This window comes from Dysgonomonas sp. 37-18 (genome assembly GCF_001899125.1).
In the GTDB taxonomy this organism is placed as follows: domain Bacteria; phylum Bacteroidota; class Bacteroidia; order Bacteroidales; family Dysgonomonadaceae; genus Dysgonomonas.
The window spans coordinates 173015-230685 of record NZ_MKVC01000041.1 but is presented as its reverse complement, the minus strand read 5'-3'; the positions used below and the strand labels follow the sequence as shown (position 1 = coordinate 230685).

The window sequence follows — 57671 nt, the reverse complement described above, 5'->3', positions numbered from 1 at the left end:
AACTAGGCAAAAACTGCCTGTGTGTCCACCTTACTTATGTTCCTTATATTGCAGCAGCAAAAGAGGTGAAAACAAAACCGACACAGCACTCCGTAAAACAATTACAATCGGAAGGGGTACAGCCTGACATGCTTGTTCTGCGTACCGAACATCCGTTGAATAAAGATATATTGCGTAAGGTTGCTCTATTTTGTAATGTAGAAGTAGACGCTGTGGTACAGTCTGTCGATGTATCTACTATTTATGAAGTTCCACTGAAGATGCAGGAACAGAATATGGACGAAATAGTTCTTCGTAAATTAGGAATGCCAATAGGAGAAAAACCTGAAATGCAACCTTGGCGTGACTTCTTAAGCAAGAAAAAACATGCCAAAAGTACAATTAAAATTGGACTGGTAGGTAAGTATGTTGAGCTACCCGATGCATACAAATCTATCAACGAATCGTTGCTGCAAGCAGCAACATATAACGAGCATAAGCTCGACCTCCACTTTATACTATCTGACAAACTGACCGAAGAGAATATAGAGAAAACACTGTCATCAATGGATGGCATACTTATTGCTCCGGGATTTGGACAAAGAGGAATGGAAGGTAAAATCCATGCATTAAAATATGCCCGCGAACATGACGTTCCTACATTTGGAGTTTGTCTGGGTATGCAATGTATGGTTGTTGAATTCGCTCGTAATGTATTAGGGCTTGAAGAAGCCAATTCTACCGAGATGAATAATCATACTCCATTTAAGGTGATAGACCTGATGGAAGAGCAAAAGAATATCACCAATATGGGAGGCACAATGCGTCTTGGAGCATATAAATGCGAATTGGAAAAAGGTTCTCTTGTATACAAAGCTTATGGCAAAAAGATGATAGAAGAACGTCATCGCCATCGCTTTGAATTCAATAACGATTTCAGAGAAGACTTTGAAAAAAATGGAATGAAGTGCACAGGAATCAATCCGGAAATGGATCTTGTGGAAGTGGTAGAAGTTCCCGGGAAAAAATGGTACTTAGGCGTACAATTCCATCCGGAATATAATAGCACAGTTGTTTCACCCAATCCATTGTTTTTAAGCTTTATAAAAGCCGTTGTAGATAATAAAGAAAAAAAATAAGAAAGGAATAAAACATATAATTATAAATGGACAAGAATACGATTACCGGGTTTATCCTGATCGCAGCCGTAATTATTGGATTCACATTATTGAGTAGGCCTTCGTCGGAAGACATCGAACGCCAGAAGCAACAGCGCATAAAAGATTCTATCGAATATGCTCAAACTCTGCAACGTGAGCAAGAAAATAAAATAGACACCTCTGTAGTTGAAAAAAAGACCGAGAAGATCGACGATTTCTTCAGTGCTTCCGCTCAGCAAAGCGACTCTACTGTAGCAGTTACAGACTCGCTTCCATCAGCAGAACAAAAAACGGAACAATTCATAACCCTTGAAAACAGCAAACTAAAAGCTACATTTTCTACCAAAGGAGGACGAATGGTTCGTGTTCAGCTCAAAGACTACATGAGCTACAACAGAGACAACAAGAAGAATACCGACTCTCTTTACCTGTTCAACAATGATGCCGACTTTACCTTATTGCTAACAAACAAGCAACAGAAGGTTTTGAGTACAGGCAAATTGATATTTACTCCTATACAGAAAGAAGGTGACAACTCGCTGATCATGCGCTATGCATACTCAGACAGCCAGTATATCGATTTTGTGTACAAACTGGCTGATGACGACTACATGATGAAATACGACATCAATATGGTAGGCATGCAGCCGATGCTAGCCCGTACCTATAGCGATGTATTCGAGATGAAGTGGTCACAGAGAATGCGCAGACAAGAGAAAAGCGTGAAGAACGAACAGCGTTATTCTCACCTCACTTACAAATATGTGGGTGGCGATGTAAAGGAAATGAGCAGTGATAAAAATGAAGAAATAGAAGTTAAAGAGCCTGCAAAATGGATCGCCTTCAAAAATCAGTTCTTTGCTCCAATCCTAATTGCTGATGACAAAATAGAGACGGCTCTCCTTAACTCGAAAGTTTTGCAAACGGACGAAAATAGCGAGTATCTGAAAAGCTTTGAAGCAACACTATATGTACCTGCAAAACCCGGAGCAGCACCAGAGAGCATCACAGCAGGATTCTCTTACTACCTAGGACCAATGTCTTACTCTTTGTTGAAGAACTATGACAGTAATGTTAAAGACGCAAACAAAGAACTGGATTTAGACAAACTGGTTCCACTGGGTTGGACTTTATTCCGTTGGGTTAATCAATACTTTATAGTTCCTATATTTAATTTATTGAGCAATACCGGACTATCTATGGGTATTGTAATCTTACTACTAACAATCATTGTTAAATTAGTAATTTCCCCTCTGACATACAAGTCATTTATGTCTTCTGCCAAAATGCGTGTTCTACGCCCTCAGGTAGAAGAAATAAACGAGAAGTATCCGAAGCAGGAACAAGCGATGGAAAAACAACAGGCTACAATGGCTCTCTATAGCAAGGCGGGGGTCAATCCGATGAGTGGCTGCGTACCGATGTTGCTTCAGATGCCGATATTGATCGCCTTGTTCTCGTTCTTCCCTAATGCGATAGAATTGCGTCAGCAAAGCTTCTTGTGGGCTACCGATTTATCAACTTATGATGCCATCTTTGAATGGAAAAATCATATCCCATTGATTGGAACTCATATCAGTCTATTCTGTATTCTGATGACCATTACGAATATCATCTATACAAAGTTCAATATGGAGATGACCAATACCGGACAACAACAAATGCCGGGTATGAAATGGATGATGTATCTGATGCCGCTTATATTCTTGTTTATGTTGAATGACTATCCGTCAGGACTTACATACTATTACTTCCTTTCACTATTGATTACAATATTGCTTACTATTGCTTTCCGTTACATTATCAACGAAGAAAAAGTTTTAGCTAAGTTGGAAGCAAATAAAGCTAAGCCGAAAAAGAAATCTGGCTTTATGGCACGTCTGGCAGAGGCTCAACGTATACAACAGCAACAGCTGAACGATAGAAACAAATCGAACAGCACAAAGAAGAAAAGATAATATAAACATCACTAAATAAAAAGAGACTGATTCCTATACAGAATCAGTCTCTTTTTATTTGTATCTGAAATCTTTAGATTATCTTTCTCTTGTTGCGCTTGAAGAGCTACTTTCTTCTGTTTTTTTCTCTGCACTTCTTCCACTACTCTTATCGTTTGCGTTGGTTGGTCTTCCGCTACTAGATGTAGATGGACGAGAGCTTTCGTTTGGTCTTGCTGCCGGACGCTCATTGGATGGACGTTCGTTCGATGGACGCTCAGGCCTTGTTGGCTCATTAGGCGTAGTAGGTCTACCCGAACTGGAATTTCCGGGACGAGTTGCTTCTCCCGGACGACTAAGACGACCGGAGCTTGAGTTTCCGGGACGATCTGTTTCAGGACGGCTAGGGCGACTAGGTCTGCTTGGACGACTAGGACGATCGATATAGATAGGTCTGCCATAGTCCGGTAATATCATCGGAGGAGCCGGAGCTATATATTCCACATCCTCGTATAAGAATTCATATCCTACAAGATAGTCATCAATAAATTCCAAAGCATAAACCTCATTTCTTGGAGTTCTGTATTCCAAAACCTCCTGATATCCATTCTGTGTATTATTCACAGCTAATATTCGGCTAGGGTCACCAACAGCTTGCACCACCTGCTCTTTTGTCATACCCGTTCTCAATTTACTTAAATCAAGAGTCTTAAACATCCCACAAGAGATGAATACAACAGATATAATCAAAAACGAAATCAGTTTTTTCATCTTTAATAGTTTTGTTTCGTTATTATCATTAATACTTATAATAGATTAAACAATATTTTGAGTCTGAGAGTTCTTTAAATACATCAAAAAGAATAGGATGTAAAAAGGTCGCCTTCTAAACAAAGCGACCTTCTATATCTTAATTTCTCAGAAATTATTTTTCTATCTCAAGAAGCTCTACTTCAAATATAAGATTAGAGAATGGTTTGATTTTGCCTGCATCTCTTCCTCCGTAAGCAAGATCGTAAGGGATATACAGAATCCATTTCGAACCCACCGGCATCAATTCCAAAGCCTCTGTCCATCCTTTTATCACCTGACCAACGCCAAAAACAGTCGGTTCTCCACGTTCCACACTACTATCGAACACAGTTCCATCCATCAATGTACCGTGATAATGAACTTTCACACGATCCGTAGCTGTTGGCTTTTCTCCTGTACCATTTGTGATAACCTTATATTGCAAGCCGCTAGGTAAAGTCACAACCCCATCCTTCGCCTTATTTTCTTCCATAAACTTATCGCCCTCAGCTATCTGATCGGCATACTGAGCTTTCTGTGCCTCTTCTTGTTTTGCCTGCATCTTAGCTTGAGCATCCTGCATTTTTTCGTTGAATGCTTCTGCCGGATTTTCTATATCAAAAGTACCGCCACTCATAGCAGTATACATCGCTGACACAAAAGCATCATTGTTAAACTTTTCTGTATACCCTTCACCATACATCTGCTGCAAAAGTCCCGGCATCATTTGTTTCAGGATTTGCCCCCCTACCGAAAGCCCTGTGTTGTATGCATTTTTTGCCTCAGGAGCATCCAATCCGGCTTTTAGCCCTGCAATAAACTCAGTTCTGTTAATCTTATTAGCGTTCAAAATAGAATCACGCTTCATTGCAGACTCCACTCCTGTAGTATCGGCAACCACACTAAGTTGGCGGAGATACATAGACAACCCTTGCTCGTAAAGACTGGCGCCAAACATATAAGACAATGAGTCCATCTCTGTTTTAAGAACAGGTTTGGCCGCTGCAACACCTGCTTTTAGAGGTTGCTTTTGTGCCGAAGTTTTTTTCTGTGCCGACAAAGCCATTGGACTTAGCATGACACAAGAAGCAAAAGAGAAAAGTAAAAATTTCTTCATATTATTTCAAATTTTATAGATATGCGATTTTATAGTTTCTGAAAATGTGTTTTTTACATCAAGCTACAAAAATAGCATTTTTATTCTTTAATTTGACAACCGCTTTAGTTTTGTTAAATATTTATGCACAAGCGTATCCGCACCAATAAAAAGAGAGCTATACTACAAAATTACATCGAATTTAGACCTTCTATTTATATCACTATCTAGCCTTTATAAGACAGTTAAAACAAAGTTATTACACAATTATTGTAAAAACTTGAAAACTAATTACTACCTTTGCGCGTCCTTTTGACAGGCTCTCTTATGTCGAATAATTTTGGGGTGGGAGTAAGTCAAAAAAAATGAAGGGCTTTTTACCACAAAAGATATTTGAAAATTTTTAATGAAAACATTTGAAGAGTTAGGGGTTGCCGCGAATATTCGCAAAGCAATCGAAGAAATGGGTTATGAGAACCCAATGCCTGTGCAAGAAGAAGTGATTCCATATTTGCTTGGCGAAACGAATGATGTAATTGCGCTCGCGCAAACAGGAACAGGAAAGACCGCAGCTTTTGGTCTTCCTATATTACAAAAAATAGATACAAACCAGAACGTTCCTCAGGCACTTATCCTTTGTCCTACACGTGAACTATGTCTGCAAATAGCAGGAGACTTATCCGATTATTCAAAATATATAGATAACCTAAGAGTTCTTCCTGTATATGGAGGATCAAGCATCGAGAGTCAGATAAAATCACTAAAGAGAGGCGTACAGATTATTGTTGCTACTCCGGGACGACTGATTGACCTTATCAACCGTAGAACAGTAGAGTTATCGAATGTAAAATATGTAGTACTCGATGAGTCGGACGAAATGCTTAACATGGGATTCATGGAAAGTATCGACGAGATATTATCTAAAGTGCCGGATGAGAGATTGATGCTGTTATTCTCGGCTACTATGCCTAAAGAAATAGCTAAGATCACAAAAAAATACATGCAGAACCCGAAAGAAATTACTATCGGAAGAAAGAACGAAGGTTCGAACAGCGTGAAGCATGTATACTATCTTGTTCATGCTAAAGATAAATATCTGGCATTAAAACGCATAGCAGACTATTACCCGAATATATACGGAATTATATTTTGTCGTACCCGTCGCGAGACACAAGAAATTGCCGACAAGCTGATACAAGATGGTTACAATGCAGACTCTCTGCACGGTGATCTGTCTCAAGCTCAGCGTGACTATGTGATGCAAAAATTCCGCATAAAAAACATACAGTTGCTTGTAGCTACAGACGTGGCAGCAAGAGGACTGGATGTAGATAGCTTGACACACGTTATCAATTATGGTTTGCCGGATGATATAGAGTCATATACTCATAGAAGTGGACGTACCGGTCGTGCCGGAAAAACAGGTACTTCTATCGCAATTATCCACGTAAAAGAAAAAGGAAAAGTAAGAGAGATTGAGAAAATAATCAACAAAAAGTTTGAGCAGGGAGCTATACCTTCGGGCGAAGCTATTTGCGAAAAACAGTTGTTCAGTCTGGTAGACAGAATAGAGAAAGTAAAAGTAAATGAAGATGAAATCTCAAACATACTTCCTTCTGTTTACAGAAAACTCGATTGGCTAGAAAAAGAAGATATTATCAAACGTGTAGTAGCGCTTGAGTTCAATCGTCTTATCGATTACTACCGCGATGCACAAGAAATAGAATCACCATCCGAACGTTCGTCTCGCGATGATAAGTCATTCCCTAAACGTAAAGACAGAGATCGTTCCGATCGCTCAGACCGCTCGGATCGTTCATCCGGCGGACGCTCTGCCGAAAGAGGGTACTCTCGTTTGTTTATTAATGTAGGACGTACCGACAATGTAAATCCAGCAACGCTGATGGGACTTGTTAACGACTATGTTCCGGAAAAGGTAAATATCGGACGTATTGACATAATGCAAAACTTCTCTTTCTTCGAAGTGCCTGAAAAAGATGCGCAAAAAGTTATAAAATCCATGAGCAAACAAGAACAGAACGGACGACGTATTTCTGTAGAGGTAGCTCAGGGCGGAGGAGGCGGAAACGCTAAAGACCGTGGCGGAGATAGAGGCCGTAAAAACTTCAGCACTCGCTCAGATATCGGAACACGAAAAAGCTCTGATTATAATTCACCAAAACACTCTGATAAGAATAAAGGACGGAGTGGACGAAAACCAAAATATTCTTAAATATCCATTTATACGAAAAGCACCGAATTTTAAAATTCGGTGCTTTTTTTATTAAAAAACATTCTATATTTACACCTACCGGTAACAATAGATAATAAAAAAGGGAATCTCAGAAAAAAATCTAAATACTTTGTCCCGAAATTAAACACCCGATTGTCTTATAAGTACATAACAGAATTATTAACTTAGAATAAAAAATAATGAAAGAATTTTTATTACTAATTCGGGAAAATGCAGATTATGGAGATCTGTCCGTAGAAGATATGCAAGCAGACATTCAGGAACACATCAAATGGGTAGAAACGCTAGTCGAGAACGGGAACTTTAAAGATGGAAATCCCCTCGATTCTGCTGGTGTTACCTTGAAAGATGGTATTGCTACAGACGGTCCTTATGTTGAAACCAAAGAGTGTGTGAGCGGCTATTATTTCCTCCTTGCCAACTCTTTAGACGAAGCAAAAGAACTGGCAAAAGGCTGTCCCGATTTGAAACGTGGAGCAACCCTAGAAATCCGTAGAATCATCAACACTGATGAAGAACAACACTGACGAAAATATAAAAACACTTACGAGCCATCTTTTCAGAGAACATTATGGAAAGATGGTTTCCTATTTATCTCAAAAGTATGGCTATCATAAGATTGAGGATATACTAGACGCAGTTCAAGAATCTTTCGAAACAGCTCTAAATACATGGAGGTTTGGAGAAGTTCCCGAGAATCCCTTTGCGTGGCTTTATAGGGTTGCAAACAACAAGTTACTGAACAAAATCCGGCAATCAAACATTGCACAAACGCACCTCAACTACCTTGCATCCACAGAAAAAGACAATGACGAATACTCCGAAAAGGAAGTAGAGGACAGCTTACTTAAATTATTGATTTTCTTTTCAAAAGCGTCTTTCTCTGAAAGGAATAAGCTAATTATTTCACTTTATTTCCTTTGTGGATTCAACTATTCGGAAATTGCCAATGCGCTGATCATTAAAACAGAAACCGTCAAGAAAGTTGTTTTAAGGAGCAAAGAAACGATCAAAGAATTTTCAGAAATTTACGATGATTTTCAGATTCAGACCATTGAGGAATTAAGCCATCTACTTAAGATTATATACCTGCTCTACAATGAAGGATATAAAAGTTCGCAAAGAGCCGGAACCATAAATTTAGACTTGTGCTTTGAAGCCATCAGGCTAGGAAAATTATTACACCAGTATCATCCCGAAAACCCTGAAATCAATTCTCTGCTGGCAGGTATGTTTTTCAACTCCTCAAGATTTCCTGCACGAACCGAGAACGATACGTGGATATCGTTGGAGAATCAGAACAGAACCCTTTGGAATAATGATTTAATAAAAGAAGGTTTCTATTACTTGGAAATAGCAAAGAAGCACCAGCAAACTTTAGATAAATATTATTTAGAAGCTTTGATTTCATCCATGCATTGCACTTCCGAATCGTATGAAAAAACAGACTGGAAAACGATTGCTTATCTATATAAACAACTCGAAAAAATGGAACCATATTCGATTTCAGTAAAGCTAAACAGAATTATTGCTGAAAGTAACTTTAAGAGTCTGCACGATCTGCTACCTGAGCTAGTTACTATGGAAAACATGATGAACGAAGAAACAGAGTTTATCTATCTCAGCACCAAGGCTCACTTTTATGCAAAAATGGAAGAATGGAATTTGGCCATTCATAATTATGAGTTGTCGCTGAATTGCACCAAAAATAAAACCGATATAAACTTCATCAGCGGAAAAATAAATCTTATAAAGAAAAAGTTGGAGAATTAATAATGATTCATTTCTCGAGAAAGTCCCAAGATCAAATTTTAATCAAAAAAATCGAAACATTTTAACTTTACATATCCTCATAATAAATAGTAACAAATACGGACTACATGCTTGTTTACATTCTATTTACAAAGAACATTAATCAATCTCTTTTGTTTATATTATTATAACTAGGTCTAATCCTGTCTTATTTTTAAGAGAATATCTTATTCTAAATAGCTTTTGTTTTATATATTTGCTTGTTTATTACAATAGTAATAAAGATTTTTCTTCATTCCAATAGAATTTTTATGGACGAACAAAACAACAATATATCAGTATTACAGACAATAAACTCTCCCTCTGACCTTAAAAATCTAAGCATCGAGGAGCTTGAGTCTCTATGTACTGAACTTAGAAGTTTTCTTATTGATCAACTAAGCAAAAATCCCGGACATTTTGGCTCCAGTCTCGGTACAGTAGAGCTTACTGTGGCTCTGCATTACATATACAACACACCTTACGACCGCATTGTATGGGATGTGGGTCACCAAGCATATAGCCACAAAATACTGACAGGCAGAAGAGACCTGTTTCATACAAATCGTAAATTTGGTGGTCTTTCAGGGTTTCCAAATCCAAAAGAAAGCGAATACGATGCCTTTATTGCAGGACATGCTTCAAATTCAATTTCGGCAGCACTAGGTATGGCTGTCGCTTCCTCTCTCAAACATGAGAAGAGGCATGTGGTAGCCGTAATAGGTGATGGATCAATGACCGGAGGATTAGCTTATGAAGCTCTCAACAATGCAAGCTCTCAACCAAATGATATCCTTATCATACTCAATGATAATGATATGGCTATAGATGATAATGTTGGGGGTATGCGCGATTATTTGGTAAAAATGACTACCTCGCCCACCTATAACAGGGTAAGGAATGATGTTTATCAAAAGTTCAAGAAAGGAAACCTTATCACCGAACAAGGTAAAAATCTTATCCTTCGTTTCAACAATAGCTTGAAATCACTGTTGACCAAACAACAAAACATGTTTGAAGGCTTTAATATACGATATTTTGGCCCTATCGATGGACACGATTTACCAAACCTGATTCGGATACTACAAAATATAAAGGATATGAAAGGACCTAAGATTCTACATATCCACACTATTAAAGGAAAAGGATTTAAGCCGGCAGAAGTTTCGGCTACAGTATGGCATGCTCCGGGTAAGTTTGACAAAGAAACCGGAGAACGTATTGTGACAAAATCAAAAGATCAGCCACAACTCTTTCAGGACGTTTTTGGACATACGCTTGTAGAACTGGCTAAGAAAGATAAACGCGTTGTAGGTATTACACCTGCTATGCCTACCGGATCGTCTATGACCTATATGATGAAAGAATTCCCGGACAGGGCATTCGATGTAGGTATTGCCGAAGCACATGCTGTCACCTATTCGGCCGGATTGGCAAAAGAAGGACTATTACCGTTCTGTAATATCTACTCATCATTTATGCAACGAGCTTACGATCAGGTCATACATGATGTAGCACTTCAAAAACTGCATGTAATTATGTGTCTCGACCGAGCAGGATTGGTAGGAGAAGACGGACCAACACATCATGGGGCATTCGATCTTGCTTATATGCGCTGTGTCCCGAACCTGACTATCGCCGCTCCTTTCGACGAGCATTATTTGCGCCACTTGATGTATACTGCTGCTTACGGTAACGAAGGACCATTTGTGATCCGATACCCAAGAGGACAGGGTATATTGAAAGATTGGGAATGCGAAATGCAAAAGCTGGAAATAGGAAAAGGACGCAAGTTGAAAGATGGTAAAGATCTTGCCGTTTTATCAATAGGCGCAATAGGAAATACTGCACGTGAAGCTATCCACATCGTTGAAGACGAAGGCTATTCTATCGCACATTACGACATGATATTCCTTAAACCTTTGGATACTGCAATCTTAAAAGAGTTGGCAGAGAATTTTACCCATGTACTGACGATCGAAAACGGTGTTATCAACGGAGGATTCGGTAGTGCTGTTTTAGAATACTTTGCTGACAATAACTATCTGAACATAAATGTAGTGCGTGCAGGCATACAAGATAAATTTGTAACACACGGTTCGGTTGCTGACCTGAAAAAACTATGTGAGCTTGACATACAAGGATTGGTAAAACGAATGCAGTCTATCTTGCATAAACAAATAAGCCCTAATAATATAGAAGAAAAAATATATAAGTAAGAGTCGATGAGAATTGTAATTGCAGGTGCAGGTGCTGTAGGAACACATTTAGCAAAACTATTATCAGCAGAAAACCAAGACGTTGTACTCATGGACGCTGATAAAGAGAAGCTCAACTTCCTTGGCTCTAATCTTGAAATAATGACGATGACCGGGTCTTGTACTTCCCTAAAAGATTTGATGGAGGTGGATATAAAAGAAGCGGATTTCTTTATTGGTGTCACCCCTGACGAATCTACAAACATAACAGCCTGCTTATTGGCTGCGAATATGGGAGCAAAAAAAACCTTTGCTCGCATCGATAATTACGAATACCTCTTACCCAAGAATAAAGAGTTTTTTGAAAAGCTAGGGATCAACTCTATGGTTTATCCCGAAATGCTTGCTGCAAAAGAAATAGTATCAGCCTTAAAACGTCCGTGGGTACGCCAATGGATAGAACTTTGCGATGGCAATATATTACTCGCCGGAATCAAAATAAGAGAAAACTCGGAGTTGGTAAATAAATACCTCTTCGACTTAAGCAGCAAAGACAAAAAATTCCACATCGTTGCCATTAAACGAAAGAATGTAACTATCATTCCTACAGGAAAGGATATGGTTTTAGCGGGCGACATCGTATTCTTTACTGCAACAAAAGAAAACGTGAACGAACTACCCGTAATAGCAGGCAAAGCCAGTTTTGAGGTAAAGAACATTATGATAATGGGTGGAAGCCGTATAGCTATCCGTACCTGCCAGTATTTGCCGGACAATACAAACATCAAACTATTAGAATCCGATAAAGAGAAAAGTTACCAACTTTTAGAAAAGCTACCAAAGAATGTAACCGTGTTTCATAATGACGGACGCAATGCAGAGTTTCTTTTGCAAGAGGGAATCAAGGATATAGACGCATTTGTGGCTGTAACCGGGAACTCGGAAGCTAACATTCTCGCATGTATGGCAGCCAAACGCTTTGGAGTACGCAAGACTGTAGCCGAAGTAGAAAACATGGACTATATGTCGATGGCTGAGAATCTGGATATCGGTTCTATTATAAATAAGAAACTAATAACAGTAAGCAACATATACAGATTTCTGCTCAGTGCAGACGTATCTAACGTAAAGTCATTAACAATCGCCAATGCAGACGTAGCGGAGATTATAGCTCGACCGAACTCTTATGTAACCAAGAAGGAGGTAAAAAAGCTAACGCTACCCAAGAATGTTACTTTGGGCGGATTGATACGCAATGGAGAACCGATGATGATTGATGGTGATACTTTGATAGAGCCTTACGATCATGTAGTCGTTTTCTGTTTGGATGACACCCTACGTGATGCCGAGAAAATGTTCCATTAACAGGATAAAAAGTACATGAGCAATTTTAATTACCGGTTTGTACTAAAAACAATTGGATTTTTGCTTGTCATCGAATCGCTATTCATGATGAGTGCTACCATTGTTTCATTTTACTTACACGAAGCGGCCGGCGACGCAATGCTCATAAGCTCTACAATAACATTCTTTGCAGGAGCTTTAATCCGATTGGTAGGAACCGAAGATTTCCCAAAACCGATCGGAAAACGAGAGAGCTTCTTTATGGTGGCTATTTCGTGGATCGTACTATCTGCATTCGGTATGCTTCCTTATTATCTGAGCAACTCGATACCCAACGTCAGTAATGCCTATTTCGAAACCATTTCGGGACTAACAGCAACCGGTGCAACCATCCTAAACGACATAGAGAGTATGCCCAAGGGACTTCTCTTCTGGCGCAGTATAACCCAATGGATGGGAGGATTAGGAATCGTATTGTTCGTGGCCACGATCCTACCCATGGGAGGTAATGCATCTGTAATGTACGATGCTGAAGTCACAGGGATAGGCTACGATCGTTTTCGCCCCCGCATATCACAAATAGCTAAACGGCTATGGCTGGTTTATATATTCCTTACAGGAATTCTTGTCATACTCCTTTGGATAGGGCCAATGAGCTTGTTCGACGCTGTTTGCCATGCTTTTACAACAATATCCACTGCCGGATTTTCAACAAAACAAGATAGCATCGCCCATTGGAATTCAGCCTATATAGAATATGTCATTACCCTCTTTATGTTCATCGGAGGAATAAACTTTACGCTGATCTACTTCTTTATGAAAGGCTGTGCCAAAAAGTTGTATCAGAATGAAGAATTTAAATGGTATGTATCTATTATCATTCTCTTTGTTGTCATTATTGCCATCGGGCTTTACAGTTCGGGCAAGATAGAAGGAGTAGAAAAAGCCTTCCGAACATCGTTGTTTCAGGTCGTATCGATGCTTACCACCACCTGCTTTTCTACTGACAATATAATAAGTTGGGGTTCTTTCTATCAGTTCTTAGTTGTCATCTTTATGGTCTTCGGAGCATGTGCCGGATCTACTGCGGGAGGTATCAAGATCGTGAGAATCATTATCTTGTTTAAGAATTCAATCAATGAGTTTAAACGTCAGGTACACCCCAATGCCATACTCCCTATCCGATTGAATAACCATGTGATTTCGATAGACGTAGTAACCAAGGTCTTAGCTTTTATCTTCTTATACCTTGCCATCCTTATTTTCAGCTGTTTACTTTTGTCCTTATCGGGAATGCAATTCGAGAATGCTCTCGGAGCAGCAGTTTCATGCCTCGGAAACGTGGGTGGCGGACTGGCAGAGATAGGCAATACAGGTAGTTTCTCGGAAGTACCAACCGAGTCGAAATGGTATCTCAGCTTCCTGATGCTGACAGGACGTTTAGAGCTATTTACTGTACTTTCTTTATTTATGCCTGCTTTCTGGAGAAGATAACAATCATATATTCTTCCACTTACACAATACACTATCGAGCAGATCGACGATCAGGAATAAGATAAAACCGATCAGAGAAAGAACAATTATACCAAAATACATTTGGACGTAATCTACACGCATTTGCGAATCGGTAATGTAAAATCCCAATCCTTTATCCGTTCCGAATGTTTCAATAAAGAATAAGGCCGATGTTGCGATACCCAATGCCACACGAAGCGAAGAAAAGACTTCGGGCAAAATAGCAGGCAAGGTAATATGTCTCATTTTTTGTAAGCCCGTTGCCCCAAATGAAATAAGAACATAGTAATTTTCTTTCGATATATTTTTTACAGCATCACGTATCGTTATGATCAACTGAAAAACAACGATCAATATAACAATAACAATCTTTGATGTTTCACCCAAATCGAATAATACCATGATGATAGGCAAAAGAGCTAATTTAGGAATAGGATAAGAAAAATAAATCATAGGCCCTAACAGACTATTCACCCTCTTACTATATCCCATCCATACACCTAATACTAAAGCTATCCCCAAAGATATACCTATGCTATATGCTATCCGTCGCAAGCTGGCGAATGTGTGGTCTAATATCCCGTTTTCGAAAGCTTTGGAGTATCCACCATAAACCTCTGTAGGGAAAGGCAGTGCCTTCAGGCTAAGACCGGCAGCAAGAATATACCATATAACATTAAACAGGATAAAGCCGCCTATTATGTAGCCGAAATAATTGAAAATATGTTTTCTACGCTTTGTCATCAATACCCTATTTTATTGATAATAGATGCCACAAACCTCAACTTTTCCTCTTGGTACTCAGATACGTTGAACAAGGGGTTTTCTACCTGATGAATAATTCTTCCCGGAGATTTGCTCATTACAATAATATGCTCGCCAATAGATACAGCCTCATGTATATTGTGTGTGATAAACAAAGTGGTTACTTTGTATTTCTCCCACAGGCGCAGAAAAAGCCGTTGCGATGCTTCGGAAGTAAATGTATCTAATGATGAAAACGGTTCGTCCATCAACAGAATATCGGGCTGAGAAATAAAGGCACGAGCCAGAGCCACACGTTGTTTCTGCCCCCCACTCAATTGCGAAGGATAACGGTTTTGAATATCATCAATCTCTAACGAGTTGATAATCTCTGAAACTTCTGCCTCTCTCAACACCTTAGTGCTATTGAGCTTATAAGAGAGGAAGATGTTTTCTTTCACAGTCTTCCATTCCAGCAAACCATAGTGTTGAGGTACATATCCTATGGATACTTCTCTGGGTGTAAACGCTTTCCCATTAAAAGCAATCTGCCCGCTATAATTTCTTATGATCCCGCAAAGCACCTTCAATAAAGTAGACTTGCCGCATCCCGAAGGGCCTATGAGCGAATATATTTCTCCCTTTTTTATAGTCAGGGAGAAATCATTCAAAGCTACAGTATTTCCGTATTTTACCTCCAGGTTTTCTATCGACAGCATCTCTATTATTTAGTCAGTTGATCATTTATAAGATTCTCAACTTTGAAATCAGCTTTAAGCAGATTTTTGCCTCCAAGCCAGCTTATCACTTGTTGTATATCTTTGTCTGCAACAGTTACAGGCTGAGCATCGGTATAAGCAGGTAGAGTGACTTTCTCAGCAACAGGCTCAGGAAACTGAAGCTCTTTTACCAATATATCTTTTATATCTGCTACAGTATGTGAGTTGAGATAAGCAACGCCATCATTGTATGCGGCATACATTTTCTTAATAGCCTCACTCTTCGTATCTATCACCTTCTGTGAAAAAACAATACCTGTAACAGTATATTTCAAGCTATCCATAGATACAAGCAGCTTGCAACCGTCACTTGCAGCAATCAGAGCAAACGGATTAGGTAATCCCGTAGCATCTATTTTATTATTCCGCAACATCTCGAAGCGAGTCGGAATTTTATTTATCTCCACTTTCTCTACATCATTAGGAGTAAGGCCTACACTAGCCAAAGCCATATCTACACAGAAATCGATCACTGTATTTTGAGAAACGGCTATCTTCTTGCCTTTCAGATCCGACAAGTTATTTATCTCCGACTGCGCACCGGCTACAATATAAAAAGGTGCTTGACATTTAGAAGTAAGCTTCATATCAAACCCACCCGAAGCCAGCAATGCCGCACTGGTATAGTCGGTTACTCCTCCGTCTACAGCTCCGCTCTGAAAAGCCATATCTCGTTCATTGGCAGACATAAATTTTTGAATTTTTACGTCTACACCATGTTTTGCAAAGTAACCTTCACGCTGAGCTACTGCAAGAGGAAGATAATCCATCGAAGACATCACTCCTACCGTAAGCGTTTGCACCTCTGCACTTTCTTGTTTTTTACCGGAACAAGCACTTAGCAATAAACTGATAGATAGAATTGAAAATATAATATGTTTCATAATTTGTATAAATAAAATAATATGTGATTACAAAAATAAGGGAAATAAATCAATAAAATTAGCAGAACGACCACAAAGAAGCAGCACATCCTCTCTCATATATCCAACTCCAAATTATTAAAAGGTGACAACCAGCGGTCACAGGAGCGAAGCGTATGTAAAGGTGACAGTTTTCAGCACTTTTTATATTGTCACTTCTCATCATAACCAAACAACGACTAAAAGCCATCATATATAAGACAATTACGTCATTAATAAATAATACGACAATTATCATAAAACTGAAAATTACCCCCTGACATTAAATATCTCATGCCCCTGACCTTTTACTCACAACTTCTTTTTACCTTTGCATCCTGAATATTTTTAATCGATAAGTAATGTCACAACCTTCAATTCCTAAAGGAACAAGAGATTTTTCGCCGGAAGAAATGGCGAAGCGTAACTATATTTTCGACACTATCCGTGAAGTTTTCAAACTCTATGGCTTTCGTCAGATAGAAACTCCGGCAATGGAAAACCTATCAACACTGATGGGAAAATACGGAGAAGAGGGAGATAAGCTTCTATTCAAGATACTCAATTCGGGCGATTACCTGAAAGATTTGTCCAATGAAGAATTGTTGGAGAAAAACTCTACCCGCCTTGCGACTAAAATAAGCGAGAAAGGACTTCGTTACGACCTCACTGTGCCATTTGCACGCTATGTTGTAATGCACCGAAACGAAATAACATTCCCTTTCAAACGTTATCAGATACAACCCGTTTGGCGCGCCGACCGACCACAAAAAGGACGTTACCGCGAATTCTTCCAGTGCGATGCAGACATCGTTGGCTCCGACTCCCTTATCAACGAAGTAGAGTTGATTCAAATAGCAGATGAAGTATTCAGCCGCTTCGGCATTCGGGTGAGCATAAAACTCAACAACCGCAAGATACTGTCAGGTATTGCTGAGATTATTGGAGAGGCCGAAAAAATTACAGACATTACTGTTGCTATCGACAAACTAGATAAAATAGGTCTGGAAAAGGTAAACGAAGAACTTGCTTCGAAGGGTATTCCACAAAAAGCGATCGAACAACTTCAACCTATTATCCTTTTGCAAGGAACAAACGAAGAGAAATTAAATACCTTGAAAACGGTTCTCAAAGATTCTGAAACCGGAATACAGGGCGTTAACGAACTTGAATATATACTCAACAAACTAAAAATTGTAGGAATCCGTTGCGAGCTTGAGCTCGATCTTACTCTTGCCAGAGGATTGAATTACTACACGGGTGCTATCATCGAAGTAAAAGCTCTTGATGTGCAAATAGGCAGCATCACCGGAGGTGGACGCTATGATAACCTGACAGGTATTTTCGGATTGTCAGGCGTTTCGGGCGTAGGTATTTCCTTCGGAGCAGATCGCATATTCGATGTATTGAATCAACTCGATTTATACCCAAAAGATTCGATACAGAACACACAGGTTTTGTTTGTCAACTTCGGCGAAAAAGAAGAAGACCACATATTGCCTCTGATCTTAAAAATGCGTCAGGAAGGAATCTCTACAGAGATATTCCCCGAATCGGCAAAGATGAAAAAGCAAATGTCGTATGCCGACTCTAATAAAATTCCTTATGTCGCTATAGTTGGTGAAAATGAGATAAATGAAAACAAAATTACACTGAAAGAGATGACTTCCGGCGAACAGAAATCATTAACCCTCGAAGAATGCATATCCATCCTTAGCTAATTTATTAACAGACATATTAATAAGTCCTGCCTTAGTTATTAACAAGGCAGGACTTATTTGTATATAAACACCTAATAATCAACAAACATATTCTTATCTCCCATTGTTAATATTGTGTTTACAACCTGTTCATTTCATGTTGAAAACTTTTTCATACATTTTAAGTGGGGAAAGGTGGGGAAAAGTGTATAAATTTTATACCTTTACGTCGAATATTGTATATTGTTAAAATTCAAAGTATTAATGTTACAGTTTTTGGGAAATATCGAAGCAAAAATAGACGCAAAAGCACGTCTTTTTGTACCTGCTTCTTTTCGTAAGATATTGCAATCTTGCGACCAAAACACATTGATACTCAGAAAAGATCTATTTCAGAACTGCCTCGTTCTCTACCCGCTGGTAGTATGGGAGGAGGAAGTTGCGAAATTACGCTCACGCCTCAATAGGTGGGACATGGAGCAGCAAGCTTTGTTTCGTCAATTTGTTGTTGACGCCGAACGCCTCGAGATGGACACCAACGGACGTATCCTTATACCAAAAAGATACTGTCAGATGGTGGGGATTATTACAGACGTAAGATTCTTAGGAGTAGACAATACAATCGAAATTTGGACAAACGATGCTCTGGATAAAACGCTGATACCTGCCGAGGAATTCAGTGCTCGCATTCAGGCATTAATGAATAACAGCTCACAAAACGACTAATCATGGCCGATGCATATCACATACCGGTTTTGCTTCACGAGAGTATTGACGGGATGAATCTTCACCCTGATAGTATTTGCGTCGATGTTACATTTGGCGGTGGCGGACACTCGAGAGAAATACTGTCACGTCTCGGAGACAAAGGGCATCTCTATGCGTTCGATCAGGATGAAGATGCGATAAACAACATTGAAGCTAGCAGTAAGTTCACTTTCATCCGCAGCAATTTCCGATATCTTAAAAATTTCATCAAGTATCATAATGTAGACGGTGTAGATGCTATACTGGCTGATTTGGGCGTTTCGTCACATCACTTCGATGCTGAAGACAGAGGATTCTCTTTCCGTTTCGAGGATAGCGACTTGGATATGCGTATGAATCGTAAGGGAGGAAAAACGGCTGCGCAGATACTAAATACATACACAGAGGAAAAACTGGCAGATGTTTTCTACCTGTATGGTGAACTGAAACAATCGCGGCGAATTGCTTCCGTGATTGTGAAAACAAGAAAAGAAAAACCTTACAAGAAGACAAGTGATTTGCTTGCAACACTCAATTCATTTGTAGGAAGGGGAGAAAAAGAGAAAAAGATACTGGCTCAGGCATTTCAGGCTCTTCGCATAGAAGTAAATGAAGAGATGGAAGTATTGAAGGAGATGTTGGAGCAGGCTCTTGACATACTAAAACCGGGGGGACGGTTGTCAGTCATTACATACCATTCGCTCGAAGACCGTATTGTCAAAAACTTCTTTAAGACAGGAAATTTTGAAGGCAAAGTAGAAAAAGACTTCTTCGGAAACTTCGAAACTCCGTTCAAGCTGATAAACAATAAAGTAATTACTCCATCGAAAAACGAGGAAGAACGCAACCCCCGATCAAGGAGTGCTAAACTAAGAGTTGCAGAAAAAGTTTGATATGACAGTAAAAGATATAAAAAAGAAGATCATGTATATTCTTGGGGGGACTGTTCTCACCGAGGATTTCTTTTGGAAAAACGCACGTTTTATCATCACGGTCTTCGTTATTATTGTGCTGTACATCAGCAATAGGTATAGCTGTATAGAGAAAATGGCGAAAATAGAATCTCTTCAGCGCGAACTAAAAGATGCGAAGTATGAGTCTCTCACCATATCGGCCGAGCTGATGGGTGTAAGCCGCGAATCGAAAGTAGAAGATATGGTTCAGAAAAACGGTGTTGATCTGAAACAAACAAAAGACCCAATATATAAACTGGGAAAGAAATAAATAGCAAGAAAGAATAGAAGATGGCGAAAAAATCTGAAGGAACATCAAAGAATATAGCGATCAGCCGATATGGGTGGATTGCACTTATTATGTCCCTGATATTTATTGCAATTCTAATATGTATATTCAATATAAAGTATGTAGAAGGCCCCATGTGGCGCGAACTAGGCATACAAGAAACCGTAAAGAAAGATAGAGAAATACGCCCCAACAGAGGTAATATTTATGCCGACGACGGACGCCTGCTGGCAACAAGCGAACCCCTCTACGGAGTATATGTCGACTTTATGGCCGATGGCATAAAGAAAGATACATTAATGAAATACGTTACGCCTCTGTCACAAGCTCTAGCGAAGAAGTTTCCCGACAGAAGTGCAGCCCAGTACAAAAGAGTAATATTAGACGGATGGGACTTGAGCCGTAAAGAGCTCGCCCAAATAGAAAGGAATAGGGAGAGCGGTTCAAACCAAAAAGTAAAGGTTCGCAGCCGCTATGTGCGCATTATTCGTCCTGATATAAACTATATAGACCTAAAAGAGGTTCTCACCTACCCATTCTTTAGTCAAAGAAGCAATAGAAGCGGCTTGTTTACAGAAGAAAAAACAATGCGTTTAAAACCTTTTGGTCGCCTCGCAGGAAGAACCGTAGGATCTATATACAAAGACTTCGACGCAGGAGGAGCCAGTGGTCTGGAACTAAAATACGACTCTATACTAAAAGGAATTCCGGGTCTGAAAACACGCCAACGTGTACAGGGTCGCTGGATAGACGTTGTATTGAACGAGCCAACTGATGGATGGGATATAAAAACCACTTTGAATGTAGATGTCCAAGACTTAGCAGAGAAAGCTCTCTACAACAAGCTGGTAGAAACCAATGCCGAATCCGGATGTGCTATTGTAATGGAAGTGGCTACAGGGGAGATAAAAGCCATAACCAATCTCGACCGCATGTCGCCCGGTGTTTATGCCGAAGGTAATCCAAATGCTTTTTCGTACATGTCCGAGCCGGGGTCTACCTTCAAGACAGTGTCACTGATGATTGCCCTCGAAGACGGAGTAGTGACCCCCGATGAAGAAATCTTTGTCGGCAACGGTTTGTTCGAATATAAGGGACGCATCGTAAAAGACCATGACTGGCGCAAAGGACAAGACAAAGGCTATGTAACAGTGGCGAGAGGAATGTACTCTTCGCTGAATGTTGCTATCGCAAAAATGATATTAAAAGGTTATGAAAATAATCCTCAAAAATATGTACAGCGCATACATGATCTGGGGCTTACAAAAAAAATAGAATGGGATGTTCCACTGCAAGGAAAAGAAGGAACTTCTGTCATTCGCTTCCCCGATGACAAATCAAACCCATGGTCTAAAACCACATTACCGTGGATGTCATTCGGCTATGAGACACAGGTACCACCTATTTACATGCTAATGTTCTATAATGGTATCGCAAATAAAGGGAAGATGATCAAGCCGTTTCTCACCAAAGCCTTCATGAGAGACGGAAAAATAGAAGAAGAATTTGAAACCGAGATTATAAATCCTTCATTATGTTCCGAAAAAACCCTCAAAGAGGTGCAAGATATTCTAAGAGGTGTTGTAACCGATGGTACAGGAAAAACGATTGAATCTGAAATGTTTCCTATCTCAGGAAAAACAGGAACAGCGATGATTGCAGCCAGAGGGGGATACGAAGGGTATTATGTATCATTCTGTGGATACTTCCCATCCGACAATCCCAAATATACTTGCTTTGTAGGCATACGCAGACCACAGGGAATTCCATCGGGGGGACTTATGCCGGGAGCGGTATTCAAAACCATTGCCGAGGGAATATATACGCGAAATACTGTAGCAACCCCTATCCTTGCTCAGAAAGATACAGTAAACTCACTTATACCTATCGTTAAAAGCGGTTCGTTCAAAAATACAGAGATTGTTTTGAAAAAATTAAAACAAGATTACAACTATTCGGGAGATAAAGTAGAGTGGATAAATACAGACTCTTCGATCAATGGTATTCTTCTTCAAAGCAATTCTTCTATCAAGCAAGGATTAGTCCCTAACGTCATAGGAATGGGCGCACGTGATGCCATATATTTATTAGAGCTTGAAGGACTGAAAGTAAACCTTATAGGTGCAGGAAAAGTGAAACAGCAATCTATAGCTCCGGGAACAAGAACAACGAAAGGAGCAACCATAACCATAGAATTAAATTAACGAAAAAAATACAGATATGAAGTTGCAGGATTTACTTAAAAACATAGATGTAATAGAAATAAAGGGAGAACAGGATATAAATGTAACCGGAGTTTTTACAGACTCCCGCAAGGCAACTCCCGGATCGGTTTTCATTGCTCTTAAAGGCGTTCAGGTGGATGGTCATCTATATATAAAAAACGCTCTGGAACTAGGGGCTAAAGTTATTCTTCACGAAAGCAAAATAGATACTTCTAACGAAGGCATCACATATATAAAAGTAAAAGACAGCGCCGATGCTGCCGGAAAGATAGCCACACATTGGTATGGCGACCCATCAAACAATCTGAAGCTGGTAGGTGTGACAGGCACAAACGGAAAAACAACAACAGCCACACTACTTTATGAGATGTTCCGCAAGCTGGGATATAAAGTAGGCTTGTTGTCAACCGTAGCCAATTATATAGATGGCAAAGTATATCATGCCACACATACTACCCCCGACCCTATTTCGTTGAACGAAATGCTCAAAAATATGGTAGATGCAGGGTGCGAATATGCCTTTATGGAAGTAAGCTCGCACGCCATTCATCAGAAACGTATAAGTGGTCTAAAATTTGAAGGGGGAATATTTACCAACCTTACACAAGATCATTTGGACTACCATAAAACAATGGGCGAATACTTAAAAGCGAAGAAAGCTTTCTTCGACCAACTACCGGAAACAGCATTCGCTCTTACCAATATCGATGATAAAAACGGATTGGTAATGTTACAAAACACAAAGGCTAAAACAAGTACTTATTCTGTTCATTCTTTAGCCGATTTCAAAGCACGAATCATCGAAAAACACTTCGATGGTACTGCAATAGAAATCAATGGCAAAGAGTTGCAAGTACAGTTTGTGGGAGTATTTAATGTATACAACCTGCTTGCTGTTTACGGGGCAACCATATTGTTAGGACAAAGCTCGGAAGAAGCTCTGCTTGTACTTAGTACTCTGAAACCGGTATCAGGACGCTTCGAGACAATCCGTTCATCTCAAGGCTTTACTGCAATTGTAGACTATGCGCATACGCCCGATGCTCTCACCAATGTATTGGAAGCAATACACGAGGTATTGGAAGGAAACGGCCGTGTAATAACAGTTGTAGGTTGCGGAGGAAACAGGGATAAGACAAAACGTCCGATCATGGCACGCGAAGCTGTGCGTTTGAGCGATCAGGTTATACTTACTTCCGACAACCCTCGCTACGAAGAGCCGCAAGCTATAATCAATGATATGGCAGATGGGCTAAACAGCGAACAATTGAAAAAAGCACTTCTGATTGTAGAACGTGAACAGGCCATAAAAACAGCATGTGCATTAGCTAAAGCGGGAGATGTAATCCTCATTGCAGGAAAAGGGCACGAAGATTATCAAGATGTAAAAGGAGTAAAACATCATTTTGATGATAAAGAAATAGTTAAGAACATTTTTGGAGAATAACTAGAAAAATAAGAAAGACAAGATGCTATATTATTTATTCGATTACTTAGACAAATTAGATTTCCCGGGAGCAGGGATGTTTCGCTATGTCTCATTCAGGGCAGCCATGGCTGTAATATTCTCCTTGCTGATTTCTACGATTATAGGAAGACGGATCATCGACAAATTGCAAAAACTGCAAATCGGTGAAACAGTCCGTAATCTTGGTCTTGAAGGACAACTAAGTAAAAAAGGAACCCCTACCATGGGCGGTGTTATCATTATTATAGCAATACTAACACCTGTACTACTTTTTGCCCGAATAGACAATGTATATATCATTCTCATGTTGATTACAACAATATGGCTTGGTGCACTGGGCTTTCTGGACGACTATATAAAAGTTTTCAAAAAAGATAAAGAAGGGTTACAAGGTAAATTTAAAATAGTGGCACAGGTCGGACTGGGATTGATAGTGGGTCTGACAATATACCTGAGTCCCGATATAATCATCCGCGAGAATATAGAATACCGTAATCAGGACAATGTAATAGAGCGTGTAAGTTATGTAGCTGAAGGAGTAAAATCCACTCAGACAACAATCCCATTTATGAAAAATAACAACCTCGACTACGAGGATCTTGTTGGCTTTATGGGAGAATATGCCGAACCGGCAGCATGGATACTGTTTGTGTTCATCGTTATTTTTATTGTAACTGCCGTCTCCAATGGTGCCAACCTTACCGACGGACTGGATGGGTTAGCAGCCGGAAGCTCTGCCATTATCGGGGTAACACTCGGCATACTCGCGTATGTATCCGGACACATGGAGTTTGCCTCTTACCTTAATATTATGTTTATACCTGGCAGTCAGGAACTCGTAATATTTGCCGCTGCATTTATCGGGGCTACAATTGGATTCCTTTGGTATAACGCCTTCCCGGCACAGGTTTTCATGGGAGATACGGGTAGTCTGACATTAGGGGGAATTATCGGTGTTTTTGCAGTTGTAATTCACAAAGAATTGCTACTCCCTATTCTCTGTGGAATATTCTTTGTAGAGAGTATTTCGGTAATGATGCAAGTGGCATTCTTTAAATTCACAAAGAAAAAATACGGAGAAGGCAGACGTATTTTCAAAATGACTCCTTTGCACCATCATTTCCAAAAAGCAGGAAATTCGGGAATACAAGCCTTGTTTCAAAAACCAATAGGGCCTATACCCGAGTCGAAGATTGTAGTCCGTTTTTGGATTATTGGAATTATTCTGGCAGTACTTACATTGGCAACATTAAAAATGCGATAAAAATAAATGATGAACAAGATTATCATATTAGGAGGAGGAGAGAGCGGCGTAGGCTCGGCTATACTGGCACAGGCAAAAGGATTTGATGTTTTTTTGTCTGACAGCGGACCGTTAAAAGACCAGTACAAAGCCGAACTCGATCAGTATGGCATACCTTACGAGGAAAAAGGACATACCGAAGACCTCATACTGGCTGCAACCGAGATCATCAAAAGCCCGGGCATTCCTAATTATGCACCTCTTGTTCACAAAGCAGCAGAGAAAGGTATTCCTATCCTATCGGAGATGGAATTTGCCAAACGCTACACATCTGCAAAAATGATCTGTATCACAGGCAGTAATGGGAAGACAACCACTACCAGCCTCATCTACCATATACTGAAATCGGCAGGACTAAATGTAGGTCTTGGAGGAAACATCGGAAGAAGTTTTGCCCGTCAGGTAGCAGAAGATAATTTCGACTATTATGTATTGGAACTAAGTAGTTTCCAGCTGGAAAACATGTACACGTTTAAGGCAGATATCGCCATTCTTTTAAATATCACTCCCGATCATCTCGACAGATACGATCATGATATGCAAAAGTATGTTGATGCCAAAATGCGTATTGTACAAAACCAGACGGAAGAAGATGCTTTTATATTTTGGGAAGAAGACCCGATTGTAAGCAAAGAAATACAAAAGCTGATATCGAAAGGCAAGCAATATACATTTGCCGACCACAAAGTGGGTAATGCTATTGCATACCCCGAAAACAATGAAATAAAAATAGATACTCCTAAATCGGTTTTCATTATGAAAGAAGATTTACTAGCACTCGAAGGAACACATAACCTGTATAACTCGCTTGCATCAGGTATCACGGCAAAGTTGCTGGATATAACAGATGAAAACTTGCGCCACTCACTTAGTGATTTTCAGGGAGTAGAACATCGCCTTGAAAAAGTGGCCAAAGTGAGAGGTATACAGTTTATAAACGACTCCAAGGCAACTAATGTTAATTCGTGCTGGTATGCTTTACAAAGCATGAAAACGAAGGTTGTACTTATTTTAGGAGGAACAGATAAGGGGAATGACTATACAGAGATCGAGCAATTGGTTAAAGATAAAGTTCGCGCTTTGGTTTTCCTCGGAGTTGACAACAGTAAGCTGCATAAATTCTTTGATGGTAAAATAGACAATATTGTAGATACCTCATCAATGAAGGATGCAGTAGAAAAATCTTACGCATTGGCTCAAGAGGGAGATACGGTTTTACTATCGCCTTGCTGCGCCAGTTTCGACCTCTTCCAGAATTATGAGGATAGAGGTGACCAGTTTAAAGAATACGTCAGAAAACTGTAATCAAAAATGGAATTCAATTTTTTAGGGCGGGCATTCAAAGGAGATAAAGTTATATGGTGTATATTTATCGCACTGTGTATTATCTCTTTGCTTGAAGTATTTAGTGCTACAAGTACAATTGCCTACCGTCAACATAGCCACTGGGCACCGATTCTGCGACATGCGGCATTCCTGCTTATTGGTTTTGCCCTCGTCATGTTTTTGCAGAGGGTTCCCAGCAAATATTTCTCAGTATTACTATTGGGAATACCGCTATCTGCTGTTCTCCTTGTTGTCACCATGTTTATGGGGCAAGATGTGAATGGGGCACAACGCTGGCTAGGTATCGGTGCATTTACGATACAACCTTCCGAGTTTGCTAAAATTTCGGCAATCGGGTTTGTCTCCTTCTTTTTAAGTAAGATGAAGCCTGATAATGAAGGCTGGATATTCAAGACCCTTATTATTGGTATTGGAGCCTTATGCTTACTTATTGCACCCGAAAACTTATCTACGGCATGTCTCCTTTTTGGCGTCTGCTTTATGCTTATGTTTATCGGACAGGTCAGCCTCAGGAAGTTAGGATTGATTGCTTTTGTTGGGCTTGCTGCTGTAGCTATTTTGCTAGGCAGCCTTACGCTCCTACCCGATTCTTTTGCAAAAGAGTATTTACCGGGACGTCTGGCTACATGGAAAAACCGTATAGAAAGGCACTCGGAAGAAGATAAAGAGATGAGGAACGCCGACGGAACTATTGCCTATAAAATAACTGACGACAACTACCAGGTATCGCATGCCAAGATAGCTATAGCTAACGGTGGTATAATCGGCTTGCCGGGAAGCGGTGTTGAACGAGACTTTCTTCCACAAGCCTATTCCGACTTTATCTTTGCCATCATCCTTGAAGAAACAGGACTGCTTGGGGGGCTATTCGTCTTGCTCTTATATGTCGCTCTGATGTTCAGGTGTGGCGTTCTGGCTTCAAAATGCGAAAAGAAGTTCCCGAGATATCTTATACTCGGGTCTGCACTTATACTCACAATACAGGCTTTGGCTAATATGGCCGTAGCCGTCAATTTGATTCCTGTTACAGGACAACCTCTGCCTCTGGTAAGCCGGGGTGGAACGTCTACCATTATCACATGTGCCTATTTTGGCATTATTCTGGCATGCTCATCCCGACTCAATGATTCAGATCATGAAGATGTGGACGAAAGCATTGCCAATATAGATTTTGAACCCTATGTAAAAGATACAGAAGAACTATGAAAAATCTGAGAGTTATTATTAGCGGAGGTGGAACAGGAGGTCATATATTTCCGGCAATAGCTATTGCCAACACCATCAAAAAACGTTACGCTGACTCCGAAATACTTTTTGTGGGAGCCGAAGGACGCATGGAAATGGAAAAAGTTCCAAACGCAGGATACAAAATAGAAGGGTTAAATGTAGTCGGGATTAGCAGAAAAAATCCGATCAAGATATTTTCTACAATCTGGAAATTTCAGAAAAGCCTCAATCGGGCTAGCAAAATCATAAAAGAATTTAAGCCCGATATCGTGATTGGCGTGGGAGGATATGCCAGTGGCCCAACGTTGTATAAGGCAAGTAAACTAGGTATCCCTACCCTCATTCAAGAGCAAAATTCGTATGCCGGAATTACAAACAAGTTCTTAGGCAAGAAGGCTTCCAGTATCTGTGTTGCCTACGAAAATATGGAAAGATTCTTTCCGAAAGATAAAATAGTGATGACCGGCAACCCTTGTCGTGAAGAATTATTATCATCGAATATAACGAAAGAAGATGCCTATACAGAGTTTAACCTCGACCCGAATAAAAAAACAATTCTGGTTGTAGGTGGCAGCCTTGGTTCGAGAACAATAAATAAAAGTATATTTAGCGGAATAGAAGCTTTGTCAGAATCTGATATACAAATCATTTGGCAATGTGGAAAACTATACTTTTTCGAACTGAATATGGATCTGGCATCGAAAGGGAATCCACAGAATATTCATATCCATGAATTCATTTCCCGAATGGATTTAGCATATAAAGCAGCCGATTTGGTCATCTCAAGAGCAGGTGCAAGCTCTATCTCCGAACTATGCTTGTTGGGCAAACCGGTTATTCTTGTTCCTTCTCCAAATGTATCGGAAGATCATCAAACCAAAAATGCAATGGCTCTGGTAAACAAAGATGCCGCTATCCTCATAAAGGATATTGAAGCGAACGATTTGTTGGTTAAAACAGCTTTGGAGACAATAAAGGATAAGGACAAGTTAAAAACTCTGTCAGAAAATATTTTAAAATTGGCGCAACATGATTCGGCAAACCGAATTGTAGATGAAGCAATAGGACTAATAAAGCGAAAATAAAACATGAATAATATAAAAGCAGTATATTTCATCGGAATCGGTGGTATCGGGATGAGCAATCTGGCTCGCTACTTTATGTCGAAAGGCAAAAAGGTAGCAGGCTATGATCGTACCGAAACACCATTGACAAAAGAACTGGTAAAAGAAGGCGCAGAAATTCACTATTCAGATAGTGTAAGCCTGATACCGGAATACTGCAAAGAAAAGGATACTACATTAGTGGTTTATACGCCGGCTGTTCCATCCGAGAACGAAGAAGTTATATATTTCCACGAGCAGAATTTTACGATACAGAAGCGTGCTCAGGTTTTAGGAACTATCACCAAATCGAGCAAAGCACTCTGTTGTGCAGGAACACACGGAAAGACAACAACATCAAGTATGCTGGCTCACATCCTTAAACAATCGCACCTCGATTGTAATGCTTTCTTAGGCGGTATACTAAAAAATTATAGCAGCAATCTGATGCTTTCAGACAAGAGTGAGTTTACCGTTATCGAAGCTGATGAGTATGACCGCTCTTTCCACTGGCTGCATCCGTATATGGCTCTTATTACCTCTGTAGACCCAGACCATTTGGATATCTACGGAACGGAAGAAGAGTATCTCAAAAGCTTTGAGAAATTCACCACCCTCATTCAACAAGGAGGAGCGTTGGTGATGAAACACAATATAAAACTCTCACCCAAAGTTGGAGAAGGAGTTAAGGTATATACCTACTCTGAAGATAAAGGCGATTTCCATGCAAAGAACATAAAAATAGGCAACGGTGAAATTCGCTTCGACTTTGTTACTCCAAAGGAAGTAATAGACAACATACAACTTGGCGTTCCTGTAAGAATCAATATAGAGAATAGTATCGGAGCAATGGCTCTGGCATGGCTCAATGGTGCTACACCTGACGAACTGAGACATGCAATGCTCACATTTCAGGGGGCAAAACGTCGTTTCGATTTTATTCTTAAAACAGATAAGATCGTGATGATAGACGACTATGCGCACCACCCTCAGGAACTAGCTGCAAGCATTACTTCTGTGAAGGAGTTATATCCTGACCGCAAGGTTACAGGAGTTTTTCAGCCTCACCTCTATAGCCGGACAAAAGATTTTGCCGATGAGTTTGCAAAGAGTCTTTCTTTGCTTGACGAACTCATTTTACTGGATATATATCCTGCAAGGGAAAAACCGATAGAAGGTGTGACTTCAAAAATAATTTTCGACAAGGTTACCTGTCCTAAAACATTGTGTAACAAGCAAGAATTATTACCTTTATTGGAAAATAAAAATGATATTGAGGTTCTATTAACAGTCGGAGCTGGAGATATCGATCAATTGTTGGAAGCAATAAAAGAAGTTTTAAAAGAGAAATGATAAAAAAAATATTAGTCATCGGAGGAATATGCCTTCTTGCAGGCTATCTTATTTTCTCGGCTTTTTATTTCGAAAAAAAGCCGCAGGATGACTTTTGTACAAGTTTTGAAGTAGAAATAAAAAATAGTGCCGAGGGCAATAAGTTTATCGAAACAAAAGATATTGTAAGTTACATCAAAGATAAAGGACTTGACCCTACAGGCAAACAATTAAAAAACATTAATACAAACAAGATAGAAGAGGCCATAATGGCCAATCAGCTGATAAAAGAAGCCAACGTATTTATAACAAACAATAGAGCCGTAAAAGCCGTAATTGAAGAGCGGAAGCCGATTCTGCGTGTTATAAGCAGCCTTGGAGGAAACTATTATATAGATAATACGGGCAATAAAATGCCTCTTTCTAATCGCTCTACAGCATACCTCCCTATAGCAACAGGAGCAATAAAAGAAGAGTTTGCAAAGACCGACTTATATAAATTTGCATTATTTTTGCATAATGATGAGTTTTGGAATGCACAAATTGAACAAATAGTCGTACTACCTAACCAGGATATTAAATTAATACCCCGTGTCGGTGATCATCAGGTCATACTAGGCAGTGTGGACGGATGTAAAGAGAAGCTTGCCAAATTGCTCACCTTTTATCAAAACGGGCTTAACGAGACCGGGTGGAATAAATATTCAGTCATAAATCTGAAGTTTAACAAACAAGTTGTTTGTACAAAACGTTGAATAAAGAACAAGATCTGGACAATTCTTTCGAATTGGACTGTAAAGGAGAAGAAGATATATGGAACAATCAGGATTTATTGTAGGTATTGACCTTGGCACATCAAAAATTGTTGGTGTACTGGGACGTAAGAATGAACAAGGCGTTATTTCCATCTTGGCATCGGAATGTATACCTGCCGATTCATGTGTAAAATATGGGACAATATATAATATAGATGATGCCGCCGGCAAAATCAAAGGACTTATTCACCTGTTAGAAAACAAGACAGGGAAGAAAATAGGAAAAGCTTATGTTTCTGTTGCCGGAAAATCACTTCGGGCAATAGAACACAAAGAGACTAAATTGCTCGATGGCAGCACTCCTATTACATTTGCCATACTCGACGGAATGGAACAGCAAGCTAAGCTGAACAAGCCCGATTTCTTTGCCAACTATAGCGTACTCGCTCCTGAATACTACCTTGACGGACAATACGAAGAAGACCCGATTGATAAGGTTGCTTCTGTAATTGAAGGTCATTACCGTTTGGTTATCGGACGCCCTAATATAAAAAGCAATCTTGCAAAAAGTACAGAAAAGGCTCAGATCGATATTGCCGGATTTATTGTAGGCCCTGTAGCCGCAGGTGCTCTCGTTCTGGAAGAACAAGATAGACAAGCTGGATGTGCTCTGGTCGATTTTGGCGCAGGCACTACTACATTATCCATATACAAGGGCGGATTGCTTCGCTATATGGCAGTTATTCCGTTCGGAGGACGTACGATTACGAAAGATGTTCAGGGATTAGGCTTTGTCTTCGAATCTGCCGAAACATACAAAATACGTTATGCAAAATTAGGTAAAGAAAAAGCAAGACCAACCAGTGATACTTCAGCCGATATAGACCTCAGAGAATTGAACAAAGTGATACAACTACGTCAGGATGAAATTATCTTGAACGTGATTCATCAGATAAAAGAGTCAGGATTTGGAGATAAACTGGATGCCGGAATTATTATTATAGGTGGAGCATCGCAAATGACAGGGCTGGAAGAATACTTTGTAGACAAAGCACAACTTCCGGTAAAGCGGGCAACACCAAAACGTGTATATATTAATAATGCAGCCGAATTACTGCAAAATCCCGTATATACACAGGCTCTTAGCTTACTGCTTTTCGCAAATGAGAATTGCGAAAGAAAGGAAGCTTTCAGACCGGAACCTGTACCGGTTCAACAAACAATTCCTACCCCACCTGCTCCCGAAATTGAGGAAGAAGAGGATGAGGAAGAAGCTCCTAAGCCTAAAAAGGGAAAGAAAGATAAAAACAAAGGGCAAACATCGCTCTTTAGGTTCTTCGAAAAAGTACAAAACTTTGGAGGAACAGTATTCAACGATGAAGAATAATCGAAGTAAATCCCTTAAGTTATAACAAAACAAATACGCTAAGATATGGATGAAAAAATACTGGATTTTCAATTCCCAAGAAAAACTCAGACAATCATAAAGGTTATAGGTGTAGGTGGTGGTGGTGGTAACGCCGTAAATCACATGTTTAATGAAGGTATACATGATGTATCGTTTGCATTGTGCAATACCGATAATCAAGCATTGTGCGAATCTCCGGTAGAAACACGTGTCCAACTGGGAAGAAAAACCACGGAAGGACTTGGAGCAGGAAACCGCCCCGAAGTTGCAAAAGCTGCGGCAGAAGAGAGCCGTGAGGATCTGGAAAAACTATTGGGAGACGGAACCAAAATGGTATTTATCACTGCCGGAATGGGAGGTGGTACCGGAACAGGAGCAGCACCTGTGGTAGCCCGTATTGCTAAAGATATGGGAATACTTACAGTTGGTATCGTTACCATACCATTTGTATTCGAAGGCCGTAAAAAAATTATACAAGCACTGAAAGGTGTAGAAAATATAGCACGCAACGTTGATGCACTGCTTGTGATCAACAATGAGAGACTGATTGATATCTATGCCGACCTGACTATCCCCAATGCTTTTGCAAAAGCTGATGATACGCTGACAATCGCAGCTAAAGGTATTGCGGAGATAATCACAGTACACGGACATATAAATCTGGACTTTGCCGATGTGAAAACCATCTTGAAAGATGGCGGTGTAGCCATCATGAGTAGCGGACGAGGCGAAGGAGAAAATCGTGTGGAAGATGCAATTGTAAATGCGCTTCACTCTCCATTATTGAATAACAATGATGTATTTGATGCCAAGAAGATTCTATTTAATATCTATTCGAGCGAAGAAGAACCGCTCATAGTAGAAGAGATGGAAGCTGTTGCCAACTTTATGAAGCGCTTTGGCCCAGAGATAGAAGTTATTTGGGGTACTGCTATAGATAAAAATCTAGGCAAGCAGGTAAAAATAACTTTGCTGGCGACAGGATTCGGTATGTCGAGCATCCCGGGAATGGAAAGTGATCTTATCGAAATTGATGAGGAAGAAGAGGAAGAAAGAATCAGGCAGGAAGAAGAAGAAAAACGCCGCATCAACGAAATGATTGAAAAACATTACGGAAAAGATGGCGTGCAAACTGTAGCTGTCCGTTCCTCGTTTTTCGGACAAAAGCCGATTATCCTATCTACAGATGAATTGGATAATGATAAGATTATTGACGCTTTGGAAAATACTCCGGTATTCAAACGTGATGAGAAATTCAACCCAAGCGAATACAAACCGGAAATGAAGAAACAAGGTGGCCTTTTTAATGACTAAATCATAATAAAAAATACAACAATGAACTTATTTGATAAAGTAAGCGAAGATATCAAAGACGCAATGCGCGCAAAGGACAAAATAAGACTAGAGGCGTTGCGAGGAATGAAAAAAGAATTTCTTGAAGCAAAAACAGCAAAAGGGGCTAATGATGAATTATCTGACGAAGCAGCAACTCTTATCTTACAAAAGATGGTGAAGCAACGTAAAGATAGCGCAGAAATATATAAGAATCAGGGTCGCGAAGATCTGGCGGGAGATGAATTAGCACAGATTGCTGTTATAGAAGCATATCTGCCAAAGCAATTATCACAAGAAGAACTGGACGCAAGAATCACCGAAATTATAGCTCAGGTAGGAGCTTCATCTCCTGCGGATATGGGTAAAGTGATGGGTGTAGCCACAAAAACTCTTGCAGGTATTGCTGCCGGAAAAGCTATTTCTGAAACAGTAAAAAAGCTGTTGAATAAATAACACTGGTATAATTTTATTATAAATACAAAAAGCAGAATATTCGAATATTCTGCTTTTTGTATCTTATAGAGTATGAGAAATAACCGTCTCTAACATACTACTATTAAAAATAGATGCGGGGGAAATTACAACCTCATCTTTCGGTATTTTATCTCCGTATCGTTCTTTTAGTTTCTGTTGGACTTCTTCTCCTGTCAAGTCAAAGTCTCTTAAGTACTGGAGCTTGCCAACTTCAACTTCTGCGCCTCGCTTATATATTTTCCAGACAAGTTCAGAACAGTATATTTTTTCGTCCGACCAGTCAAATGCAGAGTCATAACTTTTTCCTAAGAGTTTAGCCCCCTCCTCTTTCATTTTCTTCAACGTGTTAAAGGTTAATATCTGATTTGCAATCCTTAGCCGTTTGATTACATAATGACCATCCTTTCCCTTTGCTACCCACTCATCTAAAGGAGTCAGCTTTACAGTTTCAGCAGCCTCATAGACATAGAATCTACCATTATTCTTATAAATAATGCCACAGTGAGAATACTTTGAGTTTGTAGCTTGCTGAATAGCCTTACTCTGAGCCGAGAGTGAAGTCTGAAAGATTATATCGCCATCTTCTATCTGTTCTTCCCTAGTAGCTTTAGCCTTATCGGTAGAGACTGTCGTTGATGGATAAAAGTAGTAGGCACATAGCCCTAAAATAAAAAAGATACTAAAGATGAGAGAGATAATTTTCGCCTTTCTCATAGATAAATAGTTTAAGATTTACTTGAACATTTTCTCTATCGCATCATCTTCGAGCATAGAGATAATTGTTTTTCCGTCAGGAGTATGTTTATATGCAGAGGAAGCAAAAAGCTGATCGACAATCTTATTCATCTCCTCTGTAGACAACGTATGCCCATAAGGGATTGATGCAGCATAAGCCATCGAAAGTGCCAGTGCCTCGCGTATTTCCTCTTTTACATCGCTACCGCTCTCTATACTCTTATTTATCATATTGTGCACAAGCTGTACAGAGTCTATATTAGTTATTTCGGCAGGTGTACCATTTATAGCATAAGAATTATTCCCTAAATGACTCAGATCGAAACCTACAGCCTCAAGATCGTCTGTCAGATAAGGCATCATAGCAGCCTCTGATGGAGACAGCTCGATAATCTCGGGAAATAGTGCTCGTTGTGAGATGCCTCTTTTATGCTCTATCTGAGATAAAAACTGATCGAACAATATACGAATATGAGCACGATGCTGATCGATAAGCATTAGCCCCGATTTAACGGAGGTAAGGATATAGCGGTTCTTGTATTGATAATGTACCACCATTTCGGGAACTATCTTTTCAGAATCGCCTGTTTGTTGCTGACTAAAAATATCAACATCGGGGGCAACCTCTGTAGAAAAATCGGCAGTATTTTTATCACTTTCAAATCCTTTGTATAACTGATCCAAATCGAACTTTGGACGCTGATAGTTTGTCCTTGCAGGCGACTTGAATGGATTATATGACGGATCTACATTTACACGAGGCTGAGATATATTTTTTGAAGGATCGTGTATCGGTATATCTATAGCTCCTTCAGTATCAAAATCGATTGTAGGTACTTCATTAAACTTACCCAATGCCTCCTTGATGGCTGCAGTAAGAATTTGCCAGATAGGCTGTTCATTTTCAAACTTTATCTCTGTCTTTGTCGGATGTATATTTACATCGATAGTAGAAGGATCAACTTGAAAATAAATAAAATAGTTTGGATACTCGCCGTTCAGAATCAAAGGGTCGAATGCAGACTGTACAGCCTTATTAAAATATGCATGACGCATATACCTGTTATTCACAAAAAAGAACTGCTGGGCTCTGGCTTTTCGTGCCGATTCGGGCTTACCTATAAAGCCGGTTATCTTAGCCAGAGAAGTATCTATATCAATAGAGATAAGCTGCTGATTGAAGTTCTTACCTACGACATTAACGATACGCTGCCGTAAACCTCCAGCCGGGAATTTTAATACTTCTACATCATTATCTATAAAAGTAAATTCGATAGAAGGATTTACCAGAACAATACGCTCCAGTTCGGTAAGAATATTTCTACGTTCAGTATCGTTCGATTTCAAGAATTTACGACGGGCAGGAACATTATAGAATATGTTCTTTACAGAGAAATTACTCCCTACGGGACAAGCCACAGGCTCCTGACTTTCAACTCTCGACCCTGCTATTTGCAGCAAAGTACCCAGCTCGTCTTCAGCCCTTCTTGTTTTAACTTCGACATGCGAGATAGCAGCAATAGAAGGCAAAGCCTCACCCCTGAACCCCATGGTGTGAAGATCAAACAAATCATCCGCTTTTCTTATCTTAGATGTAGCATGCCGTTCAAAGGCCATACGGGCATCTGTTGCCGACATTCCTTTTCCGTTATCTATCACCTGAATCAGTGTACGGCCGGCATCCTTAATGATAAGCTGTATACTTTCTGCACCGGCATCGATGGCATTTTCAACCAATTCCTTCACCACTGACGAAGGCCGTTGAATAACCTCTCCTGCCGCGATTTGATTGGCTATAGAATCGGGTAAAAGATGTATTATATCACTCATTATTATTCTATGGTTATTCTTCCCGATTAAAGACAGATGTTTTACTCCGTTGAGGTTTCACATCTGATGCTTTACGAGAAACTTTCCTGAATATATCATCTTTATCTAAAGGTCGTAAATAATCGTACCAATAGAAGTCTGTTAAACGCAATTGTTCGGGAGTAATCAGGTCGAAAGGCGTTGTTTTCCCTACAGATTTTGGCCAGGTAACAAGCTTCTCGAATGCTCCGTCCTTCATGAATATCTGTAGATAACTGCTTTCAAGCCAATTGAGAATACCTGACAGTTCCTTATTTTTCTCTTCGGGATACGATATTGTCTCCACATTTCCTTCTGCCAATACTCTTTCCAGCTGTTTATTCTGGAAGAAAAGCTTCATAGAACGCGATTTCAATTGATTGTAATGTAGCGAGTCTTTCTGCTCTATCGAGAAACTATATCGTTTGACATGCATATGATCGATTGTACTATCATTCATATAAATGTCTATCGTATCGCCATATAGTTGCCTGTTTGTATTCCACAGCACAGGGTCCTTATACATATGGAGTATAGAATCTCTTGAGTTGAACTGTAAAGAGTCACAAACCCCCTGCATGTCGGACCTATAAAAACGCACTCCGTAATATGCTTTTATCTCTCGGTAAGTAGTCACTTTAGGTTCTTCCTTTTTCGCAGGAGGTAATGCAGACGGCAAAGGTTCGAGCGAAGAAGATATATTTACCGGCTGAGTATCCAAGGAATCGGAATGAAGCTTACCTATAGAATCGCTATGTAAGGAATCCGCAGCGACTTTAGTATGCTTTTGTATCTTTTGATTGGTGGGTTTGATGCTATCTACTATTGCAATCAGCTTAAGAGTATCGGCATGGATATATAGTGTATCACCTTGCGAATACTCGATACAGTAAGCCGAATCGGTAGCCAGCGCATAGTCTGTCAATTCATTATAGAAACCGTAATGACCTCTTAGGATAACTTTCTTAGTCGTATCTTGCAAAAACATATTGCCAAATACCTCGCCATATCCTTTTGCCTTATGGTACGAGATGGAATCTCCTCTCAATATACGATTACCCTGCTTGTTTACAATCGTGGATTGATCCAACAAGAGGGACTCCTCAGTTGCAGTATTGTACCACCCTTTGCTGGAATAAATAATGCCACTGTCGGAAACAATTTTGGTAGGAGTATAGATTGTTGCAATCTTAGTATCCGTATTATATTTGAGACGATCGGAGTATAACTTAAACTTATTGTTCACAAGAATCACGCTATCCTTGAATGTTGCCAGCTTGAGTGCAGGCTCATATTGCCCCCAGTAGGACGTAAGCTCATTCAACGAATCGACAAGCATACCTCCGTCAAAGTAATAACCGATATTCATCATACGGTCATAGTTTAAACTGTCGGTAAACAGTGTTCCGCTACCATGTTCGAGGCGTACATTCTCTCTGAACATTACAACTCTTGTATTTCCATCATAATGCATATAGTTGCCGTAGAGAAATAGGGTATCGCCCTGTTCCATCCGTACGTTACTGAATGCATTAAAAGAGTTCATCTTTTCGTCATAGTAGGCACTGTCGCAATACAAATACGCCCCATCGTGAAAGAATATAACACTATCTTTCAATATCTTAACATCTGAACCCGCTCGGGTAAAGAGCTCCTTGCTAAATATAATGTCTATTACTTTCTGTTTTCCTTTTGCCTGTTGAGGTTTTTGCTGACTCTGAGGCTTTTGAGGCACCTGAGAAATATCCACATTCATATGCGGAGAAATCATCATTTGTGCCGATGCATAAATAGCAATCAGGCATAAAACACTGATTGCAGATATTCTATGCCTTTGAGTTATGTATGTAATAAATTTCTTAAACACTTGTTATATTTACTTGCTAGCCTGATCTTTTTTAATCCAGTCGGGATATTGGAAATCACAGTTTTCCCAATCCTTATCTATTCTTACATAAGTACTCTTTATTTTTGTTTGGAGCCACTTTTTCAGAACCTCTTCATGCTTTTTGTTTTCTACAATCGCTTTCAATGTCTGATAGTCGTCAGAAACATTTGCGACATGTCCTTCGGTTTTGCTTTTCAACTTTATAATGGCAACAACTTCTTTACCGCTATTCTGCTTCATTGTGAATGCAGGCGATATATCTCCTACTTTCATATTGTTTACAATCTTGCCTATTTCGGTCGGTAGTTCTTCCATTGTAAAGCGAGGAGTACCATAGTTTGTACTCTCTTTGTAGTTTACCATCAAACCGTTATTCTTTCTTGTATTTTTATCGAAAGATAGGACTGTAGCATCTTCGAAAGTAAACTTGTTTGCCCTTATATCATTTGCAATAGAGTCTAGTCTGAATTTTGCTTTATTCATATCTTCTGTCGATACCTTCGGACGAAGTAGTATATGGCGGAAGTTAGCCCTATCACCTCTTCTTTCTATCAATTGAATAATATGGAAGCCGTATTCAGTCTCTACAATATTTGATACTTTTTTAGGATCAGACAAAGAAAATCCTACACTTGAGAATTCCGGTAATAACTCGGCACGTCCCATAAAGCCCAGTTCGCCACCATTTGGAGCCGAACCCGGATCTTCGGAATACATAATTGCTAAAGTAGCGAAGTCGGCAGTTCCCGAGTTTATTCTGTTTGTATAATCTCTCAGTCGGTCTTTTACCTGATCAATATCTTTTAATGGAATCACAGGTTCATTCGTAATAATCTGCACTTCAACCATTGTCGGGATATAAGGCAAACTATCTTTTGGTAGCTGAGCATAATATTTTCGAACTTCGGAAGGTGTCAGATTGGTCTTTTTACCCACCAAGCTCTTCTTTACTTCTGAAACCAGATATTCATTACGAATTTGTTCGCGCCACTCGTCCCTGAGCTGTGCCATAGTAGAGCCTAGGTATTCTTCGGCTTTCTCTTTTGAACCTAGATTAGCAATAACATTATTCTCGTATCTCGATAGCTGGCTATTAACTGCTGATGCCGGCACTTCTATACTATCTATCTTTGCCTGATCGAGGAACAGCTTTTGAACAGCGAGTTGCTCCGGAATCAAACAATAAGGGTCTCCCTCGATGCGTTCTCCGCGGGACAACATCCCCAAGCGAACTTTTTCCACATCCGATTTCAGGATAGCTTCATCCCCTACTACCCATATTATTTCATCTATAACATTATTCTGAGCGTAGGATAAAATACCCGACCCCAATAGTATTATTAATAAAATTAATTTTCTTGCCTTTTGCATCATTTTTGTCTGTTTATTAAAAAGTGGCGTAAATATAGTGATAATGTATCACTTTTTCTTAACGTAAAAAAAGAAGTTATAGTCTACTTATTATAAAACTTAATTTCATTATCCGAAATGGCCTTATTATACAAGTCCTGTTGCACCTTATTGAGGTAATCACTTTTCCTTTGTTCTGTATAAATTTCCATCAATTGATTTTTTATATACTCATAAGGAGCCTCACTTCCCACAGTCCTGTACTCTTTCACATTCAAAAGATATACGAATGAAGAATCCCGGGCTTCTATATTCTTGTTGATTTTCAAGAAGTCTGCCCCGTTATCCACGGATAGTGGCATATTATCTATAATCTCGTTGAAGCTCACCCACCTATTGTAGAAATATTCGTACCCAACTGCATTCTTCAATGTATTCTTTTCTATATTTTCTACAGCTGCATCGGTCGGTTGTTTATACCACTTCAGAAAATTATTGAGTTCTTTTGAGTCAATCGGAACTTTCAGATAAAGCCCCTTTATTATATTTTCTTTCAGCTTCAACTTTTCTTTATTCTGTTCGTAAAAAGATTGCAATTCGACATCAGAGACGGATTTTGATAAATGCTCCGTCAACAATTGCTCTTGATATAGATTTGAGATAAGAGTTTTTCGATAGTTTTCTATCAATCGTTCTATCTCCTCTTTATTTACTATGTTTTTTTTCGCCTTGTCATACAGCAACTGATCATTTATCCACATTTTTATGTATGCATCTGCCGCAGCAGTGCTATCTTGCGAAGAGAGTGTGCGAGGAACCGTATTGTTGAGCTCATCCATATACAAGGTCTTATCCCCGACAGTAACTACAGGAACTTGGCTCAGATCAGGTGCATCAGTACTTCCTTTACTGCATGACAGCATAGATATCGAAATTGATGCAGATATTATAATAATATTATAGATTCTCATTTTATTGTATTCAATACAGAATTATTTATCTCCACTTTGTATTTCTTGCGTAAATCAGCCTTCCATTGTTGCTCGAGCTGAGCTTGATAATCAGATTCAACAGCATGTCTCACATCATTATAGTCTATTGGCTTTGAAACAAAGTCACCCAAAACAATAAAGTACGGATAGCCCATTTTTGCTTTTACTTCTTTTCCCTCAAAGACCTTATTATCTACATACGGATTTTCGCCCTTAGCCCATATTCCGGGTTCCATCAGTACCCTGAGAGAATCTTTATTCAGAGTATGTCTTATTTTTTCAATAAGAACATCTCTGTTATTCACACTCTTGGACAATGATGTAGCAACAGTTAGTGCTTTTTCATCTTTTGCATAAACAATCAGCCCTCTATACTTTGTTCCGCCAAGGGAATATTTACTTTTATTTTTCTTGAAATATTCCGACAAACCTTTTTCATCGGTAGCGGCACGTTCCCATATATTCTTATTCATTACGCCAAAAGATAAAAGACCATTTGAAATTTCATCTAATCGGTTCTTATACTCAGGTTCTCTATCTGGTAGAGATAAGTAATAATAATCAGTCAGGCAACGTGAATAATATGCATTAAAATATTCTTTCAACACATCTGTGGATAACGAATTATTGATAGCCTCAGTATATACTACCGTTTCAGGAGCATCGGTCGGCTTATTATCCATCAAGTTTTGCCTCAATCGAATATATTCAACAAAGTTAGCAACAGTATATATCTTATTATCTCCAAACGAAAATAAAATATCGTTATTATTATCAACATTTTTCAAAAAAGAAGAATCTTTAGGAGATATCTTATTTGCTATTTCATTCAGTCTGCCATAAGCCACACGATTGAAGTTAAAACCTAATTCTTGTGACATTCTTTTCCGTCTCTCAATAGTCATTTCTTCCGACTTGTCACTTTCCAGTATCCGACCTTTCAGCGAGCTCTTCATATCAGCATAAGAGGGAACCAGGATTTTTTTCAGCAGCCGGATAATATGAAATCCATATTCAGATTGTACAGGTTCGCTCACATCTCCTTCTTTCTTGAGATTAAATGCTGCTTCTATAAAAGTTGGAGATAGACGGGATTCCAAATTTAGAACTCCAAAATGGCACCCTTTTTCACCCATTTGCATTACACGAGTAAACTCATCACACAACGATTGATAATCTGAAGCTGTACGCATATTCCGATATTCTCTCCAAGCAACCTTCCCCACACTGTCTATTTGATTAAGGTCGGCAGGAATACGGGAAAAATTAAATAATACTTGCTCGATATCCACCGAACCTACAGCAGGACGTTTATTTAAGACCTGTATAATATGATATCCATCCGAACATCTTATTGGCATACTGACCTCGTTAACAGGAAGAGAGTAAATCGCCTCCTCTACTTTAGCATTAAACATAAAAGGAGCAACCCAGCCGATATAGCCGTTTTGTCGATTATAATCCAAAACAGTAGAAGACGACAATACTTTATTATACCCTTCGGCAGCGAATCCATTTTTAGATAATCTGCATTGCAGCTCTATCACTTTTTGGTATAGAACGACTGTATCGGCAGGATATATTATTTTTTCTTCGAATGGGACAAGCACGTGATTTATTTCCACGTTTTGCTGCATCCTATTATATATCTTCAACAAATAATCATTTTCGTAAATCGTATCTTGCATATATTTACGAGACATGCCTACTCTTGCCGCAGATAAATCTCTTATATAATTTCCGGTTGTATCCACTCGCTGAACTTTAGCCTCTGCAATATTCAACCTAAAATCTATGTAAGATTGAACAAAGTCGGCAAGCGATTCTTTTTCATCATCAGGTCTTGAAGCATTACTTTCTCTATAAGCTTTCTCCAATTCCGACTTCAATACAGGTTTTCCGTCAATCTGAATAGCGACAGGATCTACCTGCTGTGCATGCAGATAAAAAGTAGCATGTAGTGTGATAAGAAAGAATATGAGTCGTCTTTTATTCATATATCAAGCTGATAAACTGTATAAAAAGCAAAGATACAAGAAATAAAGGCTCACAATGTTTTAAAATATTCTAAAATAAAGGAATACCAATAGTTTTTTTAATCTAAACAAAGGTTAGTTAGCAGAAGTAATACCATAGAATAAGATGATAGAATATAAATAAATACGAATGGCTACCACTTGGTAGCCATTCGTATTATAATAAATTTTGTCAAATCAAATTTTATTCTCCTCTGCTGTAATTTGGAGCTTCGCTTGTAATAGCAACATCATGAGGATGACTTTCTGCAACACCAGCATTCGTGATACGAGTAAACTTAGCATTGTGCAGTTCATCAATATTTTTTGCTCCGCAATATCCCATTCCAGCACGAAGACCGCCGGTCATCTGATAAACAACCTCAAACAGCGATCCTTTGAAAGGAACGCGGGCAGCAATACCTTCCGGCACAAGCTTTTTAATATCAGCTTCCATATCTTGGAAGTAACGATCTTTTGAGCCTTTTTCCATCGCTTCCAAAGATCCCATACCACGATATGACTTAAACTTACGTCCATTGAAAATAATTGTTTCGCCCGGAGACTCTTCTACTCCGGCAAGCAACGACCCCATCATAACAGAGTAGCCTCCTGCAGCAAGAGCTTTCACAATATCTCCCGAATAGCGCAAACCTCCATCCGCAATCAACGGAACATTTGTTCCTTTCAGCGCTTTAGCAACATCATAGATAGCTGATAACTGAGGTACTCCGATACCTGCAACTACACGTGTAGTACAGATTGAACCGGGACCGATTCCCACCTTTACTGCATCTGCTCCGGCATCAACCAGATATTTTGCAGCATCGCCTGTTGCTATATTACCCACAACAATATCGATGTTGGAATAAGTAGCTTTTACTTTTTTCAACATTTCAACCACACCTCTTGAGTGTCCATGTGCAGTATCAATAACAATTGCATCCACTCCGGCCTGCACAAGAGCAGCAACACGCTCTAAAGTATCATAGGTTACACCTACACCGGCAGCAACACGCAAACGTCCGTTTTCGTCTTTGCAGGCAAATGGTTTATCTTTTGCCTTTGTAATATCTTTATATGTGATTAGTCCGATTAGTTTATTATCGGCATCAACTACAGGTAGTTTTTCTATCTTATGTTGTTGAAGAATATCTGCTGCCGCTTCAAGGTCTGTAGTCTGGCGTGTTGTAATGATATTTTCTTTTGTCATCACATCATCGATCAACTCATTCATATCACGTCTGAAGCGCAGGTCACGATTGGTCACAATACCAACCAAACGGTTGTTTTTGTCCACAACAGGAATCCCCCCGATTTTGTATTCAGCCATCATTGCCAAGGCATGACCAACTGTTTTGTCTCGAAGAATACTTACAGGATTTGAGATCATTCCGTTTTCTGCACGTTTAACAAATCGAACCTGCTGCGCTTGAGCTTCTATAGACATGTTTTTGTGTATAACGCCTATACCACCTTCACGAGCTATTGCGATAGCAAGCTTAGCCTCGGTAACAGTATCCATTGCAGCCGAAACGAACGGAATATTTAATTTGATATTGCGTGAGAAATTTGTCGACAAATCGACTTCGCGGGGGAGAACTTCTGAATAAGCGGGGATCAACAATACATCATCGAATGTCAATCCATCCATTACAACTTTATCTGCAATAAACGACATATATTAAAGAGCTTTTGAAATTTATTGCGCGCAAATATACATATTTTTGACGAATTATTAGCAACAAACTTTCAAAAAACAATACTTTTTTAACTTAAAAGGTTATTTCAATCTTAAAATAGGCTTATCTAACTTCCACATTAGATAAGCCTATTTAATATAAGCTGAAAAGATTGTCAGGAAAATATATATTTATTTGTCAAATCATTTTTTTCTTATCAGTCTAATCAATTCGCCAATCCAGAGAACAACAGATGTGCCGCCTATAATAATGCCCCAATCTTGAATGGTTAGCGGCATAGTACGAAATACATCGCCGCCAAAAGTAACGATCAATATCTGTCCTACAAGAATAATTAAAGCTACCAACTCAAAGCCTGCGCTTTTATTTAATCCGGAAAAAGCGGATTTGCCTGTTGCATAAGCTTTGGCATTAAACATATTCCAGAATTGTAGTAGAACGAAGACTGTAAAGAAATACGACAAGAAGTAACGCTCTCTATCTCCTTCGGCAACATAACTAAAGAATGAATTCAAGTGAACAGGATCTGAAAAATAATACATCATTCCGAGAAGTAATATAACAAACATTACGCCTGTAAAAAGAATATGTTTAGCAATGGAAGGCGTCACGATAAAATCACTGTTCTTCCTAGGCTTAGTTCTCATCACATTCGGGTCAGGTGGTAATGAAGCTAATGCTCCGGCCGCAAAAGTATCCATAATCAGGTTTACCCAAAGCATCTGCGTTACGGTTAACGGCAATTGTTGTCCAAATACAGAACCCAAAAACACGATCAAAAGTGCAGCCACGTTGATAGTCAACTGGAACAGCATAAAGCGTTGTATGTTTTTATAGAGCGAGCGTCCCCACATTACAGCAGTAGCAATACTACTGAACGAATCGTCGAGCAGGGTTATATCACTCGCCTCTTTGGCAACTGATGTTCCCGAGCCCATAGACAAACCGACATCAGCATAATTAAGAGCAGGAGCATCGTTTGTCCCATCACCGGTAACAGCAACGATCTCCCCTTTCTGTTTCAGGAGATGCACAAGCCGTTGCTTATCTGTCGGACGAGCGCGGCACATTATCTTCAAGCCTTGCACTCTATTGAGCGCTTCCTCATCAGAAAGCTTTTCGAAGTCTACACCGCCAATAATATTCAGATCGGTATCCTCATCATCCTTCCAAATACCAATCTGACGTCCTATTTCTTTAGCCGTACCATACGTGTCGCCTGTAACAATTTTTACGCCGACACCCGCACTCAAGCAATGTTGCACAGCCTCAGGTACATCAGAACGCACAGGATCGGAAATTCCTGCTATTCCAAGAAATATTAATTCTCCTTTAATCAAATCTTCCACAGCCACTTTTGCATCATCTACATACTGATATGCAAAACCGAGAGTCCGCATTGCCTGATTCTGATACTGCAATAGCTGACTATTAATTATTTCTTTGTACTCACTTACAGGAACGAGACCTTCGGTAGTAATTACGTGCTTACATTTACTCAAAACTACTTCTGGTGCACCTTTTACATACAAAACTTTCTTTCTGAGTTTTGGAGAGTCTACAAAAGTTGCCATAAACTTACGTTCGGTAGAGAATGGCAATTGCTCTATGATAGCTTCTTTGTTACGAATATTACTATATAGTATTTTACTATTGTTGAGCCAAAGCAGCAAAGCTCCTTCGGTAGGATTTCCTAAAGCCGCCACTTTCTTAGGGTCTGAGAAATCTAAAAATGCAGTAGAGTTTACCGAAATATTTCCTATCACAAGACGGCTGATCTCGCTGTCGGTTAATCGCTGATCTTCCAATCCGTAGAAATTAGTGCTGGCAACCTGCATTTGGTTTTGAGTCAATGTTCCTGTCTTATCTGTACAGATAACAGTGGTAGCTCCCATTGTTTCCACAGCATGCATTTTGCGCACAAGATTATTCATCTTCAACATGCGGCGCATACTAAGCGCAAGACTAAGCGTAACACTCATCGGCAAACCTTCGGGAACAGCAACAACAACCAATGTAACCGCCACCATAAAGGCCTGTAAGATCTCTGTGGCCGTATCCAGATTTATCCACGAACTACTATCCAGTGGATCTACTCCAAAAATATATCCGATCGATGAAATGGCAACCGTCACCAATGCTCCTGTCAAAAGCCATCTCAACCACCCTCCTTCTTTTACAGACTTAGGAAGTTTAGAGTCTTTACCGAGCAATTCGAGACCTCCATATATAATAGGCAACCATACTTTTATCATGCCCACTGCTACCCCCAACATTGCACCGGCAAGCAAAGCAAGTTGTCTTTTTTGCATAGGTACAATAGGATCGAAAACAACATCCTTAAGGACAAGTACTAAAAATGTAAAAAGAGCTAATATAAGACCAACAACACCGATAAACTTAGCCAAAGAGTCTAACTGACGGTTCAATGGTGTTTCACCTTCAACTTTTTCGGTCGCCTTCACAGCCACTTTTCCAAATTCGGTATTATCTCCAATACGATGTACTTCAAAAACACCGTGCCCATTTATAACCTTCGTTCCTCGAAGCACCCAGTTTGAAGGATAAGTAACTCCTTCTTCAAAATGTTCGGGGTCTGTAGTTTTATCTATGCTCAGCTCTCCTGTAAGGCAGGACTCATCTATCTGCATTGATACAGCTTCGAGCAATTCGCCATCAGCCGGAACCTCATTGCCTATCTCAAGCAAAACAATATCACCAACTACAATATCTTTTTTTGCAACCTGCTTTACATTTCCGTTGCGCATCACCATAATCTGGTCTTCGTCGTTCACCTGATTGAGGACGTCAAACTTTTTGTTGGCATCCATTTCGAACCAAAAAGAGACGCCCGTTGCCAGAAGAATAGCACAAAAAATACCGATAGTCTCTATATACTCATTGTGTATAATAGAAATCCCTAAGGACAAGAATGCGGCAATAAGCAATATACGAATGATCGGATCTTCAAACTTTTTCAAAAAAAGTTTCCAAAGAGGTTCTTTTTTGGGGGGAGTGAGGATATTTGCACCATGCTTCTGCCTGCTTGCTTTTACTTCACTATCGGAGAGACCTATGTATTTTTTTCTACCTTCCATTATTTATTGGTTATTTATCTTTAACGTCTTTAAAACCTTATTGGTTATTCAAAACCGACAAAGTTACGTTCATTTAACATAAGATGGAATATCTGTCGGTTAAATTATTGTTACAAAATCATCTCCCCCATCATTCGATCATCATATAAACTGGGATTTAGAATCATATTTTTATTTACTTTACCTTATATTAGCACAAATGTGAATTTGATATTTTCTTATATTTACTCAACAAAGTAGAATGTTAATGTAGATGAAAAAAATTATCTTATATAAAAGGGGCTAATATGATTTGGAGAGAAAAGTTACAATCAAATATGAACTAAACCTGTTACTTTTGTCACCTTTTTATCTTTATCCAATTCTTTTATATTGCTTATATTTGTAAACAAGATTCAATAACATGATTAAAGAGCTATTAAATAAGAATCCTTTGTACGTTTTTGCACTAGAGAGTGAAGCCTCAGATAAGTTTGTAGATGAAAGCCCGCTTTTTATTGGTGTGGGAAAAGTAAATGCAGCGTATCATTTAACAAAACAGATAGCACAAAATAAACCAAGTATTATTATCAACCTCGGATCGGCAGGCAGCAACTTTTTTGAAAGAGGGGCAGTAATCTGCTGCACCCAGTTTATACAACGTGATATGAATGTAACGACATTAGGATGTGAGTTATATGAAACACCTTTTTCTAACACAAAACCGATTCTGAAGTATGGAATCCGGGTCGACGGCCTGCAAGAGGGCATCTGCGGAACCGGAGACAGTTTCGAGGTGAGCCATAATACATCAGATTACAATATCGTAGATATGGAAGCATATCCATTGGCATATATTGCGAAGAAAGAAGACATTCCGTTCCTTTGCCTTAAATACATTTCGGATGGTGCTGACGACAATGCCGCCGAAGATTGGAATGTTACAGTAAAAAAAGCAGCGGAGACACTCAGACAAGCAATAGACGAGCTAAAAAGATAGTAATATTCAATCGTATAATAGCATTAGGGGGGTTCATTTTTTAAGTTAATAAGGTGGATGAAAAGAATCACTCTTTCTCATCATCAAACAAAAAATCATCGGAACATAGTTCTTCTATAGCAAGTGCGAGTTGCACATTTGAACTATCTTTCCTGTCAAGAGATTCGATTTCTTTCTTAGGAGCGTATTTCAAATTCTCCTTCTTGTTCTTGTCATCTTTCATATCCAATGTTCTTATTAGTGTATTTATCTAATTAGACGATTTAGATTTAAAAATATTTCAATTTACTTCTTTTTTTTCTTTTTTTATGATTTTACCTTTATTACGGCTTCAAAGGGAATATATTTGCTAATTTTACATCTTCAATAAGCCAATCATGCTGAATAAAATTAAATCGTACATGATGCCTATAGCTATGCTTACCGGCATTCTGTTACACAAATATATGGGCGAACTTTCGTTCCTTACCCCTTACCTCATAGCATTAATGCTATTGATCACCTATTGCAACATTTCGTTTAAGGAGATACATTTTTCCCGACTGCATTTTTGGCTTATTGCCATACAGATATTGGGGAGCATTGGCGTTTACGTATTACTTCGCCTTTTCAATCCCATTGTCGCTCAAGGTGCTATGATTTGCGTTTTAGCACCCACAGCCACATCTGCGCCTGTAATAACAGGCATGCTTGGAGGGAATGTCCCTAGCCTGATGGCTTATAGCTTACTCTGCAACATGGTTATTGTTATTGTTGCACCCATCCTGTTTTCATATACGGGAGAAATAGAGTCTAGTTCATTTCTTCAATCATTCTGGATTGTATTTCAAAAAGTCTCAATATTATTATTTCTTCCTCTGTTTGGCGCATTCTTACTCAAGAGGTTGTTACCCAGAGTACATCATGAGATTCAGAAAGCAAAAGGATTGTCTTTCTATCTTTGGTCGATAGCGTTGGTTATTATTACAGGAAAAACCGTACAGTTTATAATCGACCAAGAAAGTCCCAATTTTATAGTAGAACTGTCAGTCGCTTTATCGGCTTTGGCTATTTGCATAGCTCAATTTCTTGTAGGACGCCGTTTAGGCACTTATTACAACGACACGATAGCCGGAGGACAGGGATTAGGACAAAAAAATACCATCCTTGCTATCTGGATGGCTCAAACATATCTAAATCCTATATCATCTTTAGGACCCGGAGCTTATGTACTGTGGCAAAATGTGGTTAATTCTTATCAGGTATGGAGAAAAAGAAAAACCCTATAAAGAGAGTTTTTTATACTGATTGGCTCGCTTGATTCTCAGGAGATAGCAATACCATATTTTTAAGGTATTCAAATTCTAGTTCAAAACATTCACTAAAGATTTCATCGGCAAAACCCGCCTCTAATTGTTTTATAGTCCAGAACTTTCCATTCAATTTTCCGGTTCTCTTTATACTAAACTCATCGTCAACATTGGCTACAAACAAGAAATTCAAACGCTTTGTATCGTCATTCTCAAATACGTATTTGAGAACAAATTTCAAAGGAATATTTGTTTCTTCACCAAGCATTCGCCTTATACTGTTTCGTGCCGATAGGTTGATCTCATGATTAAAGAGCATATATTTTTCGAACGGATAATCCAGTTTCGAAGGGTTCAGCAAATCATTCTTGGGACGTTCCTGTAAATATATTTTCGATCCTGAGATAAGAGCTACTCGAACAACAGGATGCATAAACCGGTTCTTCATATTCAAGGATACGCTCTTGGCTATTTTACCTGTCACCTCCCCTTTCTCGGTAACGATAGGAATCCAATCTTCTTGTTTAAGTTTAGAGACCAAATTGCCTACTTTCACCGTTTGATATATTCCTATCAGAGAGATAATAAAGAGCGGCGTAGCAACGAATATAACGATATCCGATGAGCGCAAAAAGTTATAATTAAAAGAGAACTGTCGATATAATAATATGGCAAAAATATGCAAAGTCAAGCCATACTGAACGAGTGTTGCACAACCATAAAACTCGCTCATGAGTGCCTTCTGAAGATGGTTTCTATGTCGAAAAAATCGTGTGGCAATATATGTCTTGCTTACTCTTAAAAGCATGAAGAGACATATTATTACAATTTCGCATATCACCAGATAGGTATTTAATTGCCAACTATATTTATGAGTTAGCAACCAGATAAACAAGGTAATAAAAATAGCTATTGCTGAAATATAGAACGTAATACTAAAGCCTCGGGTTTTGCAACACAGACGGACAAGAAACTCTCCAACTATAGCTGAGAAAAGACTGATAATTAGCGCTAATCCCTCTTCCACATTTGCTATATGAAGTATTACATATAAGAGAAATGGTAAAAGCCCGATTACCGGGTTGGACACATATTTTTTTATACCTTTGTTAAGCATTCCACATTAAAAATTCAAAAAAAAATCTAGCTGAAATAAACAATAAACACTACTGAATATCCCTTCTTACCGGTAGTTCATTGTAAAATTTTAGAATACAAAATAAGTAAGGTTATCGTTATTCTTAATAGAACAATTAATATGGAATTTTGTTTTTAGTTGCTCGTGTAATTATTGCATTTATAATGTTAAAATATTACGTCTTACCTAGCCTCACTTTTGCTTGAAAGTAAAAAACTTATTGATTATAAATTGAATAGCAGCCACAATACATATAGCAAATGCTTTTGCCAACATATCATCCATCTTCATGACCCCAATAAACAATGTAAGCAACATGGAGCTTATAACCATGCCTACGACAGCTATACCGGCAAAAGAAGTAAAGCGCTTCAGCTTGTTATCAGTTACCTTAAATGTAAAATAGCTGTTTAGTATAAAATTATTAATCACAGCCAGAGTGGAACTTATAATATTGGAAATAAGAATATCAAGCATCCCAACAGACATCTTTCCAGCTAAAAGAGTACTGATATGATTTGAAAAGGGGTAATGCACAGAATATTTAGTAACCAGTAAGTAGTAAACACCCATATCAATAACAAGTCCCACCACACCAACGAGACCATATTTTATCAATTGTTTTATCGAATCACTTTTAATCAGGTTACTAATTTGTTGCTTCATGTGTGTCTAATCGTTTGCTAAGGCTGAGTTAATTTCTCGATTTTATTCTATAAAATAACATCGAGGTTCTGTACTCGTTTAACTTATCGCTTTTTTCTAAAAGTTCAAACTCGTATTTATTTCCATATTCTTGACGAATACTATCTGAATATTTCTCTAAGGTTACAAAATAACCTTCTTTTGGGGATTCTAAATCTATGTTCTTAAAGTTATTGTGCAGATAAAAATTTAACGCATAGAGATTGAAATACTTTTTCAGATTATTCGTAACGTATATCTCTCCATCGGGCTTATATTTCTCAGAAATCATTTCAGCAAATGGGCGAGCCGAATAAGTATCTTTAAAATTAGACAGTAAATAAGAATCCATGAAAACATTGATGGAGAACATAATTCCAAAACCTGCCATCAATATCTTTATATTGATTTTTTTGCGTAACAAATAAATGCTATTAATCGTAGCACATAGCAAAATCGAAATTCCAAATAAGCCTAACCAACCTGGGGACTTGAACATGTCCGAGAAGATTTTGAAATCCTGAAGGGTTCTCTCTCTCTTAGAAAAATGTCCTGCAATAGATTCTATATCAATAATTCGTGTATATGCGAGTCCTATTATCAGAAGAGCGATAATTGAAATTCCTAACAGAATAGAGGTTGAAATACGAACCGCTTTCGGTTTTGCATCAACAAGATAGATAAAAAAGCGAGCGATAAATATTGCTATAAACGGATACACGGGCATTATATATACGCTCCTTTTCGACACAGGAATAGAATAGAACAATAGCGAAACAACAATAACTATAAGGCTATACAAAAGCGCTTTGTCCATAGTCATTATTTTACCGGCAATATTATTTATGATTTGTTTTACCGAGCCACTCATTCTTTTATACTTGAAGAAGAAAAGAGATATCACAAGCAAAATAGTCCAAGGTAAAAAGCCTGAAACCAGATATACGATGTAAATCCAAAACGGCCCGTCATGCCCCAGCTCATAGCTTGCATCCATATCAGCAGCCTTCAGATGAAGAAATCTGCCAAAATTCTCATAGAACACACGGTCGAAGAATGCCTCTCCTTTTATCTTATAAGCAGCATAATACCAAATCAGAGGTATAATAAACGCAGGGAGTGCAATCAAAATACATTTTACTGTTGCTTTGAAAAAGTTTTCTTTTTGGAACAACAAAAACACGCCGAATATCATGCATGGCAGTAAGACCCCTATAGGCCCCTTGGTGAGGGTAGCCATACTAAGAAGCAGCCAGATGGAAATAAGCTGATATACCCGCCGCTTTTGATACCAAGCATACATTTGAATAATCGCTGCCACGAGGAGAAATGTAAGTACCATATCTACCCGAGTAGTCATGGCAGCCCTGTGTATTTCGAAGCAGGTAATCAAGATAAGACACGAAACAAAAGCCTCTATAACAGGCCTGCGACGAGCAAAAAACATAAAGCAGACCCCAATCATAGCAATAAATGCAATTGTAGATGGCAGACGCGATGTAAAAGGGGTAACTTCGCCATGCGTCAGAGCTAAAGAAAAGCCGGCTATAAGCCAATGATTAAATGGCGGTTTATATGCAAATTCATCTGCATAACTGGAAGGAATAACCCACTCTCCTTTCTCGATCATCGATACGGCCAATGCAGCCTCACGAGGTTCACCTTTGGTGTAAAAATCTCCTAATCCTATCCAAGGAAGAGTAGATAAGGTTGCTATAAGAAGAATCAGGAAGAGAGGTTTTTGCAAGTATAATGTTTGCAGAAAATGGGATTTCTTCATAGATAGTTATGACTGAATATTTCTGCAAATATAAGTTTTTATTTTTTTAATTACAGGTACTTGCTACAGTTATAATTTTGATATTGGACAAAATAGCATACTAAAATATTGTTTCTGAATAAAGAAAAATTTTAAGGTCTAGAACTATTTTCTCCGTTCAGAAACAACATATATGAATTTACGAGGCTGTGAGACAACTGGTCATCATATCATAAAATGCAGACGATTTTGCAAGTTCACCTCTGCAATACCTCCATCGATATCCAGATACAAAATATTCATATTCGGATATATTTCCTTAATCCGCTTTTCTACCCCCTTGGCTACAATATGATTTGCAATACACCCGAACGGCTGCAGACAAACAACTTTATTTACACCCTTACGAGCATAATGAGCAATTTCTCCGGGGATAAGCCAACCTTCCCCAAACTGATTGGAGAGGTCTAAAACTTCTGAGGCTGCTTCTGCTTTCGCATAAATAGATTCTGACGGCTCGTAAAATTTAAACTTGCTTAATATCTTCTCCGACCTTTTCACCTTACTATTTATATACCACCAAATAAGGGGTTTTAGAGTCTTCGAAAAAATTGTTTCTTCACTAAGTCCATTTTCTACATTCACCTTACTGTTGACAAAAAACTGCATAAGAAAATCTAACAATGGAGGAGTAGAAACTTCTACATTACGAGACCGTAACCATTCGGATATATTTGACTGTGCGTAATTATTATACTTCACAAATATTTCTCCGATAAGTCCCACTTTAGAATATTCTTTATCGTAGATAGGCACATTATTAAAATCCTCAACAGCCTCTTTCAGTAATCTATACAATGTTTTCGCATCCTTTGCCCGAACAGCATCAATCCCTCGTTCTATATAGAAATCAAATATCTGTTGCGACACTCCCTCCTTTTTTTCACGCACAGAAATAGCACTATGCATCTGTTGCAGACCATCGCCATACAATACAATTGGAACTGCGATCTTTGCTATTTTTTTCCATTCCAACGTAAATTCACTCTCGTCATTCTGATATGTTTCTCCCGAGCTGAGTGCTATTACAGGAATATCATTAAATCCTGCATTTTGCAATCCCGTCTTGATCTGTGCTATATAATTTGTAGCACGGCACTGCCCCCCTGTCTGTGTAATGGCAAGCACAATATCTTTCGCATCATGGTTCCCCGACTGGAGTGCATTGATAATATCTCCCAGAATGAGGGTAGACGGATAGCACACTTCATTGTTTCCATACATCAAACCAAGATCAGCAGATACTTTGTTCGATTTAGGAAGATTCTCTACCTTCAACCCAAGAATTTCACCTAATGCCGGAGCAAATGGCGAGATAAAATCACAAAGCCAAGGAATAAGAACCGTTTTATTTTTGTCTTTCTCTTTTTTATATGGAGCAGAATAGCCTTTATATGAATCGCTTACTACCAGATCATAAGACTTCACAGCTTTGAGCGACTCTACCAATGAGCGCAAACGCAAACGAATAGAGCCCGGACTGGCTATCTCATCGATACGAAGAACGGTTATATTTTTGCCGGCAGCCTTCAATATATCACGCGTTTCGTCCATAAAGAAGGAGTCGGGACCACAACCAAATGAGTTGAGCTGTACCAATTGTATATTTTGCGGCAACTTGGCTACTTCCATCGCTGCCTGTACAACACGGTTGGGGTAAGACCATTGCGAAATAATATTCAACTTACTAAAACCCTGACTTTCGGGCTTGCGAAATACATCATCGGTGAGTACTATAACCCCGAGGTCTGAAAATATCTGACCTACCTTCTGATGAATCAATGGGTCTGTATGATATGGACGACCTGCAACGATAAATGTCAACTCCCCTGTCTCTAAGGCTTTATCCAACAACTCTTTCTGATAGCCATAAAGTTCTTGTTTTAAACTATCCTTTACAACTAAAGCTTGTTGAAATGCCTTATCAAAAACATCTTTAGATACTCCCAAGCCCGAAAGATAGTTATAACAGCCTTTGGCCAAAGCCTTATCACTGCTGAATGTTATCACCGGCTCATCATAAGGGATACCGTGTCTGCCTGATGGATCTATAGAACTTTGTATAACGTCAGGATATCCACTAACCACAGGACAATTGAAAGAGTTAGACGATTGCCCGAATTCTTTTTCTTCTTTAGGTACAATCGGATAAAAAATCCTGTCTACCTTTTGCTCTATAAGAGCGAGTACATGTCCGTGTACAAGCTTGGCAGGAAAACAAATATTATCAGACATCACCCCTCCCACTCCTTTTTGATATAGCGGGAACGTTGATTCGGGAGATAATCTCACATTAAATCCACATGCTGTAAATAAAGTATGCCAGAATGGATAATTATCGAACATATTCAGCACACGAGGGATGCCTATCGTTTTTCCTTTTTCTATATTATCAGCTTTTACAGGACGATTGAAAAGGATTTCATTTTTCCTGTCAAAAGCATTATAGCCTTCCTTACGATCATTATTTTTATTATAGAAAACTTTCTCACATTTATTTCCGGCATAGCTGATATTCCCGTTGTTAAACTTGAATCGTAATACCGAGCATAGGTTTGTACAGCCTTTACAGGTCAACTCCTTAGAGTTAATTGTAGACAGATCAAACAAAGCCTCTTCTCCTGAGAAAGTTGTTGCGTTTTGGTTTTTCTCCCATAATCGTTGAGAATATAATGCGGCACCCAAAGCTCCCATCAATTCGGGATGATCGGTAGAACTCACAGTCTTACCCGACAGCATTTCTAATGCACGATAAACGGCATCGTTCCTGAATGTACCACCTTGTACAACGATATGGTCTCCAAGCTGTTTCAGGTTAGAGATTTTGAGAACCTTAAACAAACAGTTCTTAACCACAGAGTAAGCTAAACCTGCTGCAATATCATCATTTCCGGCATTCTCCCTTAAAGACTGCTTTACCTTTGAGTTCATAAACACCGTACAACGAGAACCCAAATCACTTGGATACTTAGCCAAACAAGCAGCATGAGCAAAATCAGAAAGTTCCATGCTCATTGTAGATGCAAAGTTTTGCAAAAAAGAACCACAACCCGCAGAACAGGCTTCATTCAGCTCTATATTCGAAATCAACCCATTGTTGATAAAGATTGACTTAATATCTTGTCCTCCTATGTCGAGCACAAACGATACATCGGGATCAACATATTGTGCTCCTGACAGGTGCGCTATGGTTTCTACAATTCCATAATCGAGCCCGAGAGCAGACTTCATCAAATCTTCTCCGTAGCCTGTGGCTGCTGATGAAAGGAATTTCACAGTTACATCTTTCTCTTGAGCCTCTTTATAGAATAAGGATAACCCCTCCATCACTTTTCTCAGAGGATTTCCTTCGTTATTACCGTAAAACTTATATATGATATTGGCATCTGTATCCATCACCACTACTTTGGATGTAGTAGATCCAGAATCTATACCCAAAAAACATTCTACATACTTTTCCTCACCCAGAGGTTTAAATTTCAGGGCTTTTACATTGCGGTTCGCATCCCACTCAATATATTCAAGTTCGTCTTTGAACAGTGGTTCGAGGGCATCACTATGATTTGACGACGTAGATTCCGAAAGTTTATCCACCAATTCGTGCAAATCAAACGTTTTTGCATCAGCCTCGTGGTAAAGAGCAGAACCCCATGCAGGGAAGTATTCCCCATTCTCGGGAACAATTATATCTTCACTCTGTATTTTAAGAACCTCGCTAAAAGCATTTCGCAACGCAGGAATAAAAGTCAACGGTCCCCCGATACAGATTATCTTAGGGATAATCTCGCACCCACGTGCAAGGGTAGTAACGGATTGTAAGGCAACAGCATGGAGTATAGAAGCGGAGATATCCGAAACAGGGATATTCCGGCTAATAAGATTCTGCACGTCGGTCTTAGCAAACACACCACAACGCGAAGCTATCGGATATATTTTGTCAAAATCCAGCGCCTTTACCCCTAGCTCTTCGATGGTA

At 39.1% G+C, this 57671-nt stretch carries 43 protein-coding genes (2 of these 43 running past the window's edge); 25 read left to right on the top strand and 18 right to left on the bottom strand.

The window, feature by feature from the left end:
- On the top strand, positions 1 to 1118 hold the 3' portion of the coding sequence (locus BGO84_RS16375; RefSeq protein ID WP_283685725.1) for a CTP synthase. 496 nt of this gene lie to the left of the window's left edge; the window shows 1118 of its 1614 coding nt (coding positions 497–1614); its start codon lies beyond the left edge, outside the window; it ends in the stop codon at positions 1116 to 1118.
- A gap of 26 nt (positions 1119 to 1144) precedes the next feature.
- Positions 1145 to 3097: a membrane protein insertase YidC gene (gene yidC, locus BGO84_RS16370; protein WP_291030810.1), complete on the top strand. Its 1953-nt coding sequence runs from the start codon at positions 1145 to 1147 to the stop codon at positions 3095 to 3097.
- 78 nt (positions 3098 to 3175) lie between these two features.
- Here the strand turns inward: yidC and bamE are convergent, their stop codons facing one another.
- On the bottom strand, positions 3176 to 3847 hold the full coding sequence (bamE, locus tag BGO84_RS16365) for an outer membrane protein assembly factor BamE (protein WP_291030808.1): 672 nt from the start codon (positions 3845 to 3847) through the stop codon (positions 3176 to 3178).
- A gap of 154 nt (positions 3848 to 4001) precedes the next feature.
- A complete protein-coding gene (locus BGO84_RS16360) occupies positions 4002 to 4985 on the bottom strand; it encodes an FKBP-type peptidyl-prolyl cis-trans isomerase (protein ID WP_283685722.1) in 984 nt (327 codons plus the stop codon).
- Positions 4986 to 5370: 385 nt separating this feature from the next.
- Between BGO84_RS16360 and BGO84_RS16355 the strand changes: the two genes are divergently transcribed.
- From BGO84_RS16355 to BGO84_RS16330, 6 genes are all read left to right on the top strand, one after another.
- On the top strand, positions 5371 to 7197 hold the full coding sequence (locus BGO84_RS16355; RefSeq protein WP_135106777.1) for a DEAD/DEAH box helicase: 1827 nt from the start codon (positions 5371 to 5373) through the stop codon (positions 7195 to 7197).
- 200 nt (positions 7198 to 7397) lie between these two features.
- Positions 7398 to 7745: a YciI family protein gene (locus tag BGO84_RS16350; RefSeq protein ID WP_135106775.1), complete on the top strand. Its 348-nt coding sequence runs from the start codon at positions 7398 to 7400 to the stop codon at positions 7743 to 7745.
- Positions 7729 to 8991: a sigma-70 family RNA polymerase sigma factor gene (locus BGO84_RS16345; protein ID WP_291030806.1), complete on the top strand. Its 1263-nt coding sequence runs from the start codon at positions 7729 to 7731 to the stop codon at positions 8989 to 8991. Before BGO84_RS16350 ends, BGO84_RS16345 begins: the two co-directional genes overlap by 17 nt.
- Positions 8992 to 9281: 290 nt before the next feature.
- Positions 9282 to 11228, top strand: coding sequence for a 1-deoxy-D-xylulose-5-phosphate synthase (gene dxs, locus BGO84_RS16340; protein ID WP_291030804.1), 1947 nt, complete (start codon positions 9282 to 9284; stop codon positions 11226 to 11228).
- Positions 11229 to 11234: 6 nt separating this feature from the next.
- Positions 11235 to 12572: a Trk system potassium transporter TrkA gene (gene trkA / locus BGO84_RS16335; RefSeq protein WP_283685719.1), complete on the top strand. Its 1338-nt coding sequence runs from the start codon at positions 11235 to 11237 to the stop codon at positions 12570 to 12572.
- Between the two features lie 15 nt (positions 12573 to 12587).
- Entirely contained in the window at positions 12588 to 14045 is a 1458-nt protein-coding gene (locus tag BGO84_RS16330) for a TrkH family potassium uptake protein (RefSeq protein ID WP_291030802.1), read from the top strand.
- 3 nt (positions 14046 to 14048) lie between these two features.
- Here the strand turns inward: BGO84_RS16330 and BGO84_RS16325 are convergent, their stop codons facing one another.
- The 3 genes from BGO84_RS16325 to BGO84_RS16315 are packed head-to-tail and all read right to left on the bottom strand — an operon-like array spanning position 14049 to position 16473.
- Positions 14049 to 14810, bottom strand: a complete 762-nt coding sequence (locus BGO84_RS16325) for an ABC transporter permease (protein ID WP_135106765.1) — start codon at positions 14808 to 14810, stop codon at positions 14049 to 14051.
- Positions 14810 to 15529 carry an ABC transporter ATP-binding protein gene (locus BGO84_RS16320; protein WP_291030800.1) on the bottom strand — a complete coding sequence of 240 codons (720 nt, stop codon included), beginning with the start codon at positions 15527 to 15529 and terminating at the stop codon, positions 14810 to 14812. Before BGO84_RS16320 ends, BGO84_RS16325 begins: the two co-directional genes overlap by 1 nt.
- Positions 15530 to 15534: 5 nt before the next feature.
- The gene (locus BGO84_RS16315) at positions 15535 to 16473 is read right to left on the bottom strand and encodes a MetQ/NlpA family ABC transporter substrate-binding protein (protein WP_291030798.1); all 939 of its coding nucleotides are present in this window, start codon (positions 16471 to 16473) and stop codon (positions 15535 to 15537) included.
- Between the two features lie 380 nt (positions 16474 to 16853).
- On the opposite strand from BGO84_RS16315, the gene hisS reads away from it, so the two are divergent.
- The 15 genes from hisS (at position 16854) to BGO84_RS16240 (ending at position 34136) form a co-directional block, all read left to right on the top strand.
- On the top strand, positions 16854 to 18212 hold the full coding sequence (gene hisS / locus BGO84_RS16310; protein ID WP_291030796.1) for a histidine--tRNA ligase: 1359 nt from the start codon (positions 16854 to 16856) through the stop codon (positions 18210 to 18212).
- Between the two features lie 243 nt (positions 18213 to 18455).
- The gene (locus tag BGO84_RS16305; RefSeq protein ID WP_135106757.1) at positions 18456 to 18917 is read left to right on the top strand and encodes a division/cell wall cluster transcriptional repressor MraZ; all 462 of its coding nucleotides are present in this window, start codon (positions 18456 to 18458) and stop codon (positions 18915 to 18917) included.
- Positions 18918 to 18919: 2 nt separating this feature from the next.
- On the top strand, positions 18920 to 19831 hold the full coding sequence (rsmH, locus tag BGO84_RS16300; RefSeq protein WP_291030794.1) for a 16S rRNA (cytosine(1402)-N(4))-methyltransferase RsmH: 912 nt from the start codon (positions 18920 to 18922) through the stop codon (positions 19829 to 19831).
- 1 nt (position 19832) lies between these two features.
- A complete protein-coding gene (locus tag BGO84_RS16295; protein WP_006841453.1) occupies positions 19833 to 20162 on the top strand; it encodes an FtsL-like putative cell division protein in 330 nt (109 codons plus the stop codon).
- A gap of 20 nt (positions 20163 to 20182) precedes the next feature.
- On the top strand, positions 20183 to 22384 hold the full coding sequence (locus BGO84_RS16290) for a penicillin-binding transpeptidase domain-containing protein (protein ID WP_291030792.1): 2202 nt from the start codon (positions 20183 to 20185) through the stop codon (positions 22382 to 22384).
- Between the two features lie 16 nt (positions 22385 to 22400).
- Positions 22401 to 23852 carry a UDP-N-acetylmuramoyl-L-alanyl-D-glutamate--2,6-diaminopimelate ligase gene (locus tag BGO84_RS16285; protein ID WP_291030790.1) on the top strand — a complete coding sequence of 484 codons (1452 nt, stop codon included), beginning with the start codon at positions 22401 to 22403 and terminating at the stop codon, positions 23850 to 23852.
- 22 nt (positions 23853 to 23874) lie between these two features.
- Positions 23875 to 25137: a phospho-N-acetylmuramoyl-pentapeptide-transferase gene (mraY, locus tag BGO84_RS16280; protein ID WP_283685712.1), complete on the top strand. Its 1263-nt coding sequence runs from the start codon at positions 23875 to 23877 to the stop codon at positions 25135 to 25137.
- Positions 25138 to 25143: 6 nt separating this feature from the next.
- Positions 25144 to 26481: a UDP-N-acetylmuramoyl-L-alanine--D-glutamate ligase gene (murD, locus tag BGO84_RS16275; protein WP_291030788.1), complete on the top strand. Its 1338-nt coding sequence runs from the start codon at positions 25144 to 25146 to the stop codon at positions 26479 to 26481.
- A gap of 6 nt (positions 26482 to 26487) precedes the next feature.
- Positions 26488 to 27729 (top strand): FtsW/RodA/SpoVE family cell cycle protein, encoded by a 1242-nt coding sequence (locus tag BGO84_RS16270; RefSeq protein ID WP_291030786.1) that lies wholly within the window; start codon positions 26488 to 26490, stop codon positions 27727 to 27729.
- On the top strand, positions 27726 to 28835 hold the full coding sequence (murG, locus tag BGO84_RS16265; RefSeq protein ID WP_291030784.1) for an undecaprenyldiphospho-muramoylpentapeptide beta-N-acetylglucosaminyltransferase: 1110 nt from the start codon (positions 27726 to 27728) through the stop codon (positions 28833 to 28835). Before BGO84_RS16270 ends, murG begins: the two co-directional genes overlap by 4 nt.
- 3 nt (positions 28836 to 28838) lie before the next feature.
- Complete coding sequence (murC, locus tag BGO84_RS16260; protein ID WP_291030782.1) at positions 28839 to 30206, top strand: UDP-N-acetylmuramate--L-alanine ligase; 1368 nt, start codon at positions 28839 to 28841, stop codon at positions 30204 to 30206.
- Positions 30203 to 30940 (top strand): hypothetical protein, encoded by a 738-nt coding sequence (locus BGO84_RS16255; protein ID WP_291030780.1) that lies wholly within the window; start codon positions 30203 to 30205, stop codon positions 30938 to 30940. The genes murC and BGO84_RS16255 overlap by 4 nt, the downstream gene beginning before the upstream one ends.
- Before the next feature lie 58 nt (positions 30941 to 30998).
- Complete coding sequence (ftsA, locus tag BGO84_RS16250) at positions 30999 to 32327, top strand: cell division protein FtsA (protein WP_291030778.1); 1329 nt, start codon at positions 30999 to 31001, stop codon at positions 32325 to 32327.
- 45 nt (positions 32328 to 32372) lie between these two features.
- A complete protein-coding gene (gene ftsZ / locus BGO84_RS16245; RefSeq protein WP_135106740.1) occupies positions 32373 to 33662 on the top strand; it encodes a cell division protein FtsZ in 1290 nt (429 codons plus the stop codon).
- 21 nt (positions 33663 to 33683) lie between these two features.
- Entirely contained in the window at positions 33684 to 34136 is a 453-nt protein-coding gene (locus BGO84_RS16240) for a GatB/YqeY domain-containing protein (RefSeq protein ID WP_291030776.1), read from the top strand.
- Positions 34137 to 34199: 63 nt separating this feature from the next.
- Here BGO84_RS16240 and BGO84_RS16235 read toward each other — a convergent pair whose 3' ends face one another.
- The 8 genes from BGO84_RS16235 to BGO84_RS16200 all read right to left on the bottom strand — a co-directional run bounded on the left by BGO84_RS16235 (position 34200) and on the right by BGO84_RS16200 (position 47786).
- Positions 34200 to 34871: a YiiX family permuted papain-like enzyme gene (locus BGO84_RS16235; protein ID WP_291030774.1), complete on the bottom strand. Its 672-nt coding sequence runs from the start codon at positions 34869 to 34871 to the stop codon at positions 34200 to 34202.
- Between the two features lie 18 nt (positions 34872 to 34889).
- Complete coding sequence (gene mutL / locus BGO84_RS16230) at positions 34890 to 36722, bottom strand: DNA mismatch repair endonuclease MutL (RefSeq protein ID WP_291030772.1); 1833 nt, start codon at positions 36720 to 36722, stop codon at positions 34890 to 34892.
- Positions 36723 to 36735: 13 nt separating this feature from the next.
- Positions 36736 to 38511, bottom strand: coding sequence for an OstA-like protein (locus BGO84_RS16225; protein ID WP_291030893.1), 1776 nt, complete (start codon positions 38509 to 38511; stop codon positions 36736 to 36738).
- A 105-nt stretch (positions 38512 to 38616) separates the two neighbouring features.
- Positions 38617 to 40002 carry a peptidylprolyl isomerase gene (locus tag BGO84_RS16220; protein ID WP_185146749.1) on the bottom strand — a complete coding sequence of 462 codons (1386 nt, stop codon included), beginning with the start codon at positions 40000 to 40002 and terminating at the stop codon, positions 38617 to 38619.
- An 80-nt stretch (positions 40003 to 40082) separates the two neighbouring features.
- Positions 40083 to 40949 (bottom strand): peptidylprolyl isomerase, encoded by an 867-nt coding sequence (locus tag BGO84_RS16215; RefSeq protein WP_291030770.1) that lies wholly within the window; start codon positions 40947 to 40949, stop codon positions 40083 to 40085.
- Complete coding sequence (locus tag BGO84_RS16210; protein ID WP_291030768.1) at positions 40946 to 42967, bottom strand: peptidylprolyl isomerase; 2022 nt, start codon at positions 42965 to 42967, stop codon at positions 40946 to 40948. The genes BGO84_RS16215 and BGO84_RS16210 overlap by 4 nt, the downstream gene beginning before the upstream one ends.
- A gap of 223 nt (positions 42968 to 43190) precedes the next feature.
- Positions 43191 to 44666, bottom strand: coding sequence for an IMP dehydrogenase (guaB, locus tag BGO84_RS16205; protein WP_291030766.1), 1476 nt, complete (start codon positions 44664 to 44666; stop codon positions 43191 to 43193).
- 204 nt (positions 44667 to 44870) lie between these two features.
- A complete protein-coding gene (locus BGO84_RS16200) occupies positions 44871 to 47786 on the bottom strand; it encodes a calcium-translocating P-type ATPase, PMCA-type (protein ID WP_291030764.1) in 2916 nt (971 codons plus the stop codon).
- 403 nt (positions 47787 to 48189) lie between these two features.
- On the opposite strand from BGO84_RS16200, the gene BGO84_RS16195 reads away from it, so the two are divergent.
- Positions 48190 to 48765 (top strand): nucleosidase, encoded by a 576-nt coding sequence (locus BGO84_RS16195; protein WP_291030762.1) that lies wholly within the window; start codon positions 48190 to 48192, stop codon positions 48763 to 48765.
- A gap of 67 nt (positions 48766 to 48832) precedes the next feature.
- Here BGO84_RS16195 and BGO84_RS16190 read toward each other — a convergent pair whose 3' ends face one another.
- A complete protein-coding gene (locus BGO84_RS16190; RefSeq protein ID WP_006841474.1) occupies positions 48833 to 48988 on the bottom strand; it encodes a hypothetical protein in 156 nt (51 codons plus the stop codon).
- Between the two features lie 154 nt (positions 48989 to 49142).
- On the opposite strand from BGO84_RS16190, the gene BGO84_RS16185 reads away from it, so the two are divergent.
- Positions 49143 to 50033, top strand: coding sequence for a transporter (locus BGO84_RS16185; protein WP_291030761.1), 891 nt, complete (start codon positions 49143 to 49145; stop codon positions 50031 to 50033).
- A 10-nt stretch (positions 50034 to 50043) separates the two neighbouring features.
- Here BGO84_RS16185 and BGO84_RS16180 read toward each other — a convergent pair whose 3' ends face one another.
- The 4 genes from BGO84_RS16180 to BGO84_RS16165 form a co-directional block, all read right to left on the bottom strand.
- Positions 50044 to 51171: a hypothetical protein gene (locus BGO84_RS16180; protein WP_291030760.1), complete on the bottom strand. Its 1128-nt coding sequence runs from the start codon at positions 51169 to 51171 to the stop codon at positions 50044 to 50046.
- A gap of 213 nt (positions 51172 to 51384) precedes the next feature.
- Complete coding sequence (locus tag BGO84_RS16175) at positions 51385 to 51858, bottom strand: GtrA family protein (RefSeq protein ID WP_283685695.1); 474 nt, start codon at positions 51856 to 51858, stop codon at positions 51385 to 51387.
- A 28-nt stretch (positions 51859 to 51886) separates the two neighbouring features.
- A complete protein-coding gene (locus tag BGO84_RS16170; RefSeq protein WP_291030759.1) occupies positions 51887 to 53656 on the bottom strand; it encodes a glycosyltransferase family 39 protein in 1770 nt (589 codons plus the stop codon).
- A gap of 204 nt (positions 53657 to 53860) precedes the next feature.
- Positions 53861 to 57671, bottom strand: the 3' portion of a protein-coding gene (locus BGO84_RS16165) for an acyl-CoA dehydratase activase (protein ID WP_291030758.1). 437 nt of this gene lie beyond the right edge of the window; the window shows 3811 of its 4248 coding nt (coding positions 438–4248); its start codon lies beyond the right edge, outside the window; its stop codon occupies positions 53861 to 53863.

Coding starts and splice junctions, on each gene's coding strand:
- BGO84_RS16170 (WP_291030759.1), bottom strand. CDS start 53,656: ATGAAGAAATCCCATTTTCTGCAAACATTATACTTGCAAAAACCTCTC.
- BGO84_RS16325 (WP_135106765.1), bottom strand. CDS start 14,810: ATGACAAAGCGTAGAAAACATATTTTCAATTATTTCGGCTACATAATA.
- BGO84_RS16225 (WP_291030893.1), bottom strand. CDS start 38,511: ATGATTTCTCCGCATATGAATGTGGATATTTCTCAGGTGCCTCAAAAG.
- BGO84_RS16185 (WP_291030761.1), top strand. CDS start 49,143: ATGCTGAATAAAATTAAATCGTACATGATGCCTATAGCTATGCTTACC.
- BGO84_RS16360 (WP_283685722.1), bottom strand. CDS start 4,985: ATGAAGAAATTTTTACTTTTCTCTTTTGCTTCTTGTGTCATGCTAAGT.
- BGO84_RS16210 (WP_291030768.1), bottom strand. CDS start 42,967: ATGAATAAAAGACGACTCATATTCTTTCTTATCACACTACATGCTACT.
- BGO84_RS16255 (WP_291030780.1), top strand. CDS start 30,203: ATGATAAAAAAAATATTAGTCATCGGAGGAATATGCCTTCTTGCAGGC.
- dxs (WP_291030804.1), top strand. CDS start 9,282: ATGGACGAACAAAACAACAATATATCAGTATTACAGACAATAAACTCT.
- rsmH (WP_291030794.1), top strand. CDS start 18,920: ATGGCCGATGCATATCACATACCGGTTTTGCTTCACGAGAGTATTGAC.
- hisS (WP_291030796.1), top strand. CDS start 16,854: ATGTCACAACCTTCAATTCCTAAAGGAACAAGAGATTTTTCGCCGGAA.
- BGO84_RS16350 (WP_135106775.1), top strand. CDS start 7,398: ATGAAAGAATTTTTATTACTAATTCGGGAAAATGCAGATTATGGAGAT.
- BGO84_RS16345 (WP_291030806.1), top strand. CDS start 7,729: ATGAAGAACAACACTGACGAAAATATAAAAACACTTACGAGCCATCTT.
- murG (WP_291030784.1), top strand. CDS start 27,726: ATGAAAAATCTGAGAGTTATTATTAGCGGAGGTGGAACAGGAGGTCAT.
- BGO84_RS16330 (WP_291030802.1), top strand. CDS start 12,588: ATGAGCAATTTTAATTACCGGTTTGTACTAAAAACAATTGGATTTTTG.
- BGO84_RS16195 (WP_291030762.1), top strand. CDS start 48,190: ATGATTAAAGAGCTATTAAATAAGAATCCTTTGTACGTTTTTGCACTA.
- murC (WP_291030782.1), top strand. CDS start 28,839: ATGAATAATATAAAAGCAGTATATTTCATCGGAATCGGTGGTATCGGG.
- guaB (WP_291030766.1), bottom strand. CDS start 44,666: ATGTCGTTTATTGCAGATAAAGTTGTAATGGATGGATTGACATTCGAT.
- BGO84_RS16295 (WP_006841453.1), top strand. CDS start 19,833: ATGACAGTAAAAGATATAAAAAAGAAGATCATGTATATTCTTGGGGGG.
- BGO84_RS16285 (WP_291030790.1), top strand. CDS start 22,401: ATGAAGTTGCAGGATTTACTTAAAAACATAGATGTAATAGAAATAAAG.
- BGO84_RS16235 (WP_291030774.1), bottom strand. CDS start 34,871: ATGAGAAAGGCGAAAATTATCTCTCTCATCTTTAGTATCTTTTTTATT.
- ftsA (WP_291030778.1), top strand. CDS start 30,999: ATGGAACAATCAGGATTTATTGTAGGTATTGACCTTGGCACATCAAAA.
- BGO84_RS16305 (WP_135106757.1), top strand. CDS start 18,456: ATGTTACAGTTTTTGGGAAATATCGAAGCAAAAATAGACGCAAAAGCA.
- BGO84_RS16270 (WP_291030786.1), top strand. CDS start 26,488: ATGGAATTCAATTTTTTAGGGCGGGCATTCAAAGGAGATAAAGTTATA.
- BGO84_RS16190 (WP_006841474.1), bottom strand. CDS start 48,988: ATGAAAGATGACAAGAACAAGAAGGAGAATTTGAAATACGCTCCTAAG.
- BGO84_RS16220 (WP_185146749.1), bottom strand. CDS start 40,002: ATGATGCAAAAGGCAAGAAAATTAATTTTATTAATAATACTATTGGGG.
- mutL (WP_291030772.1), bottom strand. CDS start 36,722: ATGAGTGATATAATACATCTTTTACCCGATTCTATAGCCAATCAAATC.
- BGO84_RS16315 (WP_291030798.1), bottom strand. CDS start 16,473: ATGAAACATATTATATTTTCAATTCTATCTATCAGTTTATTGCTAAGT.
- BGO84_RS16320 (WP_291030800.1), bottom strand. CDS start 15,529: ATGCTGTCGATAGAAAACCTGGAGGTAAAATACGGAAATACTGTAGCT.
- BGO84_RS16215 (WP_291030770.1), bottom strand. CDS start 40,949: ATGAGAATCTATAATATTATTATAATATCTGCATCAATTTCGATATCT.
- BGO84_RS16240 (WP_291030776.1), top strand. CDS start 33,684: ATGAACTTATTTGATAAAGTAAGCGAAGATATCAAAGACGCAATGCGC.
- BGO84_RS16180 (WP_291030760.1), bottom strand. CDS start 51,171: ATGCTTAACAAAGGTATAAAAAAATATGTGTCCAACCCGGTAATCGGG.
- bamE (WP_291030808.1), bottom strand. CDS start 3,847: ATGAAAAAACTGATTTCGTTTTTGATTATATCTGTTGTATTCATCTCT.
- ftsZ (WP_135106740.1), top strand. CDS start 32,373: ATGGATGAAAAAATACTGGATTTTCAATTCCCAAGAAAAACTCAGACA.
- mraY (WP_283685712.1), top strand. CDS start 23,875: ATGCTATATTATTTATTCGATTACTTAGACAAATTAGATTTCCCGGGA.
- trkA (WP_283685719.1), top strand. CDS start 11,235: ATGAGAATTGTAATTGCAGGTGCAGGTGCTGTAGGAACACATTTAGCA.
- BGO84_RS16200 (WP_291030764.1), bottom strand. CDS start 47,786: ATGGAAGGTAGAAAAAAATACATAGGTCTCTCCGATAGTGAAGTAAAA.
- murD (WP_291030788.1), top strand. CDS start 25,144: ATGATGAACAAGATTATCATATTAGGAGGAGGAGAGAGCGGCGTAGGC.
- BGO84_RS16175 (WP_283685695.1), bottom strand. CDS start 51,858: ATGAAGCAACAAATTAGTAACCTGATTAAAAGTGATTCGATAAAACAA.
- BGO84_RS16355 (WP_135106777.1), top strand. CDS start 5,371: ATGAAAACATTTGAAGAGTTAGGGGTTGCCGCGAATATTCGCAAAGCA.
- BGO84_RS16290 (WP_291030792.1), top strand. CDS start 20,183: ATGGCGAAAAAATCTGAAGGAACATCAAAGAATATAGCGATCAGCCGA.
- yidC (WP_291030810.1), top strand. CDS start 1,145: ATGGACAAGAATACGATTACCGGGTTTATCCTGATCGCAGCCGTAATT.